Origin of the sequence: Allosphingosinicella sp. (assembly GCF_036403745.1) — a bacterium.
GTDB lineage: Bacteria > Pseudomonadota > Alphaproteobacteria > Sphingomonadales > Sphingomonadaceae > Allosphingosinicella.
The window spans coordinates 1-53,918 of record NZ_DASWQI010000041.1; the positions used below are offsets into that span (position 1 = coordinate 1).

General features: G+C 69.1%; 55 protein-coding genes and 1 pseudogene (1 of these 56 running past the window's edge). 22 read left to right on the top strand and 34 right to left on the bottom strand.

The genetic code is table 11. The features are described 5' to 3' along the window. Positions 1-49 precede the first annotated feature (49 nt). Both fumC and VGC56_RS06220 read right to left on the bottom strand, forming a co-directional pair. On the bottom strand, positions 50-1,453 hold the full coding sequence (gene fumC / locus VGC56_RS06215) for a class II fumarate hydratase (RefSeq protein WP_464123996.1): 1,404 nt from the start codon (positions 1,451-1,453) through the stop codon (positions 50-52). A 48-nt stretch (positions 1,454-1,501) separates the two neighbouring features. Further along, complete coding sequence (locus VGC56_RS06220; protein ID WP_464123997.1) at positions 1,502-1,984, bottom strand: SspB family protein; 483 nt, start codon at positions 1,982-1,984, stop codon at positions 1,502-1,504. Positions 1,985-2,083: 99 nt separating this feature from the next. On the opposite strand from VGC56_RS06220, the gene VGC56_RS06225 reads away from it, so the two are divergent. Continuing rightward, positions 2,084-2,461 carry a histidine triad nucleotide-binding protein gene (locus VGC56_RS06225; RefSeq protein WP_464123999.1) on the top strand — a complete coding sequence of 126 codons (378 nt, stop codon included), beginning with the start codon at positions 2,084-2,086 and terminating at the stop codon, positions 2,459-2,461. A 162-nt stretch (positions 2,462-2,623) separates the two neighbouring features. Next, complete coding sequence (locus tag VGC56_RS06230) at positions 2,624-4,213, top strand: amino acid permease (RefSeq protein WP_464124002.1); 1,590 nt, start codon at positions 2,624-2,626, stop codon at positions 4,211-4,213. Positions 4,214-4,254: 41 nt separating this feature from the next. Here VGC56_RS06230 and VGC56_RS06235 read toward each other — a convergent pair whose 3' ends face one another. Next, entirely contained in the window at positions 4,255-5,250 is a 996-nt protein-coding gene (locus VGC56_RS06235) for an adenosine kinase (RefSeq protein ID WP_464124005.1), read from the bottom strand. Between the two features lie 129 nt (positions 5,251-5,379). Here VGC56_RS06235 and VGC56_RS06240 point away from each other — a divergent pair, with 129 nt between their 5' ends. Next, positions 5,380-5,766, top strand: coding sequence for a hypothetical protein (locus VGC56_RS06240; RefSeq protein ID WP_464124008.1), 387 nt, complete (start codon positions 5,380-5,382; stop codon positions 5,764-5,766). Between the two features lie 178 nt (positions 5,767-5,944). Here the strand turns inward: VGC56_RS06240 and rplQ are convergent, their stop codons facing one another. The 3 genes and pseudogenes from rplQ to ppa form a co-directional block, all read right to left on the bottom strand. Further along, positions 5,945-6,367, bottom strand: a complete 423-nt coding sequence (gene rplQ / locus VGC56_RS06245; RefSeq protein ID WP_464124010.1) for a 50S ribosomal protein L17 — start codon at positions 6,365-6,367, stop codon at positions 5,945-5,947. Positions 6,368-6,521: 154 nt separating this feature from the next. Continuing rightward, positions 6,522-7,985: a helicase HerA domain-containing protein gene (locus VGC56_RS06250; RefSeq protein WP_464124011.1), complete on the bottom strand. Its 1,464-nt coding sequence runs from the start codon at positions 7,983-7,985 to the stop codon at positions 6,522-6,524. A gap of 136 nt (positions 7,986-8,121) precedes the next feature. Further along, positions 8,122-8,655: pseudogene (ppa, locus tag VGC56_RS06255) on the bottom strand (inorganic diphosphatase); the annotation flags it as partial. Positions 8,656-8,843: 188 nt separating this feature from the next. Here ppa and VGC56_RS06260 point away from each other — a divergent pair. Then, positions 8,844-10,025, top strand: a complete 1,182-nt coding sequence (locus VGC56_RS06260; RefSeq protein WP_464124013.1) for a hypothetical protein — start codon at positions 8,844-8,846, stop codon at positions 10,023-10,025. A 144-nt stretch (positions 10,026-10,169) separates the two neighbouring features. Here VGC56_RS06260 and VGC56_RS06265 read toward each other — a convergent pair whose 3' ends face one another. Beyond that, entirely contained in the window at positions 10,170-11,867 is a 1,698-nt protein-coding gene (locus VGC56_RS06265) for an acyl-CoA dehydrogenase (protein WP_464124014.1), read from the bottom strand. A gap of 50 nt (positions 11,868-11,917) precedes the next feature. Between VGC56_RS06265 and VGC56_RS06270 the strand changes: the two genes are divergently transcribed. Both VGC56_RS06270 and VGC56_RS06275 read left to right on the top strand, forming a co-directional pair. Beyond that, complete coding sequence (locus VGC56_RS06270; RefSeq protein ID WP_464124016.1) at positions 11,918-12,871, top strand: L-threonylcarbamoyladenylate synthase; 954 nt, start codon at positions 11,918-11,920, stop codon at positions 12,869-12,871. 91 nt (positions 12,872-12,962) lie between these two features. Continuing rightward, positions 12,963-13,310 (top strand): hypothetical protein, encoded by a 348-nt coding sequence (locus tag VGC56_RS06275; RefSeq protein ID WP_464124018.1) that lies wholly within the window; start codon positions 12,963-12,965, stop codon positions 13,308-13,310. Between the two features lie 112 nt (positions 13,311-13,422). Here VGC56_RS06275 and VGC56_RS06280 read toward each other — a convergent pair whose 3' ends face one another. Then, the gene (locus tag VGC56_RS06280) at positions 13,423-13,866 is read right to left on the bottom strand and encodes a hypothetical protein (protein ID WP_464124020.1); all 444 of its coding nucleotides are present in this window, start codon (positions 13,864-13,866) and stop codon (positions 13,423-13,425) included. Positions 13,867-13,939: 73 nt separating this feature from the next. Beyond that, a complete protein-coding gene (msrA, locus tag VGC56_RS06285; RefSeq protein ID WP_464124022.1) occupies positions 13,940-14,488 on the bottom strand; it encodes a peptide-methionine (S)-S-oxide reductase MsrA in 549 nt (182 codons plus the stop codon). Between the two features lie 110 nt (positions 14,489-14,598). Between msrA and VGC56_RS06290 the strand changes: the two genes are divergently transcribed. Together VGC56_RS06290 and VGC56_RS06295 are read left to right on the top strand one after the other, a co-directional pair. After that, positions 14,599-14,853: a DUF6894 family protein gene (locus VGC56_RS06290; protein WP_464124024.1), complete on the top strand. Its 255-nt coding sequence runs from the start codon at positions 14,599-14,601 to the stop codon at positions 14,851-14,853. Continuing rightward, positions 14,850-15,566: a Crp/Fnr family transcriptional regulator gene (locus VGC56_RS06295; RefSeq protein ID WP_464124025.1), complete on the top strand. Its 717-nt coding sequence runs from the start codon at positions 14,850-14,852 to the stop codon at positions 15,564-15,566. Before VGC56_RS06290 ends, VGC56_RS06295 begins: the two co-directional genes overlap by 4 nt. A gap of 258 nt (positions 15,567-15,824) precedes the next feature. Here VGC56_RS06295 and ligD read toward each other — a convergent pair whose 3' ends face one another. Together ligD and VGC56_RS06305 are read right to left on the bottom strand one after the other, a co-directional pair. Beyond that, on the bottom strand, positions 15,825-16,715 hold the full coding sequence (gene ligD / locus VGC56_RS06300) for a non-homologous end-joining DNA ligase (RefSeq protein WP_464124026.1): 891 nt from the start codon (positions 16,713-16,715) through the stop codon (positions 15,825-15,827). Beyond that, on the bottom strand, positions 16,712-17,758 hold the full coding sequence (locus VGC56_RS06305) for an ATP-dependent DNA ligase (protein ID WP_464124027.1): 1,047 nt from the start codon (positions 17,756-17,758) through the stop codon (positions 16,712-16,714). The genes ligD and VGC56_RS06305 overlap by 4 nt, the downstream gene beginning before the upstream one ends. Before the next feature lie 158 nt (positions 17,759-17,916). On the opposite strand from VGC56_RS06305, the gene VGC56_RS06310 reads away from it, so the two are divergent. After that, positions 17,917-18,528 carry a murein L,D-transpeptidase catalytic domain family protein gene (locus tag VGC56_RS06310; RefSeq protein ID WP_464124028.1) on the top strand — a complete coding sequence of 204 codons (612 nt, stop codon included), beginning with the start codon at positions 17,917-17,919 and terminating at the stop codon, positions 18,526-18,528. Positions 18,529-18,893: 365 nt separating this feature from the next. Then, on the top strand, positions 18,894-19,511 hold the full coding sequence (locus tag VGC56_RS06315; RefSeq protein WP_464124029.1) for a murein L,D-transpeptidase catalytic domain family protein: 618 nt from the start codon (positions 18,894-18,896) through the stop codon (positions 19,509-19,511). Between the two features lie 62 nt (positions 19,512-19,573). Here VGC56_RS06315 and VGC56_RS06320 read toward each other — a convergent pair whose 3' ends face one another. The 9 genes from VGC56_RS06320 to VGC56_RS06360 form a co-directional block, all read right to left on the bottom strand. Beyond that, complete coding sequence (locus VGC56_RS06320; RefSeq protein ID WP_464124030.1) at positions 19,574-21,316, bottom strand: cytochrome c biogenesis protein DipZ; 1,743 nt, start codon at positions 21,314-21,316, stop codon at positions 19,574-19,576. 4 nt (positions 21,317-21,320) lie between these two features. After that, positions 21,321-21,812, bottom strand: a complete 492-nt coding sequence (gene msrB / locus VGC56_RS06325) for a peptide-methionine (R)-S-oxide reductase MsrB (protein WP_464124031.1) — start codon at positions 21,810-21,812, stop codon at positions 21,321-21,323. Positions 21,813-21,870: 58 nt separating this feature from the next. Next, complete coding sequence (locus VGC56_RS06330; protein ID WP_464124032.1) at positions 21,871-22,617, bottom strand: anti-sigma factor; 747 nt, start codon at positions 22,615-22,617, stop codon at positions 21,871-21,873. Beyond that, positions 22,614-23,186, bottom strand: a complete 573-nt coding sequence (locus VGC56_RS06335) for a sigma-70 family RNA polymerase sigma factor (RefSeq protein WP_464124033.1) — start codon at positions 23,184-23,186, stop codon at positions 22,614-22,616. The genes VGC56_RS06330 and VGC56_RS06335 overlap by 4 nt, the downstream gene beginning before the upstream one ends. 127 nt (positions 23,187-23,313) lie before the next feature. Further along, positions 23,314-23,859: a fasciclin domain-containing protein gene (locus VGC56_RS06340; protein ID WP_464124034.1), complete on the bottom strand. Its 546-nt coding sequence runs from the start codon at positions 23,857-23,859 to the stop codon at positions 23,314-23,316. Positions 23,860-24,062: 203 nt separating this feature from the next. Next, positions 24,063-25,022, bottom strand: a complete 960-nt coding sequence (locus tag VGC56_RS06345) for a YsnF/AvaK domain-containing protein (protein WP_464124035.1) — start codon at positions 25,020-25,022, stop codon at positions 24,063-24,065. Between the two features lie 255 nt (positions 25,023-25,277). After that, on the bottom strand, positions 25,278-25,550 hold the full coding sequence (locus tag VGC56_RS06350; RefSeq protein WP_464124036.1) for a hypothetical protein: 273 nt from the start codon (positions 25,548-25,550) through the stop codon (positions 25,278-25,280). Between the two features lie 65 nt (positions 25,551-25,615). Further along, complete coding sequence (locus tag VGC56_RS06355) at positions 25,616-25,963, bottom strand: GntR family transcriptional regulator (RefSeq protein WP_464124037.1); 348 nt, start codon at positions 25,961-25,963, stop codon at positions 25,616-25,618. A gap of 220 nt (positions 25,964-26,183) precedes the next feature. Beyond that, positions 26,184-26,768, bottom strand: a complete 585-nt coding sequence (locus VGC56_RS06360) for a nitroreductase family protein (RefSeq protein WP_464124038.1) — start codon at positions 26,766-26,768, stop codon at positions 26,184-26,186. A 135-nt stretch (positions 26,769-26,903) separates the two neighbouring features. Between VGC56_RS06360 and VGC56_RS06365 the strand changes: the two genes are divergently transcribed. Genes VGC56_RS06365 through VGC56_RS06380 form a run of 4 tightly spaced genes read left to right on the top strand, consistent with a single transcriptional unit; the run spans position 26,904 to position 32,416 of the window. After that, positions 26,904-28,913 carry a peptide MFS transporter gene (locus tag VGC56_RS06365; RefSeq protein ID WP_464124039.1) on the top strand — a complete coding sequence of 670 codons (2,010 nt, stop codon included), beginning with the start codon at positions 26,904-26,906 and terminating at the stop codon, positions 28,911-28,913. Position 28,914: 1 nt separating this feature from the next. Beyond that, on the top strand, positions 28,915-30,318 hold the full coding sequence (locus tag VGC56_RS06370; RefSeq protein WP_464124040.1) for an amidohydrolase: 1,404 nt from the start codon (positions 28,915-28,917) through the stop codon (positions 30,316-30,318). Further along, positions 30,315-31,721 (top strand): amidohydrolase family protein, encoded by a 1,407-nt coding sequence (locus VGC56_RS06375; RefSeq protein ID WP_464124041.1) that lies wholly within the window; start codon positions 30,315-30,317, stop codon positions 31,719-31,721. Before VGC56_RS06370 ends, VGC56_RS06375 begins: the two co-directional genes overlap by 4 nt. Beyond that, the gene (locus tag VGC56_RS06380) at positions 31,721-32,416 is read left to right on the top strand and encodes an NnrU family protein (protein WP_464124042.1); all 696 of its coding nucleotides are present in this window, start codon (positions 31,721-31,723) and stop codon (positions 32,414-32,416) included. The genes VGC56_RS06375 and VGC56_RS06380 overlap by 1 nt, the downstream gene beginning before the upstream one ends. A gap of 63 nt (positions 32,417-32,479) precedes the next feature. On the opposite strand, the gene VGC56_RS06385 is transcribed toward VGC56_RS06380, so the two are convergent. Continuing rightward, complete coding sequence (locus tag VGC56_RS06385) at positions 32,480-33,037, bottom strand: DUF1003 domain-containing protein (protein WP_464124043.1); 558 nt, start codon at positions 33,035-33,037, stop codon at positions 32,480-32,482. 14 nt (positions 33,038-33,051) lie between these two features. Further along, complete coding sequence (locus tag VGC56_RS06390; RefSeq protein WP_464124044.1) at positions 33,052-34,323, bottom strand: dicarboxylate/amino acid:cation symporter; 1,272 nt, start codon at positions 34,321-34,323, stop codon at positions 33,052-33,054. Positions 34,324-34,561: 238 nt separating this feature from the next. Between VGC56_RS06390 and glmM the strand changes: the two genes are divergently transcribed. The 4 genes from glmM to VGC56_RS06410 all read left to right on the top strand — a co-directional run bounded on the left by glmM (position 34,562) and on the right by VGC56_RS06410 (position 38,000). Beyond that, the gene (gene glmM, locus VGC56_RS06395; protein WP_464124045.1) at positions 34,562-35,896 is read left to right on the top strand and encodes a phosphoglucosamine mutase; all 1,335 of its coding nucleotides are present in this window, start codon (positions 34,562-34,564) and stop codon (positions 35,894-35,896) included. After that, a complete protein-coding gene (locus VGC56_RS06400; protein WP_464124046.1) occupies positions 35,893-36,123 on the top strand; it encodes a DUF1272 domain-containing protein in 231 nt (76 codons plus the stop codon). Before glmM ends, VGC56_RS06400 begins: the two co-directional genes overlap by 4 nt. After that, positions 36,123-37,292, top strand: a complete 1,170-nt coding sequence (gene thiD, locus VGC56_RS06405; RefSeq protein WP_464124047.1) for a bifunctional hydroxymethylpyrimidine kinase/phosphomethylpyrimidine kinase — start codon at positions 36,123-36,125, stop codon at positions 37,290-37,292. Before VGC56_RS06400 ends, thiD begins: the two co-directional genes overlap by 1 nt. A gap of 69 nt (positions 37,293-37,361) precedes the next feature. Continuing rightward, positions 37,362-38,000, top strand: coding sequence for a ribonuclease HII (locus VGC56_RS06410; RefSeq protein WP_464124048.1), 639 nt, complete (start codon positions 37,362-37,364; stop codon positions 37,998-38,000). Here VGC56_RS06410 and VGC56_RS06415 read toward each other — a convergent pair. Further along, the gene (locus VGC56_RS06415; RefSeq protein ID WP_464124070.1) at positions 37,997-39,013 is read right to left on the bottom strand and encodes a phosphatase PAP2 family protein; all 1,017 of its coding nucleotides are present in this window, start codon (positions 39,011-39,013) and stop codon (positions 37,997-37,999) included. The genes VGC56_RS06410 and VGC56_RS06415 overlap by 4 nt on opposite strands. Positions 39,014-39,353: 340 nt before the next feature. On the opposite strand from VGC56_RS06415, the gene VGC56_RS06420 reads away from it, so the two are divergent. Then, complete coding sequence (locus tag VGC56_RS06420; protein ID WP_464124049.1) at positions 39,354-40,487, top strand: DNA methyltransferase; 1,134 nt, start codon at positions 39,354-39,356, stop codon at positions 40,485-40,487. Positions 40,488-40,827: 340 nt separating this feature from the next. After that, positions 40,828-41,907 carry a dihydropteroate synthase gene (folP, locus tag VGC56_RS06425; RefSeq protein ID WP_464124050.1) on the top strand — a complete coding sequence of 360 codons (1,080 nt, stop codon included), beginning with the start codon at positions 40,828-40,830 and terminating at the stop codon, positions 41,905-41,907. A gap of 15 nt (positions 41,908-41,922) precedes the next feature. Here the strand turns inward: folP and VGC56_RS06430 are convergent, their stop codons facing one another. Continuing rightward, the gene (locus VGC56_RS06430) at positions 41,923-42,075 is read right to left on the bottom strand and encodes a hypothetical protein (RefSeq protein ID WP_464124051.1); all 153 of its coding nucleotides are present in this window, start codon (positions 42,073-42,075) and stop codon (positions 41,923-41,925) included. 109 nt (positions 42,076-42,184) lie between these two features. Here VGC56_RS06430 and VGC56_RS06435 point away from each other — a divergent pair, with 109 nt between their 5' ends. Next, positions 42,185-42,940, top strand: coding sequence for an SDR family NAD(P)-dependent oxidoreductase (locus VGC56_RS06435; RefSeq protein ID WP_464124052.1), 756 nt, complete (start codon positions 42,185-42,187; stop codon positions 42,938-42,940). Between the two features lie 268 nt (positions 42,941-43,208). Here VGC56_RS06435 and VGC56_RS06440 read toward each other — a convergent pair whose 3' ends face one another. From VGC56_RS06440 to VGC56_RS06460, 5 genes are read right to left on the bottom strand one after another with little or no spacing between them, the layout of a single operon-like run. Further along, complete coding sequence (locus VGC56_RS06440; RefSeq protein ID WP_464124053.1) at positions 43,209-45,770, bottom strand: lysostaphin resistance A-like protein; 2,562 nt, start codon at positions 45,768-45,770, stop codon at positions 43,209-43,211. Beyond that, complete coding sequence (locus VGC56_RS06445; protein ID WP_464124054.1) at positions 45,767-46,510, bottom strand: ABC transporter ATP-binding protein; 744 nt, start codon at positions 46,508-46,510, stop codon at positions 45,767-45,769. The genes VGC56_RS06440 and VGC56_RS06445 overlap by 4 nt, the downstream gene beginning before the upstream one ends. Positions 46,511-46,543: 33 nt before the next feature. Further along, complete coding sequence (locus VGC56_RS06450) at positions 46,544-46,825, bottom strand: GNAT family N-acetyltransferase (RefSeq protein ID WP_464124055.1); 282 nt, start codon at positions 46,823-46,825, stop codon at positions 46,544-46,546. Between the two features lie 11 nt (positions 46,826-46,836). Beyond that, positions 46,837-47,874: an LLM class flavin-dependent oxidoreductase gene (locus VGC56_RS06455; RefSeq protein ID WP_464124056.1), complete on the bottom strand. Its 1,038-nt coding sequence runs from the start codon at positions 47,872-47,874 to the stop codon at positions 46,837-46,839. A gap of 1 nt (position 47,875) precedes the next feature. Further along, positions 47,876-48,790, bottom strand: coding sequence for an ATP-grasp domain-containing protein (locus VGC56_RS06460; RefSeq protein WP_464124057.1), 915 nt, complete (start codon positions 48,788-48,790; stop codon positions 47,876-47,878). 101 nt (positions 48,791-48,891) lie between these two features. Between VGC56_RS06460 and VGC56_RS06465 the strand changes: the two genes are divergently transcribed. Continuing rightward, on the top strand, positions 48,892-49,656 hold the full coding sequence (locus VGC56_RS06465; protein ID WP_464124058.1) for an inositol monophosphatase family protein: 765 nt from the start codon (positions 48,892-48,894) through the stop codon (positions 49,654-49,656). A gap of 123 nt (positions 49,657-49,779) precedes the next feature. On the opposite strand, the gene hisIE is transcribed toward VGC56_RS06465, so the two are convergent. The 5 genes from hisIE to hisD all read right to left on the bottom strand — a co-directional run. Next, positions 49,780-50,421, bottom strand: a complete 642-nt coding sequence (gene hisIE, locus VGC56_RS06470) for a bifunctional phosphoribosyl-AMP cyclohydrolase/phosphoribosyl-ATP diphosphatase HisIE (RefSeq protein ID WP_464124059.1) — start codon at positions 50,419-50,421, stop codon at positions 49,780-49,782. After that, positions 50,397-51,164 (bottom strand): imidazole glycerol phosphate synthase subunit HisF, encoded by a 768-nt coding sequence (hisF, locus tag VGC56_RS06475; RefSeq protein ID WP_464124060.1) that lies wholly within the window; start codon positions 51,162-51,164, stop codon positions 50,397-50,399. The genes hisIE and hisF overlap by 25 nt, the downstream gene beginning before the upstream one ends. Next, complete coding sequence (locus VGC56_RS06480; RefSeq protein WP_464124062.1) at positions 51,151-51,867, bottom strand: 1-(5-phosphoribosyl)-5-[(5-phosphoribosylamino)methylideneamino]imidazole-4-carboxamide isomerase; 717 nt, start codon at positions 51,865-51,867, stop codon at positions 51,151-51,153. The genes hisF and VGC56_RS06480 overlap by 14 nt, the downstream gene beginning before the upstream one ends. Beyond that, positions 51,864-52,445 carry an imidazole glycerol phosphate synthase subunit HisH gene (hisH, locus tag VGC56_RS06485; RefSeq protein WP_464124063.1) on the bottom strand — a complete coding sequence of 194 codons (582 nt, stop codon included), beginning with the start codon at positions 52,443-52,445 and terminating at the stop codon, positions 51,864-51,866. The genes VGC56_RS06480 and hisH overlap by 4 nt, the downstream gene beginning before the upstream one ends. 133 nt (positions 52,446-52,578) lie before the next feature. Further along, positions 52,579-53,918: the end of a histidinol dehydrogenase gene (gene hisD, locus VGC56_RS06490; protein WP_464124064.1), read on the bottom strand. Its footprint extends 1,714 nt past the window's final position; the window shows 1,340 of its 3,054 coding nt (coding positions 1,715-3,054); its start codon lies off the right edge, out of view; the stop codon is at positions 52,579-52,581.

Sequence of the window (53,918 nt, forward strand, 5' to 3'; positions counted from 1 at the left end):
GTTGATCTTCTGGTCGTAGATGCTCATGCGGGCACCCTACCCCGCCCGCTCAGTCGCCCGGCCGGGTCATCTTCTCCGGCACCACGAGGCGGTCGAACTCCTCGCCGCTCAGGTGGCCGAGCTCGACGGCCGAGTCGCGCAGCGTGCCCTTGTTCTTGTGGGCGTGCTTGGCGATGGCGGCGGCATTGTCGTAGCCGATCTCCGGGGCGAGCGCGGTGACCAGCATCAGCGAGCGGTTCATCAGCTCCGATATGCGCCGCTCGTCCGGCTCCAGCCCGTCGAGCGCGCGTTCGGAGAAGCTCTCCACGCCGGTGGCGAGCAGGTCGACCGAGCGCAGCACGTTGGCGCCGATCAGCGGCTTGAAGACGTTCAGCTCCAGATGCCCCTGGAGCCCGCCGACGGTGACCGCGACGTGGTTGCCCATCACCTGGGCCGCGACCATGGTCAGCATCTCGGCCTGGGTCGGGTTGACCTTGCCCGGCATGATCGAGCTGCCCGGCTCGTTCTCCGGCAGCTTCAATTCGCCGAGGCCGCAGCGCGGGCCGGAGCCCAGCAGGCGGATGTCGTTGGCGATCTTGGTCACCGACACGGCGATGACGTTGAGGACGCCCGACAGCTCGACCATCGTGTCGTGGCTCGCCAGCGCCTCGAACTTGTTCGGAGCCGTCTTGAACGGGAGGCCGGTGAGGCGCGCGATCTCGGCGGCGAAATCCTCGGCAAAACCTTTGGGCGCGTTGAGGCCGGTGCCGACGGCGGTGCCGCCCTGCGCGAGGAGGAGGAGGCGCGGCATAACCGAGCGGACCCGCTCGATCGCCAGCTCGATCTGGGCGGCGTAGCCGGAAAATTCCTGGCCCAGCGTCAGCGGCGTCGCGTCCTGGAGGTGGGTGCGGCCGATCTTGACGATGTGATCCCACGCGGCGGCCTGCGCGGCGAGGCGGCGGTGCATGCCGTTCAGCGCTGGGATGAGCCGCATCTCCACTGCCCGCGCCGCCGCGACGTGCATCGCCGTCGGGAAGCTGTCGTTGGACGACTGGCCCTTGTTGACATGATCGTTGGGATGGACCGGGCTCTTGCCCCCGCGGGTGCCGGAGAGGATCTCGTTGGCGCGGCCGGCGACGACCTCGTTCGCGTTCATGTTGGACTGCGTGCCGGACCCGGTCTGCCAGACGACCAACGGAAACTGGTCGTCGTGCATGCCGCCCGCGACTTCGCCCGCCGCCTGCTGGATCGCCTCGGCGATGTCGGGCGCAAGGCCGCCCGCCTTGCCGTTCACCCGCGCCGCCGCCTGCTTCACATAGCCAAGGGCATGGACGATCTCCACGGGCATCGTCTCGCGCGGGCCGAACGGGAAGTTCTGGATCGAGCGCTGCGTCTGCGCGCCCCAATAGGAATCGCCCGGGACGGCGATGGGTCCGAAGCTGTCCGTTTCGGTGCGGGTGGGGTTGGAAATCATGCCCGCGCCTTTAGCGGGCGAAAGCCGGTGCGTCACCCCGGCGCGCGGCTACTTCTTGCGCTTGAAATCCACCGCGACGACGTTGGAGCCGTCTTCGACCGGCTCGCCGAGCGGATGGTCGTTTTCCGCTTCCTCGTGCGCCTGCAGGCTGCCGTCCTCGGCCTGGGCCTGGAACTGGAGGGCGAAGTTGACGGCCGGATCGACGAAGCCGGTGATCGCCGAAAAGGGGATGACGAGGCGGGCCGGCGCCTGGTTGAAGCTCAAGCCCACCTCGAAGCCGTCGCCGCCGACCTTCAGGTCCCAGAAGCGGTTCTGGATGACGATGGTCATCTCGTCCGGAAAGCGCTCGGTGAGGTGGCGCGGAATGTCGACTCCGGCGGCGCCGGTCTTGAAGGTGATGTAAAAATGGTGCTCGCCGGGAAGGTGGCCGGTGCTCTCCACTTCGCCGAGCACCCGGCCGACGACGGCACGCAGCGCCTCCTGCACGATCTCGTCGTAGGGAATCAGGCTGTCGGGCGCGTCGCTGGGCATCCCCCTTGTGGTAGCGCGGCTTAAGCGGCGGTCAAGCGGCTTGCGCCGTGGTGGCAATCCATGTTGAGCAGGCGGGCGAGCCGAGGAGAGTGTGCGCCGATGGCGATCGATGCGACCCAGCCCTATGACGAGAGCAACATCTTCGCGCGGATCCTGCGCGGCGAGATCCCCGCCAAAGCGGTCTATGAGGACGCCCACGCGCTCGCCTTTCACGACATCCACCCGCAGGCGCCGGTGCACATATTGGTAATTCCGAAGGGGTCGTACGTGTCGTGGGACGACTTTTCCGAGCACGCTTCGGAGGCGGAGATTGCCGGGTTCGTGCGGGCGGTGGGCCATGTGGCGCGGGAGAACGGGCTGGTGGCGCCGGGCTATCGGCTGCTCGCCAACGCCGGAGGGCATAGCGGGCAGGAAGTGCCGCATCTTCACGTCCACCTGTTCGGCGGACGGCCCCTCGGCCCGATGCTCGGCCGCTGAGGCCGCCTGCAGGCCGAAACCTGTTGCGCAGGGAGGATCAGCCGCTAGGCTGCCGGGCCGTACGGCGAGGCGTCTCGCGCACAGCGCAACGCGCCTTGGCGGAAATGCGAAAGCGATTACAAAGACGAAGCGGCCCTGAGGCCGCCATGCAAGGGGAAGCACATGATTTTCGGGCGCGTTAAGTCACTCGACGCCATCCTCGCCACGGCCGAGAAGAAAAGCCTGAAGCGGTCGCTCGGCGCCTTCCAGCTGACCATGCTGGGCATCGGCGCGGTGATCGGCACCGGCATCTTCGTCCTGACGGCCACGGCTGCCCAGAAGGCCGGGCCGGGCATGATGATCTCCTTCATCGTCGCCGGCACCGTCTGCGCCCTCGCCGCGCTCTGCTATTCCGAACTCGCCTCGATGGTCCCGGTCGCGGGCTCCGCCTACACCTACAGCTATGCGGTGATGGGCGAGCTGCTCGCCTGGATGGTCGGCTGGGCGCTGATCCTCGAATATGCGCTCGGAGCAAGCGCGGTGGCGGTTGGCTGGTCCGGCCACATCGTCGGCTTCCTCGATTCGGTCGGCGTGCACCTGCCACATGCGCTTACCGTCGGTCCCAAGATCGAGTGGGGAATATTGAAGGGCGGCGAGGTCGGCGGCATCGTCAACCTCCCGGCGGTGATCATCACCGCTCTCGTCACCTGGCTGCTCGTCGTCGGCACCAAGGAGAGCGCGACCGTCAACGCGGTGCTCGTCGCCATCAAGGTCACGGCGCTCACCCTGTTCGTGATCATCACCGTGCCGATGATCTTCGGCCACACGCCGAACTTCCAGCCTTTCGTCCCGCGCGGCTGGGGCAACCCCTTGTCGTCGGAAGGCGTCGGCGTCCTCGGCGCCGCAGCGTCGATCTTCTTCGCCTATGTCGGCTTCGACGCGGTCTCGACCGCGGCGGAGGAAACCAAGAACCCGCAGCGCAACGTGCCGATCGGCCTGATCGCCTCGCTGGCGATCTGCACCGTCTTCTACCTGCTGGTGGCGGGCGGCGTGATCGGCTCGTTCGGGGCGCAGCCGCTGCTCGATCCGGCGACAGGTAAGTATTTCGTCGAAGGCTCGCCCGAGCTCTACGGCAGCGCCGCCTGCCACGCCGCCCACGCGCCGCTGGTCTGCTCCAAGGAAGCTCTCGCCTATGTGCTGCGCGAGGTCTCCTCGCCTTGGACGGGCTGGCTGGTCGGCCTTGCCGCCACCATCGCCTTGCCGTCGGTCGTGCTGCTGATGATGTACGGCCAGACGCGCATCTTCTTCGTGATGGCCCGCGACGGTCTGCTCCCCCAGAAGCTCGCGACGGTCCACCCGAAGTTCCGTACGCCCTGGGTGGTGACCATCGTCACCGGCATCGCGGTGGCGATCTGCGCCGCGTTCCTGCCGGTCGGCACCCTCGCCGATTATTCCAACTCGGGAACCCTGTTCGCCTTTGCGGCGGTGTCGCTGGGCGTGCTGATCCTCCGGAAGAGGGACCCGGGCCGGGCGCGGCCGTTCCGGACGCCGGCCATCTGGGTCATCGCGCCGGCGTCGATCATCGGCTGCGTCGTGCTCTTCGCCAGCCTCAACATCGCGTCGAAGCTCGTCTTCCTGGTGTGGGCGGCCGTCGGCCTGGTCTTCTATTTCCTCTACGGATACCGGAAGAGCCATGTCGGCCGCGGCCTTGTCGACGTGCCGGAGCACGAGGCCTACGAAGGCACCGAGCCGCCGGTGCCAGGCACCCACTAACAGTCACCAGAGGCCGGGAGAAATCCCGGCCTCTTTCACATTCAGCCGAGCTTCGCTTCGACCAGGGCCTTGAGGTCCGCCTCGGGCCGGGCGCCGTAATGGGAGATGACCTCCGCGGCGGCGATCGCGCCCATGTGGAGGCTGTCGCGCAGCGAGCGCTGCTGGCTGAGGCCGGCGAGGAAGCCCGCGGCGAAGAGGTCGCCCGCGCCGGTCGTGTCGACCACCGTCTCGACCGGCTCCGCCGGGACCTGCGCCCGCTCGTCTCCGGAGACCGCGACGGCGCCGTGCTCGCCCCGCGTTACCACCAGCAGGGGGACCCGCCTGGCGGCCGCGGCGACGGCGGCTTCGAAGTCCGCCTCGCCGGTCAGCGAGACGATCTCCGCCTCGTTGGCGAAGAGGATGTCGAGGCGGCCGCTGTCGATGAGGGCGTTGAAGCCGTCGCGGTGGCGCGAGACGCAGAAGCTGTCCGAGAGGGTGAAGGCGACCTTGTTGCCGGCGGCGCGCGCGATGTCGATCGCCCGCTCCATCGCCGCTCGCGGCGTCTCGGGATCCCACAGATAGCCTTCGAGATAGACGATGCGGGCGCGGCGGACCTGATCCTCGTCGAGCGCGTCGATGTTGAGGTTCTGGGCGGCGCCGAGGAACGTGTTCATGGTGCGCTGCGCATCCGGCGTGACGAGGACGAGCGAGCGGGCGGTGGGGACGCCGCCCTGCTGGACCGGGGTGGTGAACTCGATGCCGATCGAACTGATGTCGTGGCGGTAGACTTCGCCGAGTTGGTCGTCGGCGACCTGGCCGACGAAGCCGGCCCTCGCGCCGAGCATGGCGAGGCCGGCGGCGGTGTTGCCGGCCGAGCCGCCGCTGATCTCGCGGCCAGGCCCCATGCGGCCGTAGAGGCGGGTCGCCTCGTCCGCGTCGATCAGCCGCATCGAGCCCTTGTCGAGGCCCTCGGCGGCGAGGAACGCATCGTCGGTGGCGGCGATCACGTCGACGATGGCATTGCCGATGCAGAGGACGTCGAGCTGGGTGTCGGGCACGAGCGGGGACTTTCGAAACGGAGGGGGAAAAGGAGGGCCGCCCCTAGCCGCCGGCCGCCTCGCCGGTCAATCGCGCGGCTTGCCAGCGGCGGCGGCTTCGGCTTTGGAAGGGACTGAGCAGGAGGGACGATGCGCAGGCTGGTGGCTTTGGCGATGATGCTGGCGGCGGCGGGATGCGTCAGCCAGCAGCCGGCGGCGGCGCCGCCCGTGCGCCGTGTCCAGGCGCCCCCGCCGCCGGCCGAAGTCCATTACAGCCCGCAGGGGCTGGAGAATGTGATCGGCCGCACCGCCGCTTACCTCGCCGCCGAGTTCGGAGAGCCGGACCTCGACATTCGCGAGGGTCCGGCGCGCAAGCTGCAATATTCGCGGCCGGCCTGCGTGCTCGACGCCTACCTCTATCCGCCCAAGGCGGGGGGCGATCCAATCGTGACGTGGATCGACACGCGCCTGCCGGATGGGCGGGATGCGAACCGGGTGAGCTGCGTTACCGCCCTCCTCGAGGCGCGGCGGCGGTAGAAGGAGAAAGGGCCCACCCCCGGCCCCTCCCGGTAGTCCGGGAGGGGAGATGAACGGCGCCGAGAGAATTTGCCCCTCCCGGATTTCCGGGAGGGGTAGGGGTGGGTCCTTCTTCTTCCCGCGAAAAAAAAGAGGCTCCCGAAGGAGCCTCTTTGCCAATCAGCATTGCGAAACCGCCTCAGGCGGCTTCGTCATATTCCTCGCCGGTCATGACCGGGCCCGAATCCTGGCCCTTGGCCTCGACGTCGCGGTCGACGAATTCGATTATGGCGATGGGGGCGGCGTCGGAGGCGCGGATGCCGGCCTTGATGACGCGGGTGTAGCCGCCGTCGCGGCCGGCGTAGCGCGGCGCGAGGGTGTCGAAGAGCTTCTTGAGCTGGGTGTCGTCGAGCAGCCGCGCATGGGCGAGGCGGCGGTTCGAAAGCCCGCCCTTCTTCGCCAGCGTCACCAGCTTCTCGACATAGGGCCGAAGCTCCTTCGCCTTGGCGGTGGTGGTGGTGATCTGCTCATGCTTGATGAGCGCGGCCGCCATGTTGCGGAACAGCGCCGCACGGTGGCTGGAGGTACGCTGGAGCTTACGCCCGCCGACGCGATGACGCATGGATCTTGCCTTTCGTTCGTTCGGGACCCGTGTGAGGTAATCCCGGCCAGGCGGTGGAATGGGGCACCGCCAAAACCCCAAATGAAAAGCGCGGGACTGTAAGGCCCCGCGGCTGCGGCGCTCCTAGAGCGGAAAGGGTCGGAAGAGTCAAGGTTCAGCGGCGGCGGGCCGGGGCTAGCTCCGCCGCTTCCTCGGTCGGGGCGGTGGTCCAGCCCAAAGCGGGGATCGAGACGGAGCGGCGGCCGGAGAGGTCGGTGCGGGAGACGAGGACGTCCTGGGCTTCCATCGCGGCGACGACGCGGCGGAGGCGGCCCAATGAGGCGGTGCCATAAATCTGGGCGAGCTCGGTTTCGCTCGGGCAGGCCCGGCCGTCGCGGGCGGCGCGGGCGATGGTGAGGAAGAGGGTGAGGCTGTCTTCCGGCAGCGTCGCGCCGAGGGCGAGGGCGGGGGTCCAGCCTTCCTCGTCGCCGTCGATGCCGGCGCGGGCCATGGCGAGGCGGCGGCGGAAGCCGGCGAGGTCGAGGCCGCTGTCCTTGAGGCCAAGCATGCGGCAGCGCAGCTGGAAATCCTGGTAGAGCTCGGGGAGCGGCGGGGGCGAGACGCCGAGGTCGGCGACGAGGCCGGCGAGGGCGCGCCGGGCGACGGCCTTGCGCTCCTCGGCGTCGAGGTCGGGTAGCGTGGGTGCAGCGGTCTCGTTCTTCTCGATCGTCACGAGCACCGCTTCGAGGGGCGGCGGCGGAGGCGGCGGGGGTGGAGGAGGGGGCGGTGCGTCGTGGAGGGCGGCAAACAGGTCCGGCACCTCGCCCATCGCGGGGAGCGGGACGAGCCTGGGGCTGCCGCTGCGGGCCTGGGTGCGGACTTCGCCGATGCGGACGTTCAAGGGGCGGCGTGAGAGGGCTGGGCCGAGGGCGAGGAATTCGCCGCGCTGGAGGTCGCGGATCTGCTCGGCCTGGCGGCGCTCCATTCCCAGCAGGTCGGCGGCGCGGGCCATGTCGATGTCGAGGAAGGTGCGGCCCATCAGGAAGTTGGACGCCTCGGCGGCGACGTTCTTGGCCAATTTGGCCAGGCGCTGGGTGGCGATGATGCCGGCGAGGCCGCGCTTCCTGCCGCGGCACATGAGGTTGGTCATCGCGCCTAATGACGTGCGGCGGGCCTCGTCGCTGACTTCGCCCGCGGCGGCGGGGGCAAAGACCTGGGCTTCGTCGACCACGACCAAAGCGGGGTACCAATGCTCGCGCGGCGCGTCGAACAATGCGGAGAGGAAGCCGGCGGCGCAGCGCATCTGCGCGTCCATTTCCAGCCCCTCGAGATTGAGGACGACCGAGGCGCGGTGCTCGCGGACGCGCGCCGCCATGCGGGCGATTTCGGCCGTGCTGTAGGCGGCGGCCTCGATGGCGGCGTGGCCGAAGCCTTCGCCGAGGGACACGAAATCGCCCTCGGGGTCGACGACGATCTGCTGGACGAAGCCGGCGCTCTCCTCGAGCAGGCGCCTGAGCAAATGGGACTTGCCCGAGCCGCTATTGCCCTGGACGAGGAGGCGGGTGGCGAGCAGCTCCTCGAGGTCGAGCGTCACCGCCTCGCCGCCCGGGCCGCGGCCCATCTCGATCGTCACGGACATTGTCGGGCGCGGCTCTGGGGGGTCAGCCGATGTCGCCGGCTCCGGCGAAGGCGACTCCGTCCGTCCGCTCGCCGATCGCCCGGACGGCATCCTTCGACGCGGCCTCGAGGCCCTGGCCGCCGGACACGTCCTTGCCGGCGGCGGCATCGGCGGCGCGGGCGAGCGCCTCGGTGACGATCCGCCGGGCGTCGTCGGCGTCGCCCCAATGGCCGACCCGCACCCACTTCTTGGCTTCGAGGTCTTTGTAGTGGGTGAAGAAATGCTCGATCTGCTGCTTGACGATCTCGGGCAGGTCGGTGTGCTCGTCGACGTTGCTGTAATAAGGGAAGGTCTCGTCGACCGGGACGGTCAGCAGCTTCTCGTCGCCGCCGGCTTCGTCCTCGAGGAACAAGACGGCGATCGGGCGGGCCCGGACGACGCAGCCCGGGATGAAGGGCGAGCGGGCGACGACCAGGGCGTCCAACGGATCGCCGTCCGGCGACAGGGTGTGGGGGATGAAGCCGTAATTTGCCGGATAACGCATCGGCGTGTGGAGGATGCGGTCGACGAAGAGGGCGCCCGATTTCTTGTCGAACTCGTATTTCACGGGCTCGCCGCCGACCGGGACTTCGATGATGACGTTGAGGCTTTCGGGCGGGTTGTCGCCCGCTGGGATGAGATCGATGTTCATGATGGGGCGCGCCTATCGGCCAGTTGCCGCGCCAAGGGAAGAGGATTCAGGGCGCGCGGGGGCGGGTCGATATAGGCTGGGCGGCGGCCGGCGCTGGACGGGCGGGGCCGCCGGGGGTAAAAAGCCGCCGGCAAAAGGATGTCACCCCCAAGATGTTGAAAACACGCCGCCTCTTCGGCGCCGCAAGGATGTTGCCCCTCACGCTTGCCGCCTGGACTGGCGCCGCCGCGGCGCAGCAGGATACGAATACGGTCGGCTCTCCGCAGCTGCGCGACTTCACGCTGCCGGGGACCAGGACGCCGCCGCCGGTGCAGGCGCCGCCGCCTGCGGCCACTCCGGCACCGCGCGCTGCTCCGCCCGCGACGGCGCCTGCGCCTGCTCGCCAGGCGCCGGCGGCCGGCGGCCGGGCTGCGCGCCCGGCTCCCCAGAGGGAGGTGGCGCGAACTCGCACCGCTCCCGTCGCAGCGCCGCCGCCGGCTCCTGTACGTGCCGCCCCTCAGCCGGCGCCGACTGTTCAGCCTCAGCCTCAGACGCCCGCGCCGGCGCCGGTTCAGCCGCAGCCGCAGACTGTCGCACCGCCGCCTGCAATTGATCCTGCGCCGCAGCCTGCGCCGGCTCCGGTGCAGCAGGGCGGCGGACGTTTCCCGTGGCTGTGGGTGCTCGGCGCGCTGGTCCTGCTTGGGGGCGGCGCCTTCCTGCTGCTCCGGCGGCGGGTCGCGGTCGTGAGCGATGCGCGGGATCGCGGCGCGCTGGCGGGTTCCCTGGCGACGGCGCAGTGGCTTCCCGCGGAGAAGCCGCCCGCGCAGCCGGTGACGCCGCAGCCGGTGGCGGCGGAGCCGGAGGTCGCGCCTGCCTCGGCAGCCGCGCCGGCGAAGCGGGCGGTGATCGAGGTGGACATCCGGCCGGAGCGGGCCTCGGCGATGGAGGATGGGACGCTCGTCCAGTACGCGCTCGTCTTGACCAACACCGGCGAGGCGGCGGCGGGGAACATCCGCATTGACGGTCGAATGTTCAACGCCAGCGCGGACGGCGAGGTCGACGCGTTCTTCGCGGGGCCGATCCACGAGGTCAGCGGCTCGCCGCAGGTGTTCATCAAGCCGGGCGAGTCGATCGCGCTGCAGGGGCAGATCGGCATGAAGCGCGAGGAGCTGCACGCGATCGAGGTGCAGGGACGGGTGATCTTCGTGCCTCTGGTCGCGATCAACGTCGCCTATGATTGGGAGGGCGGCGGCGGGCGAACTTCGACCTCATGGCTGGTCGGCCGCACGCCCTCCACCCCCGAGGCGAAGATGGGCGCGTTCCGGCTGGATTTGGGGCCGCGCATCTATCGGCAGGTCGATCGGCGCGAGGCGAAGAAGGCTCTGGTGTAATTCCCATCCTCCCCGTTCGCAAAGCGAATGGCGAGGGAGACCGGACGAAGTGCGGTGGAGGGGCCTTCCGGATTCAGCATGGCCCCTCCACCATGCTTCGCATGGTCCCCCTCCCCATCGGCTCGCCGACGGGGAGGACGAGGATCAGGCTGCGAAGGCTTCGGACGAGACAGCGTAGAGGAGATCGGCGCCGGCGGTGGCGCCGGCGCTGAGGCCGAGGGCTTCGGGGACGATGCGCTCCAGGTAGAAGCGGCAGGTGGCCTGTTTCATCTCGATGTACAGCGGCGAGGCGTTGCCCTTGGCGAGGGCGGCGAGGCTGCGGGCCATCAGCCAGCCTGAGGTCGCGACCGACAGCATCGTCAGGAAAGGGTAGGAGCCGGCGAGGCGGTCGTCGGGGGCGGACTGCTGGAGGTGGGCGGCGACGCGCTCGCAGGCGGCGGCGAGCTCGGCGAGGGCCGGGTGGCCTTCGCTGCCGGCTTTTACGTCGGCGAGGAGGCGGGCGAGGACCGCGCCGCCTTCGAGGCCGAGCTTGCGGCCGACGAGATCGGCGGCCTGGATGCCGTTGGTGCCTTCGTAGATCGGCGCGATGCGGGCGTCGCGATAATGCTGGGCGGCGCCGGTTTCCTCGATGAAGCCCATGCCGCCATGGACCTGGACGCCGAGGCTCGCGACTTCGCAGCCGACGTCAGTGCCATAGGCCTTGACGAGGGGGGTGAGGAGATCGGCGCGCAGCTTCGCCTCCGGATCGCCGAGCGAGGCGCGGTCGGTGAGGCCGGCGCAACAATAGGTCAGCGCGCGGGCGGCCTGGGTGAGCGCCTTCATGCGCAGCAGCATGCGGCGGACGTCGGGGAAGTCGAGGATCGGCGCGGGCCTGCCTTCGCGGGCGCCCTGGACGCGCTGGCCGGCATAGGCGATCGCCGCCTGCATCGCCCGCTCGGCGATCGACACGCCCTGCAGGCCGACGTTGAGGCGGGCGTTGTTCATCATCGTGAACATGGCGCGCATGCCGCCCATCTCCTCGCCGATCAGCCAGCCGACGCACTTCCCCTCGTCGCCGTAGGACATGACGCAGGTCGGCGAGGCGTGGATGCCGAGCTTGTGCTCGATCGACACGCAGCGAAGGTCGTTGCGCGTGCCGTCGGGCAGGATCTTGGGCACGATGAACAGCGAGATGCCCCTGGTGCCGGCGGGGGCGCCGGGGGTGCGGGCGAGGACGAGATGGACGATGTTGTCGGCAAGGTCGTGCTCGCCATAGGTGATGAAGATCTTGGTGCCCGACAGGCGCCAGCTGCCGTCGGGGGCGGGTTCGGCCTTCGTCTTCAAGGCGCCGACGTCGGAGCCGGCCTGGGGCTCGGTGAGGTTCATCGTGCCGGACCATTCGCCGGTGACGAGCTTGGGCAGCCACATCGCCTGCTGCTCGGGGGTGCCGTGATGCTTGAGTGCCTCGACCGCGGCGGGGGTCAGCATCATGATCAGCGAGAAGCCCATGTTCGCCGAGCCGAGATCCTCCATCACGACGGTGGCGAGGCTGAGCGGCAGGCCCTGGCCGCCGAACTCGCTCGGCCCGGAGAGGGTGCCCCAGCCGCCCTCGACATAGGCGCGGTAGGCGGCCTTGAAGCCTTCGGGCAAAGTGACGCCTTCGGGCGACCAGCGGGCGCCGACCTCGTCGCCGATGCGATTGAGGGGGGCGAACTCGCCGGCGGCGAACGCGCCCGCCCCTTCGACGATCGCCTCGACCGTGTCGGCGCTGGCCTCGGGGAAGCCCGCCTCGGCGAGCGCGTCGATGCCGACGATGTGCTTCAGGACGAAGAGCTGGTCCTCGACGGGCGGGGCGTAGGTCATGAGCGGCCTTGATGTTGCGGTTGCGTCACGGCCGCTATAGCCGGGCGGGCATGGCGCGGCAAAAGACCCCGATCTCCTCCTGCGACGCGGCGGGGCTGGCCGAAGCGGCGGGGCGGATTTTGGCGGGTGAGCTCGTCGCGGTGCCGACGGAGACGGTCTATGGGCTGGCGGCCGATGCGACCAATGCAGAGGCCGTGGCGCGGATCTATGCGGCGAAGGGGCGGCCCTCGTTCAACCCGCTGATCGTGCATGTCGCGAGCATCGAGGCGGCGGAGCGGATTGCCGGGTTTTCGCCCGAAGCGCTGGCGCTGGCGCGGGCGTTCTGGCCGGGGCCGCTGACGCTCGTCCTGCCGCGGCGCGCCGATGCGGGGCTTGCCGAGGCGGTGAGCGCGGGGCTGGCGACGATCGGGGTGCGGGTGCCGCGGCATCCTGTGATGCTGGCGCTGCTACGGGAAGTTGGGCGTCCGTTGGCGGCGCCTTCGGCCAATGCCAGCGGCGGCATCAGCCCGACGACAGCGCAGCATGTGCTCGCCAGCCTGGGCGAAAGGGCGCCGATGATCCTCGACGGCGGCGCGACGGAGCGGGGGCTGGAATCGACGATCGTCGCTTGTAGGCCCGAGGGCGTGCGGGTGTTGCGGCCGGGGCCGATCTCGGCGGAGGAGGTCGCGGCGGTTGTGAGGGTGGGTCCGCGCGCGTCGACCGAGGGGAAGATCGAGGCGCCGGGGATGATGGCGAGCCATTATGCGCCGTCGAAGCCGGTGCGGCTGGAGGCGATGGAGGCGGCGGGCGACGAGTGGCTGATCGGCTTCGGCGCCGTGGCGGGGGACGAAAGCCTCAGCGCGCGAGGCGACCTGGCGGAGGCGGCGGCGAACCTGTTTGCGGCGCTGCACCGCGCGGAGGCCTCGCCGCGGCCGCGAATCGCGGTGGCGCCGGTGCCCGAGTCGGGAATCGGAGTCGCGATCAACGACCGCCTGCGCCGCGCCGCCGCGCCGCGGGGGCTTTGACCGGCGGCCGAGAATTTTTTGCGCGCGCGCTTTTTTTGGAGCCGGTTTCCTATTTCCCCCGGATCTCCGCCAGAAATAGGAATTCTCCTATTTGGATTTTTCACTTGACAGCGTCACGCTGCTATGGCACAAGTATGTCATCGTCGAGAATTGTAGGCGAGCCGTTGGAGCCGGGCTGGAAATGATATTTCGGGTTCGGCACTTCGCTTTGATCGCCAGCCTCATCGCGGCCGCCACCGTCGCGGCCTGGGTGCTCGGCTTTGTCCCGCTGATCTACATGATGCCGCTGTTTGCGCTTGGAATCCTGCAGCTGAGCTTTGCCTGCCCCCGGTGCAACGAGTCTCCCTATGTCAGGTGCTGGGGACCCGCGCGGATCGGCTTCCCATGGCCGCCGGCGCGATGCAGCCGGTGCGGCTTCGATTTCAAGGCGGGTTTGTGAGCTCGACAGGAATGGGAGCGATTCTCCGGCCTGGCGACGGCGCTGTACGTGCTCGCCGCGGTCCTGGTCGTCGGGCTGATGGGGATCCTGATTTCGCTTTGAGGTCCGCGCGTCAGTCGCCGATGTCGCAGCCGCGGGCGGAAGGGCGTTTCCAGCAGCGGAGGGCGTCGCGCAGGGCCGCCACGGTGGGCGCGGGGCCGGACTGGTAGGCGAAATCGAGGATGGCGGCGCCGGGCCCGGCTTCGCGGGTGAAGAGCATCGGCTCGGTCGTGCCGTCCGCGTCGCGCAGGACGAGGCGGCGGAAGTGGAGGAGGTCGCGCGGCGTGACGATGCCGGCGGTGCAGGCGGCGCGGGCGGCGGCGATAAAATGGGCGCGCGTATCGGCGACGAGGCGGGCGGCTTGCTGCGGCGACACGTGGAGACCGTCGCGGTTGGGACTCACGGCTACGGCGAGCGTGCAGCCGGAGGTGGGAGATGGCGCGGGACGGGGCGGGGCTGCGGCGATCGGCGCGGGCGTCGCGGCGGCGAGGGCGAGGAACAGGACGGCGTTTCGCATGTCTGGACCTCCTGCGGCGTTGTTACGCCGCAGGCGCGCAGGAGGGAAGTCGGGCGGTGGAGCGAGGCGCCCGTCAGGCCGCCGCCGTCTCGCTCTTCGTCCTGGCGGCGAAACTCTTGCGGAGTTTCTTGAGCTTGGGGGGGATGATTGCGATGCAATAGGGATTGCCCTGACCTTCGCCGTCCCAATAGCCCTGGTGGTAATCCTCGGCGGGCCACCAGTCCGAGGCCGGTTCGATGGTGGTGACGATCGGCGCGGGCCAGCCGTCGCGGGCGCGCTCGATGGCGGCGCGGGCTTCGGCTTCCTGCTCGGGCGAGAGCGGGAAGATGGCGGAGCGGTATTGGGTGCCGACGTCGTTGCCCTGGCGATTGAGCTGGGTCGGGTCGTGGGTGGCGAAGAACATGTCGAGGATGTCGCCATAGCCGACCTGATCGGGATCGAAGGTGAGGCGGATCGCCTCGGCATGGCCGGTGTCGCCGCCGCACACCTGCTTGTAGGTCGGATGGGGGACGTGGCCGCCGATATAGCCGCTCTCGACACGGGTGACGCCGATCACGTCGTTGAACACCGCCTCGGTGCACCAGAAGCACCCGCCGGCGAGGATCGCTTGCTGTTCGGCCATCATAGTCTCCTTCGTTCAGCCGCTGAGATAGGAGGTGCGGGCGGCGGGGCAAGCGGCGCCGTTCGTTACGTTGGGCGCAACTTCATGGGGAGGCGCGGCGTTCGGGTGCCATGCCGCTTTATTTCCTCCACGTGTTCAACCGCACCGGGTGCAGCCGGGACGAGGAAGGGCAGGACCTCCCCGACCTCGCGGCGGCGCGTGTCGCGGCGGTCGAGGGGATCCGGTCGATCCTCCAGGACGAGGTGGGCCACGGGATGATCGACTTCGAAGGCCGGGTCGAGATCGAGGACGAGGCCGGCGCCGTCCTCGCCACCGTCAGCTATGCCGACGCCGTCGACCTGCGGCCGGAGAGGAAGGACGAATGATCGAGGCGCACCTCAAGAAGCTGCGCGTCCGGCACTCGATCAGCGCGGAGGAGGAGGCGGCGATCCGGGGCGTGATCCGCGAGACACGGGAGATCCCGAGCGACCGCACCTTCATCCGCGCCGGCGACGTGCTCAACTTCTCGACGCTGCTGCTGGAAGGGCTGATGTGCCGCTACAAGGATCTGCGCAACGGCGAGCGGCAGATCACCGAACTCAACGTCGCCGGCGATTTCGCCGACATGCACAGCTACACGCTGAAAAAGCTCGACCATAATCTGATGACCCTGTCGCCGTGCCGGGTCGCGATCCTGCAGCATGACGATGCCCGGCAGCTGTTCCTCGACCATCCGCGGCTGCACGACGTCTATTGGTTCGGCACCAATCTCGACGCGGCGATCCACCGCGAATGGGCGCTGTCGCTGGGGCGGCGCGATGCGAGGTCGCGGACGGCGAATTTGTTCTGCGAATTGCGGGTGCGGCTGGCGATCATCGGGCGGGCGGACGAGAGCGGGTATGATCTGGCGCTGACCCAGACGGACTTGGCGGAGTGCCTCGGGCTGACCTCGGTGCACGTCAACCGGGTGCTCAAGGAATTGCGCGAGGGGGGCTTGGTCGAGTTTCGCGGCGGGCGGGTGACGATCATGGATCTGGCGGGGCTGGAGCGGGCGGCGGAGTTCGATCCGGCTTATTTGTATCTGGAGCGGCTGGATTGAGGGCGGGGCTCGTCCACCTTGCCCATTGGCGCTGCGCCCGCCTATCAAGGAGGCATGGTAAATCGCGCAGTCCGTTTGGTGTTCATCGCGCTGTTGAGCTTGACGGGGGTCGGATGCCACGTCGGCACCTCGTGCGTTTGCAATGACCAAAGCGGCAGCGTCTGCTGCTGATTCGTCGCCCGGCGCGGCGTAGCTTCTGCCTTGACCGCTGAAGGGTGGTGCGGCGAGTCGACCTCGGGGACTGTGAAGTAATGTCCTCTAGCCGCGGGGGTGGTCGGGGAGGGTCTGCTTTACCGTCAGCATCTCGGCCCACGGGTCCGCCTTCCGCTTCGCGAGCAGGGCCGGGGCGGTGGTGACGAGGTAATCGCAGGGGTCGAGGCCGGGTTTTACCGAGTCCCAGGGGAGCGGCATGGCGACGGGGGCGCCGGGGCGGGAGCGGGTGGAATAGGGGGCAACGGCGGTCGAGGTGGGATCGTTGCGCAGATAGTCGATGAAGATGCGGCCGGCGCGCTCGGCAATGGAGATTTTGGTGAGGTAACGTTCGGGGCTGTCGGCGGCCATTTGCGCCGAGACGCCCTTGGCAAAGCTCTTCACCTCCTTCCAGGCGGCGGTGGGCTCGACGGGGACGACGACGTGGAGGCCCTTGCCGCCGGTGGTCTTGACGAAGCTCAGGAGCCCGAGGGCGGCAAGGCGATCGCGCACTTCGTGGGCGGCGGCGATCACGTCTTCGAAGGAGAGGCCTTCGTCGGGGTCGAGATCGAAGACGATGCGGTCGGCCTTGTCGGGATGGTCGATTGTGACGCCCCAGGGGTGAATTTCGAGGACGCCCATCTGAACCATGGCGACGAGGCCCGCGACGTCGCTGATGTAGAGATAGGGCTCGTCGAATCCCGGGATGACGATCTCGCCCAGTTGCGGCGGGACGCCGGAGCCGGCGTGGCGCTGGTAGAAGCATTTGCTGCCGCGGCCGGTCGGACAGCGGACCATCGTCACCGGGCGGCGGGCGACGTGGGGGAGCATGAGCGGCGCGATTGCGACGTAATAATCGGCGAGGATGCCCTTGGTGACGCCCTGCTCGGGGTAGAGGATCTTGTCGGGGTTGGAGAGGCGGACGCCTTCGACGATGCGCTCTTCGGGCTTGGCGCTCACCGGGCGGGCTCCAGCGTGTTGGCGAGCTCGGCGGGACGGGCCTCGGGCTGGAGCTGGTCCTTGCGGCATTGCTCCGGCGCCTTGTCCGGATGCCAGCGCAGGAATTTGGTGCCGTGGCGGAAGCGGCCGCCGGTGACATGGTCGTAGCGCACTTCGGCGACCAATTCGGGGCGGAGCGGCTGCCATTCGCCGGTGCGCTCGGTCGACCAGCGCGACGGCCCGCCCGGAGCATCGCCGGTGAAGCCGGGCTTGGCGATCAGGGCCTCGAGGCGCCTGGTGAGGGCGGGGCGGTCCTCTGCGGGGATCGAGGAGGTGAAGCCGACATGATCCAATTTGCCCGCCTCGTTGTAGAGGCCGAGGAGCAAAGAGGCGACTTCGCGGCTGTTGGTGCCGTAGCGGAAACCGCCGACGACGCAGTCCGCCGTCTTCAACTGCTTGACCTTGAGCATGGCGCGCTCGCCGGGCTCGTAGAGGCGGTCGCGGCGCTTGGCGACGACCCCGTCCAAGGCGCCCCCGGCATGATCGAGCCAGCCCTGGGCGATTGCGCGGTCGGCGGTGGCGGGGGAGAGGAGGAGGTCGTCGGCATGCTCGGCGCCGTAGACGGTCTCGAGCGCCTGGCGGCGGATGGAGAGGGGGGCGGCGAGGTAGCTGGTCTCCTTGTGGAAGAGGAGGTCGAACAGCATGAATTGGGCGGGCGTCTCGGCGGCAAGCTTCTTGACGCGGCTGGCGGCGGGGTGGAGGCGCAGCTGGAGGGCGTCGAAGGAGAGGTGGTCGCCGACCGGGATGATGAGCTCGCCGTCGAGCACGAAGCGGTCGGCGCGCATGGCGAGGATCGAGTCGACGATCTCGGGGAAGTAGCGGCCGAGCGGCTTGCCCGACTTGGACTGGAGGAAGACCTCGCCGCCGTCGCGCCAGGCGAGACAGCGGAAGCCGTCCCATTTGGGCTCGAACTGCCAGCCGTCTCCCGGCGGCAGGTCGTCGACCAGCTTCGCCTCCATCGGCGGCAAGCCGGGCTTCACGGCGAGGCGCTGAAACGCATCCATAACGAAAGAGACGCTCGATTTGCCGTCCCGGTTCCGGACGCGTTTGCGGCGAGCGGATTCGAACGCGGGACGGATGGAACCCGAGAGGGGGCTCAAATCGTTGAGAATGCGGTCCGATTAAGCGACAAGAGCCGCTTGGCATTTTCGATGGAGACGATGTGAGCTTTTCGCGCAGGCATTTTCTGGGAGCGGCGGCCGCGGCGGGGGCGAGTCTCGCCTTGCCGGCGCGGGCCTTTGCCCAGGTTGCGCCTGCGGGGCCTGTCATCAATCCGCGATTGAAGGCGCGGGCGCTCGCCGCGCTCGAAGCCAACCGCAGCGTCATCGCCAAGACCGACGTGATCGGCATCGCCGACTTCAGCCGGATGTCGCGCGACCCGCGTTTCTACATCGTCGACCTGCGCACCGGCTTCGTCACCGAGCATCACGTCGCCCACGGCAAGGGCTCCGACCCGGCCAATTACGGCTTCCTGCAATATTTCTCGAACGAGATGGGCAGCGAAGCGACCTCGCAGGGCGCCTACCTGACGGGCGATGCCTATCAGGGCAAGTACGGCTATTCGCTGCGGCTGTCGGGGCTCGATCCGTCGAACAGCAACGCGCTGCCGCGGCAGATCGTGGTGCACAGCGCCTGGTATGCCGAGGCGAAGATGGTCGAGAATTTCGGCAAGCTCGGGCGGTCCGAAGGCTGCTTCGCGCTGCCGGGCGTGAGCCATGCCGAGGCGATGGTGCGCCTCGGCTCGGGCCGGCTGCTTTACGCCGAGAAGGTTTAGCTCCGCCCCAGTCCTCCCCGTCGGCGAAGCCGCTGGGGAGGGGGACCGCGTGAAACGCGGTGGAGGGGCCGTCTCCGGTTCAGTAATGCCCCTCCACCAAGCTCCGCATGGTCCCCCTCCCCATCCGCTACGCGCACGGGGAGGACGAGATGCAGCAGCCGCAGGAGCTTGGTTCCCCCTTATCGGGCGTTAACCAAGCGAGTCGTGCCGGACTCGCGGCGAACCGAGTGGGGCGGGCCGATTCGGCGGGGCCAATTCATTCAAAAGTAAGCCTTTTCTCCCTATATGATGAAGCCACAGCGGAGGGGTTTACACCAGTGGAACTGTCTCGCAGGCAATTGCTTGGCACCGGCTTTGCGGCCGGAATGATCGCCACCACGGCGCGTTCGTCGACGCTCTCGGAGCTCGTGCGCAATGCGCCGGCGCAGGCGGGCGCCGTTGCGGCGCGGCCGCGGGTGATCGTGGACCAGGCGATCGACCCCAACCTGCTGGCGCGGGCGCGGGCGTCGTTCGACCGGCACCGGCGCGTCCTCACCCATACCGACACGGTCGTCATCGCCGATTTCAGCAAGGCATCGCGCGAGCAGCGCTTCTTCATCCTCGACACCAACAGCGGCCGGGTCAGCAAGCATCTCGTCGCCCACGGCCGCGGCTCGGATCCCGACCATAGCGGCTTCGTCGAGCGCTTCTCGAACGCGGTTGGGTCCGAGGCGAGCTCCAACGGCGCTTACGTGACTGGCGATTATTATCCGGGCAAATATGGCCGCTCGCTGCGCGTCTCGGGCCTCGATCCGTCCAACAGCAACGCCTATGCGCGTGCCATCGTCGTGCACAGCGCCTGGTATGCCGAGCCCGGCGTCATCGCCGAGCATGGCAAGCTCGGGCGCTCGGAAGGCTGCTTCGCGCTGCCGTACGATAGCCTGCAGGAAGTGCTGCAGCGCACCGGGCCCGGGCGGTTTTTGTATGCGGACAAGCTCGCTTAAGTTTTACGATCGGCAGGAAAATGGGGCGGCGCGGGCTGGAGCCGGCGCCGCCCCTTTTTGCGTCAGCCGAAGGTGAAGGCGAAGGCTTCGGCGCCGGGATCGAGAAACTCGATCGTGAAGGTCCGGTCGCGCACGGGCCCCTGCTGCCGGACGAGCTGGTACAGGCGCTGCTCCGTCACGACGCCGTTGCCGTTCGCGTCCACGTCGAGGCCGTGATCGGGTCCGGGGGCGGCGCCGTCGAGTGTGATGCGGAAGCGGACCGGCTTTCCGCCGGGCGCGCCGAGGACGAGGTGGAGGTCGCGGCCGTGGAAGCGGTAGGCGATGCGGCCGCCGGCCTTTTCGAGATGCGCCTGTTGCGGGTGGACGGTCCAGGCGCCGGCGAGGGCCCATTGGTTGAGCGCGAGGGTGGGCAGCGCATAGTCGTTCGCCTTGTCGCGGACGAAGCCGCCGGGTGAGGAGAAGCCCTTGGCGCGGCCGTAGCCGACATAGGTTTCGTGGCTGGCGAGGCTGTTCATCGCCGCCTGCGCGCCGACGCCCTGCGCCTGCACCGCCGCCGCGCCGCCGAGATCGGAATGGCCGGCATCCTTGAGGAGCTGGCGGATCGCGCTTTCCGTGACGTCGTAATTGCCCTCGCCGAAATGGTGGTAGCGGATGCGGCCGGTCGCATCGATGAGGTAGCTCGCCGGCCAGTAATTGTTGTGGAAGGCGTTCCAGATGGCGGACTGGCTGTCGAGCGGAACGGCGTAATGGATGCCGAGATCGGCGATCGCCTTGCGGACGTTGGCGGGATCGCGCTCGAAGGCGAATTCGGGAGTGTGGACGCCGATCACCACGAGGCCGTCCTTGCGGTAGCGTTCGTCCCAGGCGCGGACATAGGGGATGGCGCGCAGGCAGTTGATGCAGGAATAGGTCCAGAAATCGACGAGGACGACCTTGCCCTTGAGCTGCCCGGCGGTGAGCGGCGGGGAGTTCAGCCATTCTATGCCGGTGGGGAAAGCGGGCATGGCGCCTTCGTCGGGGAGCTTCAGGGCGCCGTTGGGGCCGCCCATGACGGCGGTCGAGCGGCTGCCCTTGGCGGCGCCGAGGCTGCGGGCGACCTTGTCCTCGAGGCTGAAGGTCTGGACGGTGGAGAGGCGGGCGAGATAGCCGGTGTCGAGGCCGAGCGCGACGGCGGCGACGCCGGCGAGGACCAGCACGCCGAGCGCGCGGCGCACCCATTCGCCGGCGCCGATCGAGCGTTTCATCGCCTTGAACACGCGGCCGCCGACGACCAGCGCTAGGGCAAGCGAGGTGGCGGCGCCGAGGGCGTAGGCGAGGAGGAGGAAGCTGGTGCCGAGGGTGGCGCCCGAGAGCGCTGCGCCCGTCAGGATGATGCCGAGGATCGGGCCGGCGCACGGCGCCCATAAGAGGCCGGTGGCGACGCCGAGGAGGAGGGACGGGCCGATCTTCTCCTTGCCCGGCGCTGTGCCGGCTTCGGCCGCTTCGGAAAGACGCGAGCCCCAGCCGACCAGCGGCCGCATCGCGCGCTCGGCGAGGGCCGGGAAGATCAAGGTCACGGCGAAGAGGGCGAGGAGGGTGAGGGCGATCCAGCGCCCGGCCTGGTTGGCGGCGACGACCCAGCCGCCGCCGATCGCGGCGATGCTGGCGACGGCGGCGAAGGTCAGCGCCATGCCCGCCAGGAGCGGGAGGCCGTTGCGCAGGAACGGCCGGTCGGCGCGGGCGAAGACGAACGGCAGCACCGGCAGGATGCACGGGCTGAGGATCGTCAGCGCGCCGCCGACGTAGGCGAGGAGGATGAGGAGCATTGGCTCAGGCCGGACGGAAGGTGAGGGCGAGGCCGTTCATGCAATAGCGCAGGCCCGTCGGCTTCGGCCCGTCGTCGAACAGGTGGCCGAGGTGCCCGCCGCAGCGGCGGCAGAGGATCTCGGTGCGCTCCATTCCGAAGGCGCTGTCTGTGCGCTTCGCGACGGCATGCGGGAGGGCCTGCCAGAAGCTCGGCCAGCCGGTGCCGCTCTCGAATTTGGTCGAGGCGGCGAAGAGTGGGAGGGCGCAGCCGGCGCAGGCGAAGATTCCGCGGCGGTGCTCCTTGAGCAAGGGCGAGGAGCCGGGACGTTCGGTGTGGGCCTCGCGGAGCACGGCGTAGCGTTCGGCACCGAGCATGCGGCGCCAATCCTGGGCGCTGTGGGTGACCTGGAAGGTCATGGCCGCCTGAGCGGGGCCGCTGGCGCGGGCGAAGACGATGGCGCCGATGCCGGCGGCGAGGCCGGTGCCGAGGAGGGCGCGGCGGGAAAGATCGGTCACGGGAAGGCTCCTTGTTCGTACCGCCTTAGTTACGTGGGGTCGGCGGCGACGGATGCAATCAGGCGCGGGTGAGCTTGCCGGATGCGATGACGGGGCCGGTCGGGGCGCCGGTGGGGGAGCCGGAGGGCGGCTCGACCGAGATGGCGAAGACGGCGCCTTCGCGGACGTCGCCGGCCATCGGCATCGGTACGTCCATCTTGTTGGGCGCGACCGCCGAGACGATGCCCATCGGGTGCGGCCTGCCGCCCGCGGCGGGGATCAGCCAGAGCTCGTGGGCGTGGCCCGCGGCGGGCGCCATGCCGGCGGCGGCGGCGACGATCAGGCGGCGGCTGGCGGGATCGTAGGTGGCGACGAGGCGGGCGGGGCCGGCGTCCGACTGCATCATCGCGACGAGGGTCGGGGTGACAGTGGTGGCAGCCGGCGGGCCCGGGCGGGCGACGAGGACCAGCGCGAGACTGGCGGCGATGGCGGTGGCGGCGACGGAGTAGCCGCGCCAGAGGTTCATCTTCCGGCGGAGTTGGACGATGTTGGACGGCGCCGGGTTCGACTGCGCGTCGTTCGATGCGGTGGGCGCGATACGGCTTTCGATGGCCGGCCAGGCGGAGGCCGGCGGGTCGACCGCATCGACCTCGTCGAGCATCGGCGCGAGATGGGCGGTCCAGCGGGCGACGTCGGCGCGGAAATCGTGGTCGCGCCCGGCGAGCCTCTCGGCCTCTGCGCGTTCGTCGCCGTCGAGCAGGCCCATGGCGAGCTCGGCGGCGAGCAGGTCGCGCTCTTCGGCGGTCAAGGGCGGGCGGGTGCTCATCGCTCGAGGCACCCTCTTAGCCGAAGAAGGCCCCGGCGGATCCAGCTCTTCATCGTCGGCAGCGGCACGTCCTCGCGTGCGGCGAGATCGGGGTAGGAGAGGCCGTCGAGAAAGGCGGCGCGGATGGCGGCGGCGGATTTCTCCTCGAGCTCGGCGAGGCAATCGGCGAGGCGGTGACCGTCGCGGGCGCGGTCGATCAATTCCGGGGCGAGCGGCGCGTCGTCGGCAATGTCGAGCGCGGCGTCGATGTCCTCGGTCGGCGCGCGGCGGCCGCGGAGGCGGTCGATGGCCTTGTTGCGGGCCATCACGGCAAGCCAGGTGACGGGGCTGGCGCGGCCGGCATCGTATGCGGCGGCTTTGCGCCAGATTGTAACGTAGGTTTCCTGGAGCACCTCCTCCGCCTCGGCCTCGTTGCCGAGGACGCGCAGGCAAATGCCGTAAAGCTTGGCCGAAGTGCGCTTGTAGAGGAGCGCCATCGACGCGCGATCGCCGGCCGCGATTGCGCCCAGCGTGCCGGCCAGCTGCCGCCCTTCCTCCGATCCCCGCACCACATCCATCACAACGACCATGCACCTCGGGGCGCGGCAAAGGAATACCGGCTTAGGGAGCGGAACGGGCCGGGGCGCGAGGATCGGCATCGTTCCGCTCCCACCGTGCCGAGGCCGGTCCAGGGAGAGGACCGACCGCGGCATCGGATCAGGGCATCAGCACCGTGTCGACGACGTGGATGACGCCGTTCGACTGGAGGACGTTGGCGGTGGTGACGCGCGAGGTGCCGCCCTTGGCGTCGGTCAGGACCAGCCACTTGCCGGACATGCGGGCGGTCAGCGGCTCGCCCTGGACGGTGGTGAGGGTGGCGGAACCGTGGCCGGCGCGGATCTTCGCGGCGATGGCGGCCGAGGTGAGGCGGCCGGGGACCACGTGATAGGTCAGCACCTGCGTCAGCGTGCCCTTGTTCTCGGGCATGACGAGCGTGTCGACGGTGCCGGCGGGGAGCTTGCCGAAGGCGGCGTTGGTCGGCGCGAAGACCGTGAAAGGCCCGGCGCCGGAGAGGGTATCGACGAGGCCGGCGGCCTTGACGGCGGCGACGAGCGTCGTGTGGTCCTTCGAATTGACGGCGTTCTGGACGATCGTCTTGGTGGGATACATCGCCGCGCCGCCGACCATCGGATTGGCAAGGGCGATGCCGGTGCCGGCGAGGGCGAACGCTGCGGCGGCGGCGAGGATGCGGGTCTTGGTCATGAATTCTTCCTCCGTTGTGTCAGCTCTTCGAAAGGCTGCACGAGGAGGTACGGGGGCGGATGCCGCGCGGATGCAGGGCCGCGTGAAATAGACGGACGCCCCGGTCTCGCGGGGAGGCCAGGGCGCTGTTTACGCACGACTGGAGAGCCTCGCGCCCTCGAGGTGGGGCGGCACCGCGTGGGCCGCGGCGCCGCCCGACGGGGTCAGCGTCGGCTGAGGTCGTCGCGTTCGAACTCGGCGCTCTGGCCGCTCTCCTCGCGCTGAGCGGAGGTGTCGCCGCCGTCGAAGAAGGCGGCGCGGTCGCCGCTCTCGCCGCTGCCGCGGCTGCCGTCTTCGATCTCGACGTCGGTGCGGCGGACGGTGTCCGAGACGGTTTCGGTCCGCTCCTCGGCGGTCTTCTTGAGGACCACCTCCTCGCGGACGCGGGCTTCCTTGGCGACGACGGCTTCCTCGGCCGTCTCGGTCATCTCGATCTCGCGCTCCTGGAGGAGGTCGCTGCCGGAGAGGTCGGCGGCCGAGACGGGGCGGTCGACCGGGCGGCGCTCGACACTGACATGCTCTTCGCGGAGCGAGACCTGCTCCTGGACCGGGCGCTCCTCGACATAGGAGCGGACGCGGGCGCCGCCGCGCTCGACTTCGCGCTTGCCGACCTTGAGCTGCTCCTCGACGAGCGGGATGCGCTCCTCGGCGACCGCGTTGCCGGAGGTGGCGGTTGTGGCCGTGGAGGTGCCGGCGAAGCTTTGCTGCTGGGAGCGCTGCGTGTCGCGGCCGTCGTCAAGCTCGTCGCTGCCCGGCTCGTAGCCGCGCCAGCCGTCGCTGCGCCAGCTGTCCTGGCGGCGGTCGAAATCGACCGAGCCCTCTTCCAGGATCGAGCAGGCCTGGGCGGCCTGCGATTCCTCGACGGTGGCGCAGACGAGATAGCCGCCGCGGCGGACGCCTTCCTCGTACGCGTGGCGGTCCTCATGCGGCATGAAGGCCTCCTTCACCGATTCCCAAAAGCCGCCGCCATGGCTGTCGCCGGTGCCGGAGCGGTCCGAACTGCCGGTGCCGGCGCTTTGCTGGTCGACGATCCGGACGTTGCTCGCACCGGTGGCGGAGAGCCGGTCGCGGGCTGCCTCGGCCTCGCTGCGGCTGTCGAACATGGCTGTAATCGTACGCGACATTGACTCACTCCTTCACTCTTACAAGGCTACGGGACCGCCGCACGCGGACGCAGGCGCAGTTCCGCCGCCGGGAAGGCAAAGCTCTCCCGTTCGTCGGCCGAGGCCGGCGCTGGTCCTTTCACATTCGGCTATGCGGCCGCTCTGGACGGCCGGGCTGCTTAACCTCGATCATGGCGAACCGTTCCGGGCGGCGCCGGAACGACCGAAGCCGTTCGAACGAAGCGAGTTTTTCACGCGCCGAAGCGAGTCTCCGGTTCAGCCCGGGGCGCAGACGCTCTCGTCGCGGATGGCGGCGTCGCGCATCTCGGCGATGACGCGAAGCGCGCCGAGGGTGGAGGCGGGCGGGGCGTCGGCGCCGAGGCGGACGGCGACTCCGGTCATCAGGCTCTCGGCATCCTCGAAGGCGGCGCAGACGGCGCGGCCAAGCGCGGCGTCTTGGCGGGCGAGGCGGCGGGCGAAGGCGATGACGACGGCCTGGACGGCGAGGAGCTCGGCGTGGAGGGTCGGGAGATCGGCGTCGGCGGCCATGCCGGCTCAATGCGGCGCGGCGGGCTTTGGTGCGGCCGGCTGAGGCGCGGGGTCAGGCGCCAAGTTCAGGCCAGGGCGCGGTCGAGCAGCTCTTCCAAACCGAGGCCGAGGCGGCGGATCTGGGCGACGGTGGCGGGCCAGCGCTCGTTGAGGAACTGCTCGCGCTCGGCGCTGAGCAGGCGCTGGGCGGCGCCGCCGGCGACGAACATGCCGACGCCGCGGCGGACCACGACGAGACCCTCGTCCTGAAAGGTCTGATAGGCCTTGGCGACGGTGAGCGGGTTGGCGCCATGCTCGGCGGCGAGGCTGCGGACCGACGGCAGCGGATCGCCGTCGCCGACGCGACCCTCGAGGATCATCGCCGCGATCGTGTCGCGGAGGCGGAGGTAGACGGGGCGTTCTTCGGCAGCCATATGACAGCTTCAGTGTACTAATACGGTGTGGCAGTCAAGGGTGGTAAGTGCCTCCCTGGCGCCGGAGGCGACGGGGAGGGGGACCACCCGGAGGGTGGTGGAGGGGTAGCTGACGCAAGCTTCCGCCATTGCCCTTCAGATCCTCTGAACCCTGAGCAGGTCACCCCTCCACCACCTCCGGTGGTCCCCCTCCCCATCGTCCCGAATGGGGAGGCAGGGGTCAGCCTCGCCACTCCGTGAGGAGTTCGTCCAGGTCGGGGCGGGCCCGCTCTTCCAGCGCCATGCCAGGCGTGCCGAGGAAGAGGAAGCCGGCGACGCGCTCGCCTTCGCGGCCGCCGAGCGCTTCGAGCACCTGCGGGGAGTAAGCGGCCCAGCCGGTTACCCAGCCGCCGGCGAAGCCCATGGCATGGGCGGCGAGGAGAAGGTTCATCGCCGCGGCGCCGGCCGAGAGCTCCTGCTCCCAGAGCGGGATCTTGGCGCTTTCCTTGGGCGAGGAGAGGAGGACGACCAGCTCCGGCGCCTGATGGGCGAAGCGGTGCGCGGCTTCGATTTCGAGGCGGCCGGGCTCGCCCGCACGGCCGGCGCGGTAGGCGCGCTCGAGCATCTCGCCGAAAGCGGCGCGGGTCGATCGGGGGATGTGGACGAAGCGCCAGGGGTGGAGCTTGCCGTGGTCGGGGGTGCGGGCGGCGATCGCCAGGATGTCGCGCAGCTGCGCCGCGTCGGGGCCGGGCTCGACGAGGTCGCGGGGGCGGCCGGAGCGGCGGGTGCGCAGCAATGCGAGCGGCGAGGAGAGGTCGTTGAACATGGCGCCGCTCGCGCTAGCAGGCTTTGGCGAGGGCGCAACAATCCGGCTTCACAGGCGGAATTTCGCCGCTACGGTGCCGGCCTGATTTGGAGACCCGCCTGTCGCAAATGCGGGCCCGCCCGAGGGAGAGTAGCCATGGTGAACGTCGGCCCCGAGACCACGACCGAGGGCGAGCATCCGGACGTCTCCCGCTCCGACGGCGACACCTGGTTCGAGCACCCCCGCCAGCTCAAGCGCCTCTTCACGACCGAGATGTGGGAGCGGTTCGGCTATTACGGCATGCGGGCGATTCTGACGCTCTACCTCGTCAACCACTTCCTGTTCAGCGACACCACATCCACCGGGATCTATGGCGGATTCACGGCGCTCGTATACCTCACGCCGTTGATCGGCGGCCTCATTGCCGATCAGTATCTCGGTTCGAAACGATCGGTGAAGTTCGGCGCCATCATGATGTCGCTGGGGTATCTCACCTTATGCTTCGGCGGCGAGGCGGCGAAGCCGTTCGCCACGATCGACGGGCAGCGCTACGAGGTCAGCGTCGAGGGTAAGGGTGCGGCCCAGCACCGCTATATCGTTTCGAACGGTGCCCGATTGCTGATCAAGGGCAACGAGGACAAGTCGGTCTCGTTGATGGCCGCGAACGGGACGGAGTCGCGGCACCTGGCGCCGGACGCGTTCAAGTCAGATGGCCAGCGCTCCCCGGTCTTCGTGCTGATCCTGCTCCTCGGCCTGTCGCTGGTGACGATCGGCAACGGGTTCTTCAAGCCCAACATCTCGACGATCGTCGGCTCGCTCTACGCCGAGGGCGACCGCCGGCGCGATGCCGGTTTCACCATCTTCTACATGGGCATCAATCTCGGCTCCCTCATCTCGCAATTCTTCTGTCCGCTGCTGGCGGTGGGGGTCGGCTGGTGGGCAGGCTTCGGCCTCGCCGCGATCGGCATGGCCTGCTCATGGCTGCTGTTCCAGTTCGACGGCAATCGACTGGCCGGCTATGGCGAGCGGCCCCAGAATGCGCGGTCGGATCGCGACTGGATGTTCTACGGCGCCGCTCTCCTGGCAGTGCCGCTCGTCATCTTCCTGTTCTGGAACCTGATGAACTATGTCGCGCCGCCGAAGGGTTCCGGCATGCTCGGCTACATCATGTCGCTGCCGATCATGGGCAAATTCCTGTTCGGCACGTTTTTGATCGCCGTCCCCGGCATCCTCATCTGGTCCTGGCTGAAGGGCAGCCGCAAGGAATTCCAGATGATGCTGGCGGCAATGGTTCTGATCGTCTTCAACGTGGTTTTCTGGACCCTGTTCGAGCAGGCGGGATCGTCGCTGACCCTGTTCGCCGAGCGCAACACGGTGCTCGAGATCGGCTGGACGGCGCCTCTGTTCGCGCTCTTCCGCTCGACACCCGCCACCTATTACATCTTCTTCGCATTGGTGTTCGGCGCGGTGGCCTGGCTGGCTTGGTGGTTCTTCGCCTGGGGTGAGGAAGCCAAGACCCGCCGCACCATGGCGATCGCGGCGGCCGTGGTCGCGGTGCTGGCGATGGTGGGGATGCATTTCGCGCGGCTCGGCGGTTTCGGCAGCGAGCCAGTCTACGTCATGCCCGCCGGGCAGACGCAGATCTTCAACGCGCTGTTCATCGTCATTCTCGCGCCGATCTTCAGCCTGATCTGGAACATGCTCGCCAAGCGCGGCCTGGAGCCGCCCATTCCCGTCAAGTTCGGTTTGGCGCTGATCGGCGTCGGCGCAGGCTTCCTGTTCCTGGTCTGGGGCGCGAGCTTCGCGGGTGCCGATTACCAGGTCGGGCTGGCGTGGCTGGCCGGGCTCTATTTCATCCATTCGGTCGCGGAGCTGTGCATCTCGCCGGTCGGTCTCAGCATGATCACCAAGCTTTCCATTGCGCGGATCGTCGGCATGATGATGGGCGTCTGGTTCCTGTCCATCTCCGTCGCGCAATATGTGGCGGGCGTGGTCGCTCAAGGGGCGAGTGTCGCAACGGTGGGGGGGCAGGTCACCAACCTCAAGGTCAGTCTTGCCACGTACCTCGGCCAGTTCACCTCGATCGGCTGGTTCGCAATCATCGCCGGAGTCGTGCTTCTCGTCATCGCGTTCCCGCTCAAATATCTCATGCACGGAGTAAAATAGCATGCAGCTGACGCTGCTCGCTTTGACTGTGTCGCTCGTAGGCTGCGCGGCAAGCGCGCCGCCGCAGCACACTGCCGCGGCCGCGCCTGCGGCGCCGCCCAAGTCCTATTCGCACGACCCCTATCCCTCGACCTATCGCGCCTATCCGGGCGTGCTGACGGCGATCGTCGGGGGGACGGTGTTCGACGGCGAGGGGCGGCGGATCGACAATGGGGTGGTGATCCTCGCCGACGGCGTGGTGCGTGCGGTGGGCGGGGCGGATACGCCGATCCCCGAGGGCGCGTCGCGGATCGACGCGCGGGGCAAGTGGGTGACGCCGGGGGTCATCGACATCCACTCGCACCTTGGCGACTATCCCTCGCCCGCGGTCGAAGCGCATCAGGACGGCAACGAGGCGACGGGGCCGGTCAAGCCCGAAGTCTGGGCCGAGCACAGCGTCTGGCCGCAGGACCCCGGTTTCACGCGGGCGCTGATGAACGGGGGCGTCACCAGCCTCGAAATCCTCCCCGGCTCGGCCAATCTGTTCGGCGGCCGCTCGGTCGTTCTGAAGAACGTGCCGGCGCGGACGGTGCAGGCGATGAAATTCCCGGGCGCGCCGTACGGCCTAAAGATGGCGTGCGGCGAGAATCCCAAGCGGGTCTACGGCAGCCGCAACCAGTCGCCCGCGACGCGGATGGGCAACATCGCCGTCGACCGGCAGACCTGGGCGCGGGCCGCCGAGTACAAGCGGCGCTGGGACAAATATGAGCGCGACGGCGGCGAGATGCCGGCCCGCGACATCGGCATGGACACGCTGCGCGGCGTGCTGGCGGGCGAGATCCTGATCCAGAACCATTGCTACCGCGCCGACGAAATGGCGAACATGATCGATATGTCGAAAGAGTTCGGCTACCGCATCGCCGCCTTCCACCACGCCGTCGAAGCCTACAAGATCGCCGATTTGCTGAAGCAGAACGGCGTCTGCGCGGCGATGTGGGCCGATTGGTGGGGCTTCAAGATGGAGGCCTATGACGGCATCAACGAGAATATCGCCCTCGTCCACAATGCCGGCGCCTGCGCGATCGTCCATTCGGACGACCCGAACGGCATCCAGCGGCTCTACCAGGAAGCCGGCAAGGCGCAGGCGGCGGGGCGGCGGATCGGCATCGACATCCCCGACGAGGTGGTCTGGACCTGGCTCAGCTACAATCCGGCCCGCGCCCTCGGCATCGCCGACAGGGTCGGGAGTCTCAGGCCGGGCAAGATGGCCGACGTGGTGCTGTGGAACGGCAACCCGCTGAGCGTCTACACGCGGCCGGAGCGGATCTGGATCGACGGCGCGCTGATGTACGACGCCAACGATCCCAAGCGGCGACCGGTCACCGATTTCGAGCTCGGGCAGCCGGGTGAAGGGGATGTGAAGTGAAGGCGGCATTCCTCACCGGCGCGAGCGCCCTCCTCCTCTCGTTCGCGGGCAGCAGCGCCTCTGCGCAAACCGTCGCGATCACCGGCGGCACCGTGGCGCTCGGCGATGGGTCGGAGCCGATACCGGGCGGGACCGTGGTCATCCGCGACGGGCGGATCGTGGCGGCGGGGCGCGGCGTGGCGGTGCCGGCGGGGGCGCAGGTGGTCGACGCGACCGGCAGGTGGGTGACGCCGGGGATCGTCGCCGGCTTCTCACGGCTTGGGCTCGCCGAGGTCGACGCGGTCGATGCGACCAACGATGTCGAGGCGCGCAACTCGCCGTTCAGCGCGGCCATCGACGTGGCGCCGGCGATCAATCCGAGGGCCCTGCCGATCGCGGTCAACCGCACCGGCGGCGTGACTCGCGCCATCGTCGCGCCGTCGACGGCGAAGAGCATCTTCGCTGGCCAGGGCGCGGTCATCGACCTCGGCGCCGACATGAACCCGATCACCCGGGCGCGCGCCTTCCAGTTCATCGAATTTGGGGAGGAGGGGACGCAGAATGCCGGCGGCAGCCGCGCCGCGGCGCACCTCCTGTTCCGCAACGCATTGCGCGAGGCGGCCGATCTCGGCCGCCGCACCGGCGTCGGTGGTTCGGGCGGGGCGGCCCGTCCCGCGACGGCGAACGACCAGCGCAATCTGCCGCTGGAGGACCAGCCCGACAACACGCTGGCCAGCGCGGGGAGGACGCGGCCGACCGACGTGCTCCTCACCCGCTTCGACGCGGCGGCTTTGGTGCCTGTGCTGCAGGGGCGCCAGCTCCTCCTCGTCCATGTCGAGCGGGCGAGCGACATTCTCCAGACGCTGGCGCTGAGGAAGGAATTCCCCAACCTGCGCCTCGTCCTGGTCGGGGTCGGCGAGGGCTGGACGGTGGCGAAGGAGATTGCGGCGGCGGGCGTTCCGGTCATCGCCTCGGCGCTCGACGATCTGCCGGCGAGCTTTGAGGAGCTTGCCGCGACCCAGTCGAATATCGGCCGGATGCGGGCGGCGGGCGTGCGCGTCGCGATCGGCATGATCGGCGACAACGACACCCGCCAGGCGCGGCAGGAGCCGCAATATGCCGGCAACCTCGTCGCGGTCGGGCGGCTGCCGGGCGGCACCGGGCTGACCTGGGGCCAGGCGCTGGAGGCGATCACCTCAGCCCCGGCCGAAGCGATCGGCATGGGCGGCGAGATCGGCTCGCTGCGGCCCGGTCGCCGCGCGGACGTCGTGGTGTGGGACAAGGATCCGCTGGAAAATGGCAGCGCGCCGCTCATCGTCCTGATCGACGGGGTGCAGCAGCCGCTCTCCAACCACCAGACCCGGCTTCGCGACCGCTACCGCACTCTGCCGGAAGGGGCGCTGCCCAAGGCGTACGACCATTGATGGCGCTGGCCAGCCTCGCGCTGGCGATGCTGGCCTTCGTCGGCAGCCATTTCGCGCTGTCGCATGCCTATCGGCGGACTTTGATCGGCCATTTCGGCGAGGCGGGGTTTACCGGCGTCTATTCGATCGTCGCGGCGGCGACCCTGTTCTGGGTGTTCGTGTCGTGGCGGATGGCGGACAATTCGATGCCGGTGTGGATCGCACCCGGCTGGTGGTGGGTGGTGGCGAGCGCTTTGATGCTCGTCGCCTCCATCCTTCTGGCGGGATCGCTGGTGCGCAACCCCGCTTTTCCCCATCCCAGTGCGCAGAAGCAGGCGGCGCGGCCGGCGACGGGCGTGTTCGCGATCACGCGGCACCCGATGAACATGGCCTTCGCTTTGTGGGCTCTGGTGCATCTGTCCCTGTGGTGGTCGCCGCGTAACCTCATCGTCGCGGCCGGGATCCTGATCCTCGCGATCGGCGGCTCGATCGGCCAGGATTCCAAGAAGCGCGCCGTGCAGGGCAAGAGCTGGTCGCAATGGGAGGCGCGCACGTCGCTGGTGCCGTTCGCTGCGCTGATCCGCGGGCGGGCCAAGTGGAAGGATACGGCGCCGGGCTGGATCGCGCTGGCGGGCGGGCTGGTCTTCTGGCTTCTCGTCACGGCGTTTCACGCGACGACGGTGTCGCCGCTGGCTTGGATTTATCAGAACAGCTGAGGCTTTGAAGCGTCGCTCCGTCCCGTTGATTCTCAAACGGAGTGGGGGCGAGCGCGAACGCGTTTAGCCGCCGCCGACCTCCGCGCGGGGGCTGCGTTCGGTGGAGTCGATGGCGTCGAGGACCGCCTCGGGGGCGACGTCGCGCTTCAGCTCCTCGACCTCGTCGGGAGGGGCGAGGCCGAGATGATCGGCGATGGCGGAGACCAAGGCCACGACGCGGGTGACTTCGTGCTCGGTGAGGAGGCCGATCTGGAGGTCGAGCTCGGCGCGCTTGTCGGCGGCGGCGGCCATGCGGTTCTGGGTGATGAGCACGAAGGTCGAGAGGAAGATCGCCTCCACCGACGCGATCATGGCGAGGACGACGAAGCTCGGGTCCCAGGGCTTCATGCCGACCCAGCCCAGATTCGCGACGATCCAAAAGCCGTACAAAGCCAGGTGGAGGTAGACGAACAGCATCGAGCCGGTGAAATCGGTGATGCGGGCGGCGATGCGCTGCTCGAGCGGGGCGGCGGCGGCCTCGTCGCGGCGGCGGCGCTCCAGCGCCTCGATGTTTCGCTGGAGGGCGCGGTTGAGCGACCCCGGCTGGGGCGGCGCGACAGTGGGGCCGCGGCGATCAGCCATGGCGGGCGGCGGAATCAGGTTTCCTGCTGGAGGAGCCTGTCCTGGTCGGTGTTGGAATCATCCGCGCTCAACCCGCCGCGGCGCCCGACGGTTGCAGCGACGGCGACATCCATCGTCACGTTGCCGACGGTGCGGAAGAGATCGGGGATCGTCTCGACGGCGATGAGCAAGGCGAGCGGCTCGAGCGGGACGCCCATGGCCAGCGCGATGGGGGCCGTATTGGTGACGAAGCTGACCTGGCCGGGCAGGCTGATCGCGCTGAAGGTGGTGATCGCGGCGACCACGACCCCCACGGCGATCTGCGCGGGGTGGAGCGCCATGCCGTACCAATGGGCGATGTAGAGGACGACGGCCATGTTCATGCCGGGTCCGGTGGCGCGAAACAGGGCGACGGCGAGGGGGAGGGTGACGCCCGAGGAGGCGACGGGAACGCCGAGCTTTTCCGAGGAGCGGAGCATGGCGGGGAGGGTGGCGAGGGAGGATTGGGTGCTGAAGGCGACCGCCTGGGCCGGGGCGACTTCGCGGGCGAAGCGGCCGAGGGGGAGGCGGGCGCCCACGACTGCCAAGAGGTAGGCGAGGGCCCAGACGACGATGCCGACCGAGGAGACGATGGCGATGTAATGGAGGAGGGCTGCAAAGGCGCCGCCGCCGGCGCCGACGCCGACCACATAGGCCAATGCGAAGACTCCGATGGGCCCGAGCCAGAGCAGCCAGTTCACCACCACGATCATCGCTTCCGCGATCGCGCGGAAGAAGCTGACGATGAGGGCGCGGTGCTCCGCCGGGATGCGGGTGAGGGCGAAGGCGAAGATTGTGGTGAAGACGACGAGGGGCAGGATCTGGTCGGAGGCGGCGGCGGCGAGGGCGTTGGAGGGGACGATCGAGCGCAGGAAATCGCCGAAGCCGGGCACGGACTGGACGGGCTTGACGCCGGTGAGGGCGGTGCGGAGCGCGTCGGCGGCGTGGGCGGGCATCGGGAAGACGCCCAGGAGCAGCGGCACCATCAGTGCGCCGAGGATCGCCGAGAGCCAGAGGATCGCGACCATCCAGCCGAACGAGCGGCCGGCGACGCGGCTGCCGCGCGCGGCTTCGGCGCCTTCGGCGATGCTGGTGACGAGGAGCGCCACGACCAGAGGCACGATCGTCATCTGCAGCCCGGAGAGCCAGAGGTGGCCGACCGGCTCGGCAAGGTCCGCCGCCTGGTTCGACCAGGCGGCATGGGCCGTGACGATGCCGAGCAGGAGCCCGATGGCGAGGGCGGCGAGGATGCGGGCGGCTTGGCTCATGGTGGGAGGTGTAGCGGGGAGGGTGAAAGGGCGGAAGCGCCCTTCTGCCTCCCCATCCGCCAGGATGGGGAGGGGGACCACCGAAGGTGGTGGAGGGGTAGTCCGAGCCGAGAGGTTCGAACCCGCCTGCTCGGGGGTGCGTGAATACCCCTCCACCAGGTTTCACCTGGTCCCCCTCCCCATCTGGCGATGGGGAGGCAGAGGGGCTATCAGGCCTTCGAGACAGGTAAGGACGCACATGGGTCGCAAATTCTTCGGCACGGACGGGATCCGGGGCCGCACCAACCAGCATCCGATGACGGCGCAGATGGCGCAGCGGGTCGGGCAGGCGGCGGGGGCCTATTTCCTGCGCGGCGACCACCGGCACCGGGTGGTGATCGGCAAGGACACGAGGCTTTCGGGCTACATGATGGAGACGGCCCTCATCTCCGGCTTCACCAGCGTCGGCATGGACGTGGTGATGGTCGGGCCGGTGCCGACGCCGGCGGTGGCGATGCTGACGCGCTCGATGCGCGCCGATTTGGGCGTTATGATCTCGGCCAGCCACAATCCCTATGTCGACAACGGCATCAAGCTGTTCGGGCCGGACGGCTACAAGCTTTCCGACGAGGCCGAGGCGGAGATCGAGCGGCTGATCGAGGGCGAGCCGGTGCTGGTCGACGCGTCGCTGATCGGGCGGTCGCGCAAGATCGAGGACGCCCGTGGGCGCTACACCCACTTCGCCAAGGCCACGTTTCCGGAGGAGCTGCGGCTCGACGGACTGAAGGTCGTGATCGATTGCGCGAACGGGGCAGCCTACCATGTGGCGCCGTCGGCCTTGTGGGAGCTCGGTGCCGAAGTGGTGGCGATCGGGGTCAATCCCAACGGCACCAACATCAACGACGGCTGCGGCTCGACGGCGCCGGCCTTGCTGCAGGCGCGGGTCGTCGAGGAGCAGGCGCATATCGGCATCGCGCTCGACGGCGATGCGGACCGGGTGATCATCGTCGACGAGAAGGGGCAGATCGTCGACGGCGACCAACTGATGGCGCTGATCGCAATCTCCTGGGCGCGGCGCGGCATGCTCGAGGGCGACGGGATCGTCGCGACGGTGATGTCCAATCTGGGGCTCGAGCGGTTCCTGCAGTCGAACGGCCTCGACCTCATCCGCACCAAGGTCGGCGACCGCCATGTGCTGGAAGCGATGCGGGGCGGCGGCTACAATGTCGGGGGCGAGCAATCGGGACACATCATCCTCTCCGATTATTCGACGACGGGCGACGGGCTGATCGCGGCGCTGCAGATCCTCGCCTGCCTGGTCGAAGACGGGCGGCCGGCCAGCGAGGTGCTCCACCAGTTCGATCCGCTGCCGCAGCTGTTGAAGAACGTGCGGTTCAAGGGCGGCGCGCCGCTCGAGGCCGAGAAAGTGAAGAGCGCGATCGCGGCGGGCGAGGTGAGGCTGGCCGGCAACGGGCGCCTCGTCATCCGCAAGTCGGGAACCGAGCCGCTCATCCGGGTGATGGCGGAGGGCGAGGACGAGGCGGTGGTCGAGGACGTCGTCGACACGATCTGTGCGGCGGTGAAGGCGGCGTGACGCTGCAGCTGCGGCCGGACTGCGAGCGCTGCGGGCGAGACCTGCCGCCGGAGAGCGCCGAGGCCCGCATCTGCACGTTCGAGTGCACCTTCTGCGCCGATTGCGTCGAGGGGCCGCTTGCGGGCGTCTGCCCCAATTGCGGCGGCAATTTCGAGCGGCGGCCGATCCGCCCGGCGGGGAAGCTCCAGAAATATCCGGCATCGACGGAGCGCAGGGGGCCCGGCTGATGGAGGGATTCGGTGCGCCGCCCCGCATCCTGATCATCGCCGGCTCCGACAGCGGGGGCGGGGCGGGAATACAGGCCGACATCAAGACGGTGACGATGCTCGGCGGGTTTGCGGCGACGGCGATCACGGCGCTGACGGCGCAGAACAGTCTCGGCGTTCAGGGGGTGATGGCGGTGCCCGCTGGGTTCGTCCTCCAGCAGGTGGATTCGGTGCTCGCCGACATCGGCGCGGACGCGATCAAGATCGGCATGATCGGATCGGCCGAAATCGCCCATGCGCTGGCGGAGCGGCTGCCGGCGAACGTGCCGATCGTGTTCGATCCGGTGATGGTCGCCACGAGCGGCGCGGCGCTGGCCGACGAGGCAACGGTTGCGGCGTTCGGCAGGCTGATGCGGCGGGCGGCGGTGGTGACGCCCAACGTGCCGGAGCTCGAGGCGCTGACCGGGAGGACACTCGAGACCGTCGAAGCCGTCGAGGCGGCGGCGCGCGGGCTGGCGCTGGAGACTAAGGCAGTGGTGCTGGCGAAGGGTGGGCATCTTGCCGGATCGGCGGTGACCGACCTCCTCGTCTCGCCACATGGCCGTGTGCGGCGGTGGGAGAGCGAACGGATCGAGACGCGGCATAGCCATGGCACGGGGTGCACGCTGGCGAGCGCGGTGGCGGTGCACCTCGCGCGGGGGCGACCGGTCGAGGAGGCGGTGGAACGGGCGCGGGGGTTCGTGCGGCGGGCGATGCTGGCGGCGCCGGGCTTCGGCGCCGGGCATGGGCCGATGGGGCATGCAGCGGCGGGTGGGGACGAGATGAACCTCGACCAGGTGACGCTGCCGGTTCGCGATTATGCGGCGTCGGTGGCGTTCTACCGGCTGCTTGGGCTCAGGCAGATCGTGGCGTCCGATGGCCATTATGCCCGCTTCGAATGCCCCGGCGGCGCGACGCTGTCGATCATCGTCGAGGAGGGCGCGACCGGCAGCGCGACGATCGGTCTGGAGAGTCCGGACCTCGACGCGTGGGTGAAGAGGCTGGTGGCGGACGGGGTGGCATTCGAGGCGCTGCCGGAGGACAAAAGCTGGGGATGGCGCGAGGCGTTCCTCCGGGACCCGGATGGCCACCGCGTCATGCTGTTCAGCGCGGGCGAGTATCGGCGCTTCCCGCCGTGGCGGATCGGCTGAGGCACCTGTCCACAGCTTTTCGCCGCGAGGCTCTGGCGGTGGCGGCTAAGCCCTTCTAATCGTGGGGCCATGGCGCGGCCTTGCTTCAAGCTCGAGAAGATCCATCCCGAACCGCTCGCGGGCGTCGACGAGGCGGGCTGCGCGCCGCTTGCCGGGCCGGTGGTGGCGGCGGCGGTGGTGCTGGACCGGGTCCATTTTCCGCGCGGGATCGACGATTCGAAAGTCGTGCCGGCGAAGGAGCGCGAGGCGATCTGCGCGCGGCTCTACAAGGTCGCGAAGGTCGGGGTGGGGATCGCGTCGGTCGAAGAGATCGACCGGCTCAACATCTATTGGGCGCGGATGCTGGCGATGGCTCGGGCGGTGGACGCTTTGGGCTTCGATCCGGCGATGGTGCTGGTCGACGGCAATCGCTGCCCGAAATGGGAGCGGCCGTCGCTGGCGATCGTCGCCGGGGATGCGAAGTGCCGGTCGATCGCCGCCGCCTCGATCGTCGCCAAGGTGACGCGCGACCGGATCATGGCGGAGCATGCCCGCGAGTGGCCGGGCTATGGCTGGGAGCGCAACAAGGGCTACGGGACGCCCGAGCATCATGAGGGGCTGGCGAAGCACGGGCTGACGCCGCTCCACCGCCGCAGCTTCGCGCCGGTGCGGGCGATCCTCGAAGGCCAGGCGCCGGCGGCGATGCCGCAGCTACTGGTCGACATCTAGGCGGAGCAGGCTGGCTTTAGGCGGATCAGGCTGGACGTCTTCCAGATCGCGGCCATCATGATTGCGGCGACCGGCCCGTCGACGAGATAGTGCCAGCCGAAGTAGATCGAGCCGATCCAGATCAGCAACGCATAGACGCTGAGGGCGAGGCCGAGGGCGCGACCGTGGGCGAAGCCGGCGATCGCGCACAAGGTGGCGAGCGCTACGTGCATCGAGGGCATGGCCGAGATGCCGCCGCCGGGCGCGAAGACGTGGCCGTAAAAGGTCTTGAGCAGGAAGGGCTGGAACTCGATCGTCTCGACCGGATGGCCTTCCGCGGCGGCCGAGCGGGCGAGGGCGGCGAGGTGGCGCTGCAGCTCGGCGAGGCTCGGGTCGGGGCCGATCAGGGCGTTGTAATAGCAGGGGCCGGCGGAGGCGAAGCACCAGGCGCCGACGGTGCCGATCAGCACCCAGGCGGCGAACCAGGAGGCGAGCAGCCGCAGCCGCAGCCGCGTATCGGTGACGAAGGTCGCGACCACCATCGGGAACGCGAAGACCAGCACCAGCCAGAATGTGTAGAGGAAGTTGAGGAAGTGGAGACCGGCGTGGGAGCCGAAGACGGCGTGGGCGAACACCCAGGGCGAGGTGCCGCCGGTGAGGTCCCGGCCGATGCGGGCGAGGGTTGCGTCCCAGACGAAGCCGCGGGTGGGCAGGATCAGCTGCTTGAACAGGCCGAAGGAGGGGAAGGTGAGCGCCGTGATCGCGGCGGCGACGAACAGCCAGAACAGCCGGGTCTCGCAGCCCTCGCGCCAGGCGGGGCGGGCGAGGCACAGGCAGCCATAAGCGAGGAGGACGACGGCGGCGGTCTGGAACGAGGCTTGGGCGAAGATCCGCGAGACCATCCCGATGTCGGCGAGCGAGGCGCCGCTGATCGGGAAGAGGATGCAGCCGTAAGCGAGGACGCAGCCGACGAGCAGGGCCGCCGCCTTCCTGTCCTCCCGCGCGATTCGGGCGATGCGCGGCAGCGGCGGCATCGCCACGGCGAACGCGTTGAACGGTCTGCTGGCCAGCTGAATATCCTCCCCTGCCAGAGGGAGATAAAGCGGCGTGGTTAACGATCCGTTCGCGGGCTCGGGCGGGATGCTCCGGCATCGGCTCCGGGCGCTCGACGCTTTCGCGCACGGCACGAGTCTTTTCGGCCACACCACAGGATGTTGCGGCTGCTCCGGCGGGCGAGCCGCTAAGGGTTGCGCCAGACTCGTTCCGTTCCCGGCACGTTAATCCTTTTGCGAAGGATGGGCGCTAAGGCGCTGATCTTGACCGGCGAGTCCGGCGCGGCGAGGTTGCGCGTCCAACAACCGGGGGCGGTAGCGAATGACCCTTTTGGCGCCGGTAGGCCCGCGCAAGCGACAGGTGGCGAAGGCGCCGCCGCCGGCGGACCTGCCGCTCGGCCGCATCCTCGAGGAGGATTGCGTGGCGGCAATGGCGAAGCTGCCCGCCGCGTCGGTCGACATGGTCTTCGCCGATCCGCCCTACAATCTGCAGCTCGGCGGCAATCTGTTCCGGCCCGAAGGCGGCCTGGTCGACGCGGTCGACGACGATTGGGACAAGTTCGAGACCTTCGCCGCCTATGACAGCTTCACCCGCGCCTGGCTCAAGGAAGCGCGGCGTATCCTGAAACCCAACGGCACTTTGTGGGTGATCGGATCGTACCACAACATCTTCCGGGTGGGCGCGGCGCTGCAGGACGAGGGCTTCTGGGTGCTGAACGACATCGTCTGGCGCAAGGCCAACCCGATGCCGAACTTCCGCGGCACGCGGTTCACGAACGCCCACGAGACGCTTATCTGGGCGAGCCGTTCGGAGGACAGCCGCTACACGTTCAACTATCGGGCGATGAAGGCGCTGAACGACGAATTGCAGATGCGCTCGGACTGGCTGTTTCCGATCTGCTCGGGCGGCGAGCGGGTGAAGGGGGAGGGCGGCGGCAAGGCGCATCCGACCCAGAAACCGGAGGCCTTGCTCTACCGGATCCTGCTTTCCTGCACGAACCCGGGCGACGTCGTGCTCGATCCCTTTTTCGGTACGGGCACGACGGGCGCGGTGGCGCGGCGGCTCGGGCGCGAATGGATCGGGATCGAGCGCGAGCAACGTTACGTGAAAGTCGCACGGGAACGGATCGATTCGACGCTGCCGCTCGACGAGAGCGCGATGCGGACGGTGCCGACCAAGCGGGGGCAGCCCAAGGTACCGTTCGGCACGCTGGTCGAGATCGCGATGCTGCCCGCGGGGACGTTGCTGACCGATTCGAAGCGGCGGTGGGAGGCGCGGGTGTGCGCCGACGGCTCGATCCAGGCGGGGGCTGAGCAGGGCTCGATCCACAGGGTCGGCGCCGCGGTGCAGGGCGCGCCGGCGTGCAACGGCTGGACCTTCTGGCATTATGAGGAGGCGGGCGTGCTGACGCCGGTGGACGCGCTGCGCCAGCGCTATTTGCTGCTGCTCGACTGACGTGCCCAAAATGGACGAGAGTTGCGTTTAGCTACTCGACACCAACATCGTTTCGGGGCAGATTGCCCGGCGGCGATCGTCCCTTCACGCCTAACGCCTGCGCGCCTTTGACCACGGGAGACGTGTGGGAGCCCCTTTAGGCCGTGAAGGGCCCGGCCATATGCCATGCCCCACATGGCGGTTCGGGCCTTCGGAGATTCTCAGTTACCCTGCTGACCTTCGAGAAGCGGCGATCGCCACCCGCTTCCCTCTCGCGCCTGTGTCGAGATTAGCCGCCGAGGCTTGATTTGGCGCCGCCCGTCGCCGAAGCAGCAGCTCCACGAAAGCCGGAGAGCGCGTCGTGCCAGAGCGTCACTATCTGCGCCCCACGGGCTTCGTCGACGCGCCGTTCGGGCTCGACGGCAAGGTCGCGCGGCTGGCCGGCGGGCTGCTGTGGTTTTCGGCGATCGAGATCGTCACAATGGCCGACGATCGCGTCGCGCGGTTGGAGCTCGTCCCGATTTCGGACGCCGAGGCGGCGGCGGAGCGGCTCGGGCTCGCCTCGACCTGGCGCAATCTCGTCGCCCCGCGGGCGGCGCTGACGCTGGGTTCGCGCACCGTGCGGCTCGACCAGCCGCAGGTCGTCGGCATCGTCAATGCGACGCCGGACAGTTTTTCCGACGGCGGGCGCTTCGCTGGCGCGGGCGAGGCGGCCGAGGCGGGGCATGTCATGGCGTCTTCGGGAGCCGCCATCGTCGATGTCGGGGGAGAGTCGACGCGGCCGGGGGCGAAGCCGGTCTGGGAAGGCGACGAGATCGAGCGGGTGGTGCCGATCGTCCGCTCGCTGGCCGCCACGGGCAATGCGGTGTCGATCGACACCCACAAGGCGAGCGTCATGGAGGCGGCGCTCGCCGCCGGCGCGGCGATGGTCAACGACGTCTCGGCGCTGACCTTCGATCCGCGCGCCGCGGAGGTGGTGGCGACAGCGGGCTGCCCGATCGTCCTCATGCACCATCTCGGCACGCCCGAGACGATGCAGGCGGCGCCGCGCTACGACGGGCCGGTGCTGTTCGCAGTCTACGACTGGCTCGAGGCGCGGATCGAGGCGGCCGAGGCGGCGGGGATCGCCCGCGACAAGATCATTGTCGATCCGGGCATCGGCTTCGGTAAAACGGTGCAGCACAATCTCCAGCTGCTGAACGGGCTGGCGCTGCTCCACGGCCTCGGTTGCCCGATCATGGTGGGAGCGAGCCGCAAGCGGATGATTGGGGCGCTGTCGGGCGAGGCCGGCGTGGACGAGAGGCTGGCAGGCTCGATCGCGTTGGCGGTGAAGGGGATGGACCAGGGCGCGCAGCTGCACAGGGTGCACGACGTGCCGGAGACGGTGCAGGCGCTGCGGGTGTGGCGGGGGCTGAGGGACGCAGCGCTGGCGCCGCTCTAGCGGCTTAGCTTCGGGTCAGCCCTCGTGGGTGTCGGCGACGATTTCGATCGGTTTGGCCGCGCGGCGGCGCTCGCGGCGGCGCGACCGGACGGCGACCAAGCGGGCCGCGGCGAGGCCGCCGACGACGAGGAGGATCAGCAGAAATGCAATGATCCTGCGCGTTTCCATGGCTTTGGGGTGCTTCCTCTGAACTCGAATCTCAAGTGAACTTATCGCAACGCAGCATAGGCTGCCACACCTGCTTTCGGCGGGGGCGTGCGGCTGCTACGAATGGCGCATGACAGAGTTCCAGAACGCGGTGGCGCTGGTCACCGGCGCCGCCTCCGGCATCGGCGCGGCGACCGCAGCCCGCCTCGCCGCCGGCGGCGCGCGCAAGCTCATCCTCGTCGACACGGAGGAGGAGCGGCTGCGCGATTTCGGCTTCACCCTGCCGTGCGAGCGCCAGCCGATCGTGGGCGACGTCGCCGATCCCGATCTGTGGCGCGAGGCGGACCTGACCGGGCTCACCCACGCCGTCGTCAACGCGGGCATCGGCGCCGGCGGCCCGATCCTCGAATCGAGCTTCGAGGATTGGCGCCGGATCATGTCGGTCAATCTCGACGGCGCGTTCCTGACGCTGCAGGCGGCGATGCGGGCAATGCGGGACCGCGGCGGCAGCATCGTCCTGACGGCGTCGGCGGCCGGGCTGAAGGCGGAGCCCGGGATCGCGGCCTATGGCGCGTCCAAGGCGGCGGTCATCCACCTGGCGCGGATCGCGGCGAAGGAAGGCGGGCCGCTCAACATCCGCGTCAATGCCATCGCGCCGGGCGGGGTCGAGACGCCGATCTGGCAAAACGTGCCGATGTTCGCGCAGCTGGTCGAGACCCTCGGCAGCGAGGAGCGGGCCTTCGCGGCGATGGGCTCGGCGGCGGCGCCGGCGGGGCGATTCGCCAAGGCGGACGAGATCGCCGGCCAGATCGCCTTCCTCCTCTCGGACGCCTGCGCCTATGTCACCGGCGCCTGCTTCGTCAGCGACGGCGGGTACACGCTTTAGCGGACGACTCGCGGCGAACTCGCGGACCGAAATTTATTTGCGCGCCCACTTTTTTCTGCGGCCATTTCCTATTTTCCGCGGTTCGCCGGGATAAATAGGAAATCGCCTATCTGGAAAAAACGCTTGACAGCGTCACGCTGCTATGGCACAATCCTGTCATCGTCGAGAAATGCGGCCGCGCCAGGCTGAAGGCGAAGGCTACCACACCGGCCACGATCCTGTCCGCCAGCGTCCCACCGTGTCGGTGCCGTCGCGGCACCGCTGCGAATCAGGTTAGGAGGGTCACGGTTGCGTTGTAGACCATGTGGAGCAGGACAGCGGGGGCGAGCCGCTTCGAACGCTTGAAGAGGAGGCAGTTCGCGGCGCCGAGCAGACCGACGGGGAGCCATGCGGCGACCGGGTGGTAGATGGCGAAGAAAGCGGCCGCCGCGACGACCGCTTGCCAGCCGCCCCACTGCCGGTCGAGCGCCCGGTAGAGCAGCCCGCGAAACAGGAACTCCTCGGCGAAGGGCGCGAAGGCGATCGCGATGATGGCGTAGGCGGTGCGGGCACCGGGGGGCACCGCCCGGTCGGCGGCGTGGAGCGGCCCGGCCAGCCAGGGGAGGTGGGACAGGCCGGCAAGGTAGGCTTGGGCGAGCAGGCCGAGGAGGGCTCCGCCCACGACTCCAGCGAGCAGCCAGGCCGTGTCCCGGCGGCCGCAGAAGAGGTAGCGCCGGGTCCAGGACGTCCCATCTTCCTCCTCGCCGTCGGCTTGGTCGCGCCAGCTCCAGATCCCCGCGGGAGAAACGCCCCGTCCGACGAGGAAATGTGTGACACCGACGGAAACGGCGACTGCGCAGATCCCGTAGCCGAAGCCTTGAGCGACCGGCAGGCCGAGGGGGCCCACGAACGCGAAGACCGTGGCCGTTACAAGCGAGACGCATTCAATGAGGATGGTGATCGACACCATGGCGTGGACGAGGGTCGGCGGATCGGGCAGCCGTTCCGACCAGGGATCGTAGAGGAAAGGGAGGCGGGCGCGGAAATCCTCCCACATCGCCGCCGCCGTGATCCAGGAATAGATGATGCCGACGATTGCGAGGTTCCACTGCTCGGTGCACACGCCGATCGCGAAGGTGAGCATGCCGAGCTGCGCCGCCCAGCGGCGGCCCGAGGAGATTGTCGTCGGCTCTCCGGACTCGGACACCACAGTCACCAATGTCACGGATTTCTCCGCCATGCTGCGACTGAAGAGGAACCAGCCGACCGCCACGAGTGCCACCTTCCAGGCGTCGCCGGGAAAGTACCAGCAGGCGGCGAGGAGGATCGGCGCGACGAGGCCGGAAGCGATCAGCGACCACAGGCGCGCCTTGGCCTTGAGGATGCTTTCCAGACCCCGCGGCCAGGTCAGCGCCAGCCATAAAGCCGAGCCCTCCGACGCAAGCGATTTGGGGCCCAGTACCCACAGGAAGAAGGTGCCGAAGAAGATCGCGGTTCCCACCAGGTAGTTCCACGAATCGCTGGCGTGTGCGACCAGCGCGCGCAGGTTGAACAGCTCGTAGCCGGCGACGCTGAGCGGGATGAGGATGGCCTGGACGATCGCGCTGCGGTCGCGGGCGAACCACAGAAATTCTTTTCTCAGCAGCGCGTTGCGGCCGAAGCGCGCTTCGCGGCGGGGACGGCCGGGGCGCGTGTCGGAAGGGAAGGCGCCGGCAAGGCCGTTGCGGACCGAACGCGCGCTGAACAGCACCGCGGCGGCGGCCAGGGCGCCGCTCGCGGCCCAGCAGAAGAGGAGGCCGGCGGCGAACGAAGCGTTGCCGTCCGGTGCCATGCCGAGGAACAGGCGCAGCAGCGGCCAGGATCCGCCCGGCAAGGCGGCAATCCAGCCCGCGAGGGCCCCGAGGATGCGGCCTGCGACAGTGGTGAGGCCGACCGCCATACCGAGGGTCGACGCGTAGCCGAACCATCCGAGCATGCCGATGACGCCACCGCGGTTCCTCGGCGCGAGGCGCAGGACGGCGCCGATCTCCAGCGCCTTGCCGACGCAGGCCGCCGCGATCGTCAAAGGAATTCCGACGAGGATCGCCGCGGCGATGCCGCCGAGCGGGCCATGGACGAGACCGTAGAGGATGCCGGCGAAAAGCGGCGCGCCCCAATATGCGGGGTTGGCCGAGATCGGCGACAGCATCTCGGCGAAGAACACCGCGCCGGGGGTCACCGGGTGGCTGAGCAGCCATTCCCACATCGGGTGCCGTCGGCGCTGCAGGTCGAGCTCGAGCCCCTCGCCCTGGCAGATCAGCATCGCGAGCCACCACAGAAGGATCAGCGAGCCGAGGACCCCCGCGCCCTTCCCCGACGCCGGGAGTGCCGCCAGCCCCGGCGCGGCATCGTCGCCGGAGACGAAGGCAGCGCGCCCGGATTTGGCTATCGCGGTGCGCAGCCGGTGCTCGATCCCGGCCTTGTCGCCGCCATAGTCCTTGGCGATGTGCTCGGCCTCGTCGCGAAGGTTCCGGCGGCGGATATCGTCTGCGGGCGCGTAACCGGTGGGTGCGCCGTCGAAGTTCGAGTCGACCTCGAAGAAGGAGGCGCTGACGACAATCCTGCCCTGCCGCTCGACCGCGACGCGCTGGCCCGCCTTCACGGCGCCGACGACCACGAAGGCGGCGACGCCGTGAATCACCAGCATGAACAGGAAGCTGAGAAAGGCGGTAAGTGGGCCCCAGTCGGTCTTGCCGCCGCGGTTCGAGAGAAGCTCGCGCTGCCGCTGCTGGCGGGCGAAAGCCCGCCGCCGGGACGAGTGCAGCAACAGCCAGAGCGTGTTCCAGAAACCGATCGCGGCGGCGCCGCTCATGCCCGCGGCGATCCGGAGGTCAGCTTCAGGAAGAGGGATTCGAGACTCTCCTCGTCATAGCTCCGCTTCAGCTCTTCGAGCGGACCTTGGGCGACGACGGCACCGCGGTCGATGATAACGGCATGGGAGCAGAGGCGGGTGACATGATCCATCAGGTGCGTCGAGAACAGGATGGTCGTGGCCGCCGCCGCTTCCTCCTGAATGAGATCGTAGAAGAGGTGGGTGGATTCGACATCGAGGCCGTTGGTCGGCTCGTCGAGCACCAGCAGGCGCGGCCGGTGCAGCATAGCGAGCATCAGGCCGAGCTTCTTCTTCATGCCCCGGGAGAAATCTTCGGCATAATCGTCGAGATCGTCCGCCAGACGGAGGCGCCGCGCCAGGCCCTGAGCCCGGGCCATCGCCGAATCGACGTCGAGGCCGTGCATGCCGGCGCTCAGCTCCAGCAGCTCGCGGGCCGAGAGGTAGGAATAGAAGATCGGCTCGTCGGGGAGGAAGCCGATCAGGCGCTTGGTTGCGACCCGGTCTTCGAACGCGTCGAGGCCGTCCACCCACAGGGCTCCCGAGGTCGGCTTGAGGATGCCCATCAGCAGCCGGAAGAGCGTCGTCTTGCCGGCGCCGTTCGGGCCGAGGAGACCGCAAATCTGCCCGGAGGGGATGGCGAAGGAAACGCCGTCCAGGACGAGCTTGGCGCCGAACGTCTTCACCAGGTCGTCGACGACGACCAACTGCGCTTCACTCATCCAGTCCGTCCGTATGCCACTGCCTCGACCCGGTCAGGCGAGGAGCAGGTCCTGCTCTTCCGGGTGCGTTTCGATATAATGGCGGACGAAGGGGCAGGTGGCGACGATTTTGTGGCCGTGGCGGCGGACGTCGGCGAGGGCAGCGGCGACGAGGCGCTTGCCGATGCCCTGGCCTTCGAGCGCGGCGGGGACTTCGGTGTGGTAGAAATTGACGTGATCGGCGTGGCGGCGGTAGGCGGCGATCGCCGTCTTACCGTCGACGGTGAGCTCGTATTGGCTGAGCTCTTCGTTGTTGGTGACTTCGCCTTCGGCCATCGCGTCTCTCCTCAGGCTGTCTGCTTCATCGGCTGAATGACCTGGGCGGCGAAGCGGTCCATCTCCTCGGCCTGGGGGCTGCACTGGAGGAGGAGGAGGTCGAGGCCGGCGGCTTCATATTCCTCGATGCGCTCCCGGACCTGCTCGGGGGTGCCGACGAAGTTGGGGCGCAGGCCGCGGTTCGAGACGGAATATTCCTGGAGCTTCAGCTCGCGCTCCAGCTCGGTCCCCGAGAGCCACTGGTCGAAATTGTCGAAGCCCTTGGGCGGCTTGGGCGGGAGGGCGGTGATGCGGGCGAGCTCCTTCTTCGCCTCGGCCTCGCTATCGCGGACGATGACGTAGGCGGCCATGCCGTAGTGCATCGGCCCTTTGCCCGCTTTCTCGCGGCGGGCGTTCATGTCGGCGATCTTGGGGGCGACCGCGCCGGCGGGGTCGCCGTGCATGACGTAGGCGTCGCATTGCTCGGCGATCATCGTCTTGGCGGCCTCGCTCTCGCCGCCGGCATAGATGGTCGGACGGGGGCTCGAGACGGGCTTGGGCTCGCAGATGGCGTTGTCGAGCTTGTAGCGTTGGCCCTCGTAGGTGAAGCGCTTCTGGGTCCACAGGCCGTCGACGACGTCGAGCCATTCCCGGGTGCGGGCGTAGCGGTCGTCATGCTGGTCGAACTGGAGGCCGTATTGGGTGGCCTCGTCGGCCCACCAGGAGCTGACGACGTTCAAGGCGAGGCGGCCGCCGGAGATGTTGTCGATGTTCGCGGCCTGCTTGGCGAAGAGCGCCGGCTGGTGGAAATTGGGGCGGACGGCGACCATCAGCTCGATCGTCTCGGTGATTGCGGCGAGGGCGGCGGCGGTCGACCAGGCGTCGAGGGCGGGTTCCTCGACGCCCTTGATGTCGTTCAAGTTCAGCTCGGCGATGAGACTCAGGTCCCAGCCGGTCTGCTCGCTCCGCTGGGTGAGGCGGCGGACATAGTCCCAGCTCGCCTCCATCCCCTCGTCCTCGATGTTGCGCAGCCAGCCGCCGAAGACCGGCATCCAATAACCGAAACGCATTTTAGCGGGCCTCCTCGATGGCGGCTTTGAGATGCTCGACCAGCCGGTCGTGGGGGTCCCAGCCGAGCACGTCCAGCGGTTTCGCGACGAAATTGGAGAGGGCGTTGATGTCGTAGAAGCGGGCGACGCCGTCGCGGTCGTCGATCAGATATTCGACGCCGCCGACGGCGAGGCCGGTGGCCTGGGCGATGCGCTCGGCGGCTTCGACGATGGCGGCGGGCGGCTGGACGGCGGCCATGCGGATCGGGCCGCGGGTGACGGCACAGGCGTCGGCGGGGCAGAGGTCGAAATTGTCGCCGCCGCTCTCGACCTCGATCGCGTAGAGGAACTTGCCGGCGAGCGTCTCGACGCGGGTGATGACGCCGCCGCGCGGGGGGACGTAATCCTGGACGAGGAGGACGGAATCGACACTGTCGGGAACGGTGCCGTCCTTCACGGACTGCGCCAGCTCCTCTTCCGTGGCGTAGCGGGTAATCCCGGCGCCGGAGCCGCCGATATTGGCCTTGACCATCAGCGGCCAGCGCATCGTGCGGGCGGCGGCGAGGAGGTCTTCCCTGCGGTGGACGATGCGGGTTTCTGGAATGGCGTAGCCGAGGCGCGATATGAGCGAGAGCTGGCGGGCCTTGGAGCTGTCGATGGCGATGACGTCGGCGCCGTTCAGGACGGTGGCGCCGTTGGCGGCCCAATGGTCGTAAAGGCTCTGTGCGTAGAAGATGCCGTGCTGGGTCTCGCGCAGGAAGCTGGACATGGCGACGCGGCTGAGGACGACCGGGGCGGGAATGTCGCGGCTGGCGGGATCGAAGCTGTGGTCGGAGAGGCGGATCGCTTCATAGGCGATGCCGTGGCGATCGAGCGCGGCCCAGAGCGGGATAAACCATTGCGGGTGCTCATACAGCACCGCGAGATCGGGTTTCATCGGAGAACCTGTACAGTGGAACGCGCCATGTGTGTGCTGCGGCGCAGGAATGGAAGGGGGCGCCCTTGACGTTCGCGGCGCTCGGCCTTCAGGAGAGGCGGATGGCCGATCTCGACACCTTCGCCGCTTTTGCCGAGCGCCTTGCCGACGCGGCGCGGGCGGAGACGCTGGAGCGGTGGCGCAGCGGCGTTGCGGTGGAAGGGAAAGCGGGGGCGGCGGACTTCGATCCCGTCACCGACGCCGACCGCGGCGCCGAGCGGGCGATGCGGGCGCTGATCGAGGCGGAGTATCCCGAGCACGGAATTTCGGGTGAGGAATATGGCGATCGGCCGGCGCGGGGGCGTTGGGCGTGGAGCCTCGACCCGGTGGACGGGACTCGGTCCTTCATCTGCCGGCTGCCGACCTGGACGACGCTGATCGCCTTGCTCGAGGACGGGCGGCCGGTGCTGGGGGTGATCGACGCGCCGGTGCTCGGGGAGCGTTTTGTCGGCTGGGGGGAGCGGGCGTTTCTCAACGGCGCGCCGGTGCGGGCGAGCGGGTGCGCGGCGCTGGCGGAGGCGCGGGTTTCGACGACGGATCCGTATCTGTTCGAGGATATGGGGGTTTGGGAGCGGGTTCGGGCCGAGGCCAGGACCACGCGCTATGGGCATGACGGTTATGGCTATGCGTGTTTGGCGGCGGGTGGGCTGGACCTGGTCATCGAATGCGGGCTGAAGCCGCATGATTATAACGCTCTGGTGCCGGTGGTGCACGGCGCTGGCGGGTGGATCGGCGATTGGGAGGGCGGGCAGGATTTTGGGGCTGGGCGGGTGATCGCGGCCGGGTCGCGGGCGCTGTACGACGAGGCGGTGCGGCTCATCGCGTAGACGCTCGAACGTGCGAACCGTCATCCCGGACTTGATCCGGGGTCACCTTCCCTTCTCGGGCTCCCGCAAGAAGAAGGTGGATGCCGGGTCAAGTCCGGCATGACGGCCTATATGGTCGGCAAGTCAGCTCTTCGACGAATGCCGCCGGCGCAGCACTTCGATCACCTCAGCCCAGCCGAAGCCCTTGGCCTGCATCAGCACCGTCAGGTGGTAGAGCAAGTCCGCGGTTTCCTCGGCGCAGCCGGCGGCGTCGCGGGTGACGGCGGCTAGGGCGATTTCGACGCCTTCTTCGCCGACTTTCTGGGCGATGCGGGGGAGGCCTTCGGCGAGGAGGCGGGCGGTGTAGCTGGTTTCTTCGCCCGTTTCGGCGCGGTCGGCGACGATGCGGGCGAGGTCGGCGAGCCATCCGGGTCCGGCCGGGCCTTCGCCGCCGAAGCAGCTGGTCGTGCCGAGGTGGCAGGTGGGGCCCTTTGGGTCGGCGAGGACGAGGAGGGCGTCGGCGTCGCAATCTTCGTGGATGGCGGCGACGCGGAGGTGGTTGCCGCTGGTCTCGCCTTTTTGCCAGAGACGCTGCTTCGAGCGGCTCCAGAAGGTGGCGAGGCCGGTCTCCAGCGTCGCGGCGAGGGCATCGCGGTTCATGTAGCCGAGCATGAGAAGGCGGCCCGACGCGCGGTCCTGCACCACCGCGGGGAGGAGGCCGTCCATCTTGTCCCAGGCGAGGGTGCCGAGATCGGCGGGGGTCAGAGGCGCATTTCGATCGCGCATGACGCGAGATACTCCTTCAAGTCGGGGATGGCGATGAGGCGGTCGTGGAACACGGTGGCGGCGAGGGCGCCGCTGGCACCGGCGTGGAGAAAGGCGTCGCGGAAATGTTCGGGCGTGCCGGCGCCGCCCGAGGCGATGACGGGGACTGTGACGGCGTCGGCGACGGCGCGGGTGTGGGCGATGTCGTAGCCGGTGCGGACGCCGTCGCGGCGCATGCAGTTCAAGACGATCTCGCCGGCGCCGCGTTCGGTCGCTTCCCTGACCCAGTCGAGGGTGCGGCGGCCGGTGTCGCGGGTGGCGTCGGGGGAGCCGGTATATTGCTTCACGAAATAGTCGCCGCCGGTCTCGAAGCTGTCGACGCCGAGGACGACGCACTGGCTGCCGAAGTCGCGGGCGAGCTCTTCGATAAGGGCGGGGCGTTCGAGGGCCGGGGAGTTTATCGAGACCTTGTCGGCGCCGGCGTCAAGGCAGGCGGCGGCTTCGTCGCGGGTGCGCAGCCCGCCGGCGACGGCGAAGGGGATGTCGATGACGTGGGCGATGCGGCGGACCCAGGCTGTATCGAGGGTACGGCCCTCGGCGGAGGCGGCGATGTCGTAGAAGACGAGTTCGTCGGCGCCTTCGGAGGCGTAGCGCAGCGCCGATTCGACGATGTCGCCGGCGTCGCGATGGTTGCGGAACTGGACGCCTTTGACGACGCGGCCATCCTTGACGTCGAGGCAGGGGATGATCCTACGCGCAGGCATTGAGGGCCTCGGCGAGGTCGATGCGGCCTTCCCAGAGCGCCTTGCCGACGATGGCGCCGGCGGTGCGGAGGCGGGCCAGGTCCTCGAGCGACGAGACGCCACCCGACGCCTGGATGGCGAGATGGGGGAGGCGGGCGGCGGCGTCCTCGAGCAGGGCGAAGTTCGGTCCCTGGAGCATGCCGTCGCGGCCGATGTCGGTGAGGAGGAGGTGGCGGGCGTCGGGATAGAGCGCGGCGATGTCCCAGAGGCTCACGCCGCTGTCCTCGGTCCAGCCAGCGGTGGCGACCTCGGGCGTGCCGTCGAGGATGCGGACGTCGAGGGAGAGGGTGATGCGGTCGCCGCCGAACTCGGCGAGGAAGGCGCGGACGCGGTCCGGGTCCTTCACCGCGAGGCTGCCGATGACGATTCGGGCGGCGCCTGCGTCGAGGAGGCGGGCGATGTGCTCCCGGGTGCGAATGCCGCCGGCGACCTGGAGCTTGAGGGGGGCCTGCGAGGCGAGGCGGGCGATGAGGTCGTGCTGGACGGGGGCGCCCGCTCTGGCGCCGTCGAGGTCGACGACGTGGGCCCAGGTCGCGCCCGCCGCGGCGAAGGCGGCGAGGGCTTCTCCGGGGTCGGCCGGATAGGTGGTGGCGTCGTCGAAGCGGCCCTGCGCGAGGCGCACGACGCGGCCGGCCATCAGGTCCATGGCGGGGTAGAGGATCATAAGGCGAGGAAGCGCTCGAGGAAGCGGGCGCCGGCGGGGCCGGAGCGCTCCGGGTGGAATTGCGCGCCCCACCAGTTTCCCTTGCGGATGATGGCGGGGATAAGACGGCCATAGTCGGCGGTGGCGACGGTCTCGAAGCCGGCGTCGCAGGCGAAGCTGTGGGCGAAATAGACATAGTCGCCGTCGGCGAGGCCGATGGCGGGGTCCGCCACGGTAAGCCGGCTCCAGCCCATGTGGGGGACGGGGCGGCCGGGGGCGGGCATGATGCGGCGGACCTGGCCCGGGACGATGCCGAGGCAGGCCGTGTCCTCCTCCTCGCTGCGTTCGAAGAGGAGCTGCATGCCGAGGCAGATGCCGAGCACCGGCTGGGTGAGGGCGCGCAAGGGTTCGACGAGGCCGCGGGCGCGGATCTGCTCCATCGCGTAGCCGGCGGCGCCGACGCCGGGGAGGATCACCTTGTCGGCAGCGGCGATTTCGGCCGGATCGGCGGTGACGCGGGGGGTGAGGCCGAACCGCTCGAAGGCAATGCCCACGGAGCCGATATTGCCGCAGCCGACGTCGACGATGGCGAGGTTCATAAACCCCTCCCCTTCAGGGGAGGGGTTGGGGTGGGGGAGGTCGAGCTTGCCTGACACCCATTTGAGTGGGTCTCCCACACCTCCCCCACCCCGTGATCCCCTCCCCTGAAGGGGAGGGGAGAAAGCAACGCCCTCACAACACCCCCTTGGTGCTCGGCAGTGCGTCGCCTTCGCGTTTTACGGCTTGGCGCAGCGCCCGGCCGAACGCTTTGAAGCAGGCTTCGGTCTTGTGGTGATCGTTCGCGCCGGTGACGCGGACGTGGATGGCGGCGCCGAGGCTGTCGGCGAGCGAGCGGAAGACGTGGGGGGTCATTTCGGTCGGGTAGGCGCCGATGTGGCTTGCCTCGAAGCTGCCCTCGAAGACGCTGTAGGGGCGGCCCGAGAGGTCGATGAGGATGTGGGCTTCGGTCTCGTCCATGGGGAGCGAGAAGCCGAAGCGGCCGATGCCGCGGCGGTCGCCGAGCGCGCGGCTGAGGGCGGTGCCGAAGGCGATCGCGCAATCCTCGACACTGTGGTGGGCATCGATGTCGAGATCGCCGTCGCAGGAGAGGATCAGGCTAAAGCCGGCATGGGCGGCGACCTGGTCGAGCATGTGGTCGTAGAAGGGGATGCCGGTGGCGATGCGGCGGGGGGCGGCGCTGTCGAGGTCGATGGCGACCGCGATCTGGGTTTCCTTCGTGTCGCGGACGATCTCGGCGCGGCGGGCGGGGGCGTGGTTGGTGTCGACGCCGAAGGCCTTGAGCGCGGCCTCGTTCTCGGCGTCGGTGCCGATAGTGAGGCGGACGCCGCCGGGCGCGGCGTTGGGGCGGAAGCGGGCGCGGATGCCGAGGCGATTGAGCTTCGCCGCGAGGGCGGCGGGGTCGTCCACTTCGAGGAAGAGGAAGTTGCCTCCGCCGCTGCGGACCTTGGTGACGATCGGGGCGCGTTCGAAGAGCGGGGCGAGGCGGTTCCGTTCACCCTTGATGCGGGCGATGCGCTCCTGATGGACGACGCGGCGCGAGGGCGCGAGGGCCGACATCGCCGCTTCGATCGACAGGCTGGGGAGCGGGTAGGGCGGGAGCGCGCGGGCGGCGATGGCGATCAGCTCCGGATTGCCGATCGCGCAGCCGATGCGGGCGCCGGCGAGGCCGAACGCCTTGGAGAGGGTCTTCAGGATGACGAGGTTGTCGCGCTGCGTGGCCTCGGCGGCAAGGCTCGGTGTGCCGGAGAATTCGAGATAGGCTTCGTCGAGGACGATTAGCGTCTCGGGGAGCGCATCGGCCACCTTCAGGACATCGGCGGGGGCGATCGGGTTGCCGGTCGGGTTGTTGGGGGAGCAGAGGAAGGCGAGCTTGAGGTTCGGTTCGTCTTGCATGGCGGCGAGGAAGCTGTCGGCGTCGAAGTCGAACTCGGCGTCGAGGCGCGCTTCGACGACGTGGGCGCCCTGGAGGGCGGCGAAATGGGCGTAGGCGGAGAAGGTGGGGGTGCAGATCG

Bases quoted from the DNA above. Each gene is read 5' to 3' on its own strand.
- VGC56_RS06270 (WP_464124016.1), top strand. From the start codon at position 11,918: ATGGCGCGGCAAAAGACCCCGATCTCCTCCTGCGACGCGGCGGGGCTG.
- VGC56_RS06440 (WP_464124053.1), bottom strand. From the start codon at position 45,770: ATGAGCGGCGCCGCCGCGATCGGTTTCTGGAACACGCTCTGGCTGTTG.
- rplQ (WP_464124010.1), bottom strand. From the start codon at position 6,367: ATGCGTCATCGCGTCGGCGGGCGTAAGCTCCAGCGTACCTCCAGCCAC.
- VGC56_RS06450 (WP_464124055.1), bottom strand. From the start codon at position 46,825: ATGGCCGAAGGCGAAGTCACCAACAACGAAGAGCTCAGCCAATACGAG.
- VGC56_RS06340 (WP_464124034.1), bottom strand. From the start codon at position 23,859: ATGACCAAGACCCGCATCCTCGCCGCCGCCGCAGCGTTCGCCCTCGCC.
- fumC (WP_464123996.1), bottom strand. From the start codon at position 1,453: ATGATTTCCAACCCCACCCGCACCGAAACGGACAGCTTCGGACCCATC.
- VGC56_RS06305 (WP_464124027.1), bottom strand. From the start codon at position 17,758: ATGGATGCGTTTCAGCGCCTCGCCGTGAAGCCCGGCTTGCCGCCGATG.
- VGC56_RS06220 (WP_464123997.1), bottom strand. From the start codon at position 1,984: ATGCCCAGCGACGCGCCCGACAGCCTGATTCCCTACGACGAGATCGTG.
- VGC56_RS06350 (WP_464124036.1), bottom strand. From the start codon at position 25,550: ATGGCCGCCGACGCCGATCTCCCGACCCTCCACGCCGAGCTCCTCGCC.
- hisF (WP_464124060.1), bottom strand. From the start codon at position 51,164: ATGCCTGCGCGTAGGATCATCCCCTGCCTCGACGTCAAGGATGGCCGC.
- VGC56_RS06250 (WP_464124011.1), bottom strand. From the start codon at position 7,985: ATGTCCGTGACGATCGAGATGGGCCGCGGCCCGGGCGGCGAGGCGGTG.
- VGC56_RS06330 (WP_464124032.1), bottom strand. From the start codon at position 22,617: ATGAGCACCCGCCCGCCCTTGACCGCCGAAGAGCGCGACCTGCTCGCC.
- VGC56_RS06445 (WP_464124054.1), bottom strand. From the start codon at position 46,510: ATGAGTGAAGCGCAGTTGGTCGTCGTCGACGACCTGGTGAAGACGTTC.
- VGC56_RS06460 (WP_464124057.1), bottom strand. From the start codon at position 48,790: ATGAAACCCGATCTCGCGGTGCTGTATGAGCACCCGCAATGGTTTATC.
- VGC56_RS06430 (WP_464124051.1), bottom strand. From the start codon at position 42,075: ATGGAAACGCGCAGGATCATTGCATTTCTGCTGATCCTCCTCGTCGTC.
- VGC56_RS06410 (WP_464124048.1), top strand. From the start codon at position 37,362: ATGGCGCGGCCTTGCTTCAAGCTCGAGAAGATCCATCCCGAACCGCTC.
- hisH (WP_464124063.1), bottom strand. From the start codon at position 52,445: ATGAACCTCGCCATCGTCGACGTCGGCTGCGGCAATATCGGCTCCGTG.
- VGC56_RS06335 (WP_464124033.1), bottom strand. From the start codon at position 23,186: ATGGTCGTTGTGATGGATGTGGTGCGGGGATCGGAGGAAGGGCGGCAG.
- VGC56_RS06360 (WP_464124038.1), bottom strand. From the start codon at position 26,768: ATGTTCAACGACCTCTCCTCGCCGCTCGCATTGCTGCGCACCCGCCGC.
- VGC56_RS06290 (WP_464124024.1), top strand. From the start codon at position 14,599: ATGCCGCTTTATTTCCTCCACGTGTTCAACCGCACCGGGTGCAGCCGG.
- VGC56_RS06320 (WP_464124030.1), bottom strand. From the start codon at position 21,316: ATGCTCCTCATCCTCCTCGCCTACGTCGGCGGCGCGCTGACGATCCTC.
- VGC56_RS06280 (WP_464124020.1), bottom strand. From the start codon at position 13,866: ATGCGAAACGCCGTCCTGTTCCTCGCCCTCGCCGCCGCGACGCCCGCG.
- VGC56_RS06260 (WP_464124013.1), top strand. From the start codon at position 8,844: ATGTTGCCCCTCACGCTTGCCGCCTGGACTGGCGCCGCCGCGGCGCAG.
- VGC56_RS06385 (WP_464124043.1), bottom strand. From the start codon at position 33,037: ATGGCTGATCGCCGCGGCCCCACTGTCGCGCCGCCCCAGCCGGGGTCG.
- VGC56_RS06345 (WP_464124035.1), bottom strand. From the start codon at position 25,022: ATGTCGCGTACGATTACAGCCATGTTCGACAGCCGCAGCGAGGCCGAG.
- VGC56_RS06240 (WP_464124008.1), top strand. From the start codon at position 5,380: ATGCGCAGGCTGGTGGCTTTGGCGATGATGCTGGCGGCGGCGGGATGC.
- VGC56_RS06480 (WP_464124062.1), bottom strand. From the start codon at position 51,867: ATGATCCTCTACCCCGCCATGGACCTGATGGCCGGCCGCGTCGTGCGC.
- thiD (WP_464124047.1), top strand. From the start codon at position 36,123: ATGGAGGGATTCGGTGCGCCGCCCCGCATCCTGATCATCGCCGGCTCC.
- VGC56_RS06225 (WP_464123999.1), top strand. From the start codon at position 2,084: ATGGCGATCGATGCGACCCAGCCCTATGACGAGAGCAACATCTTCGCG.
- VGC56_RS06465 (WP_464124058.1), top strand. From the start codon at position 48,892: ATGGCCGATCTCGACACCTTCGCCGCTTTTGCCGAGCGCCTTGCCGAC.
- glmM (WP_464124045.1), top strand. From the start codon at position 34,562: ATGGGTCGCAAATTCTTCGGCACGGACGGGATCCGGGGCCGCACCAAC.
- VGC56_RS06355 (WP_464124037.1), bottom strand. From the start codon at position 25,963: ATGGCTGCCGAAGAACGCCCCGTCTACCTCCGCCTCCGCGACACGATC.
- VGC56_RS06415 (WP_464124070.1), bottom strand. From the start codon at position 39,013: ATGCCGCCGCTGCCGCGCATCGCCCGAATCGCGCGGGAGGACAGGAAG.
- hisIE (WP_464124059.1), bottom strand. From the start codon at position 50,421: ATGCGCGATCGAAATGCGCCTCTGACCCCCGCCGATCTCGGCACCCTC.
- VGC56_RS06455 (WP_464124056.1), bottom strand. From the start codon at position 47,874: ATGCGTTTCGGTTATTGGATGCCGGTCTTCGGCGGCTGGCTGCGCAAC.
- VGC56_RS06315 (WP_464124029.1), top strand. From the start codon at position 18,894: ATGATCGCCACCACGGCGCGTTCGTCGACGCTCTCGGAGCTCGTGCGC.
- VGC56_RS06230 (WP_464124002.1), top strand. From the start codon at position 2,624: ATGATTTTCGGGCGCGTTAAGTCACTCGACGCCATCCTCGCCACGGCC.
- VGC56_RS06295 (WP_464124025.1), top strand. From the start codon at position 14,850: ATGATCGAGGCGCACCTCAAGAAGCTGCGCGTCCGGCACTCGATCAGC.
- VGC56_RS06420 (WP_464124049.1), top strand. From the start codon at position 39,354: ATGACCCTTTTGGCGCCGGTAGGCCCGCGCAAGCGACAGGTGGCGAAG.
- VGC56_RS06265 (WP_464124014.1), bottom strand. From the start codon at position 11,867: ATGACCTACGCCCCGCCCGTCGAGGACCAGCTCTTCGTCCTGAAGCAC.
- VGC56_RS06435 (WP_464124052.1), top strand. From the start codon at position 42,185: ATGACAGAGTTCCAGAACGCGGTGGCGCTGGTCACCGGCGCCGCCTCC.
- VGC56_RS06370 (WP_464124040.1), top strand. From the start codon at position 28,915: ATGCAGCTGACGCTGCTCGCTTTGACTGTGTCGCTCGTAGGCTGCGCG.
- VGC56_RS06365 (WP_464124039.1), top strand. From the start codon at position 26,904: ATGGTGAACGTCGGCCCCGAGACCACGACCGAGGGCGAGCATCCGGAC.
- msrA (WP_464124022.1), bottom strand. From the start codon at position 14,488: ATGGCCGAACAGCAAGCGATCCTCGCCGGCGGGTGCTTCTGGTGCACC.
- VGC56_RS06390 (WP_464124044.1), bottom strand. From the start codon at position 34,323: ATGAGCCAAGCCGCCCGCATCCTCGCCGCCCTCGCCATCGGGCTCCTG.
- VGC56_RS06380 (WP_464124042.1), top strand. From the start codon at position 31,721: ATGGCGCTGGCCAGCCTCGCGCTGGCGATGCTGGCCTTCGTCGGCAGC.